The following is a 57,671-nucleotide window of genomic DNA, read 5'->3' on the forward strand; positions in this document are numbered from 1 at the left end:
CAAACATGCTGACTTTTTTATCAATACTTTCTTTACGAATCGCCTGTTGCACCGCCTCGGTTTTCATTAGTTTATTGATCAGGTTGCGGCGGTCGGACAGGTCAGGGCCTAAAATGGCTTCTTTATACTGGTTAAAGTTCTGGTCCAGGGTTTGCACCACAAAATGCGCCGGAGAAAAGTTCGGGCGTTCGGTCTGCGCGGTTTCCAGCAAAGCTCTTAACGATACCGGCTTGTGAAACTCAATATAGTTTTCACGGCCATATAAGGAAATATTCAGGGTTTGTTTCAGCTTGTTCGGTTTGGCCCAGGCATCGGCAAACAGGGCTTTAAACCAGGAATCTTCATATTCCGGCGCACGACCCCAGAGCACAGTTACCGGTACTAGCTGCACATCCTGATCCGGATGCTGCTGCAAGGCCTCAATTAGACGAATCAGTCGGGCTGAATAATGATAGCTGTCATGTGGCTGATCCTGCTCATTCAGTGCCAGCATCGAGTTATCTTCATTGTACTGGCCTAAAATCAGCGGTGAAAATACCGAAGGCAGACCACGTGCTTGCGCTTCTTTATCAATCAGTACGGTATTACTTAAAGAAGCGTCTTGCAGTACATAGCAGATACGGGTATGTAGCTGATTCTGCGCCAGATTCTGTTCCAGTTCGCTGGTGCTGCCCAGGACTTGCGGGGTCACAATCTTATCTAGAATTTTTTGCGTCAGGTTACGATAAAGTCGGCTGTAACTCTTGTTAGACATTGCATTCCCTAAATATTTTCATGGGCCGGATGGGCTGTTTTTACAGTAGAACCTGAGGCCGGTGGGCTGACACGGTTGTCAGTCAAGATCAAAATTGAACTAAGTTTACAGCGATTTATAGGCTGGACTGAATAGATTTCATGGGGTGATCACCTAATTTAACGAAAAACTGGCCGTATTTGTGTGAAACTTATTCAGTTTTTATTGTAACCAATCTTAGAGAAATCGAATTTTAAAATTTAAAGAAGCCTGTATGATAGAAGGTGAGGTAAATGAAAAAAGACTTAAGGAAAACATGATGACAACAGATACAGCTTTTACCGCCCCGGGCAATTTGGGGATTGCAGTTTATGCCAACAATGCCGAAGCCATTGGCAATACGCCACTGGTGCGCATTAATCGTGTCATTGGCGGGGGAGCCAATGTATTTGCCAAAGTGGAAAGCCGTAATCCGGCATTTTCCGTCAAGTGCCGGATTGGTGCGGCAATGGTGGCCGATGCAGAACAGCGTGGCGCGCTTAAAGCTGGCATGCATATTGTTGAGCCAACCAGCGGCAACACCGGTATTGCGCTGGCTTTTGTGGCAGCAGCCAAAGGTTATCCGATTACTTTAACCATGCCGGCCAGCATGAGTATTGAACGCCGTAAAGTATTAAAAGCGCTGGGGGCCAATCTGGTACTGACCGAGCCAGCCAAAGGCATGAAAGGCGCGATTGAAGAAGCTGAGCGTCTGGTGGCCGAGCAACCGGAGGTCTATTTTATGCCGCAGCAGTTTGAGAACCCGGCCAACCCGGACATTCATGAAAAAACCACTGGGGTTGAAATCTGGCAGGCGACTGGCGGTCAGGTCGATATTCTGGTTGCCGGCGTGGGCACAGGCGGTACGCTTACCGGTATTTCGCGTTATTTCGAAAAAGTGCAGAACCAGCCGTTGTATTCGGTGGCGGTTGAGCCGGCAGAATCAGCCATTATTGGTCAGGCCAAACGTGGTGAAGCGATTAGCCCGGCACCACACAAAATTCAGGGTATTGGCGCCAACTTTATTCCTAAAAACCTCGATTTAGACCTGGTTGATGAAGTCATTGCCATTCCAAGCCAGGAAGCAATTGATTTTGCGCGTAAGACGGCAACCCAGGAAGGCATTCTGGTTGGAATTTCCAGTGGTGCCGCAATGGCGGCTGCGGCACAGCTGGCTGCACGTCCGGAAAATGCCGGTAAAAATATTGTGGTGATTTTGCCAGATGGTGGCGAGCGCTATTTATCTTCAGTGCTGTTTGAAGATATTTCTGCCGACTAAGTCTGTCGACTGCAAAAATAGCCATAAAAAAGCTCGCCATCGTTGCGGGCTTTTTGATTAGACGTGACTTGATGGTAGCGGATAAATACAGCGTTGACTGACCGCAGCACTTTCCACCTCGAGCACATCCAGCGTGTCCCATTTTAGCATTTGCTCGGTAAGCCAGACAAAATCCTGTACTTGCGGCTGAGTTGACGATTCATCCACCAAACTGCGAATAATATTCTGAATAAAATAATAGCGCTCGACATGGACCTGTGCGGAGCAAGGAAACTGGATGATGCCGGCCTCATTTAGCATTTGCCAGACCGCTTGTACATCTTCCAGCTGTTGCAATTCGGCTTGCGCGCGCTGAATGGCAGAGGTCATCGCGTTTAAGGTATTTGGATGCTGGGCAGCCCATTCTGCGGTTACCGCCAGCACTTTATCGGCCACTTGCGGAATAACCCGCTGACCCGAGAGCAGGATTTTAGAATAGCCCTGTAATTCGGCCTGGGTATTCCAGGGTTCGCCAACACAAAAGCCATCAATCTGCTGCTGGGAAATCGCTTCGACCATATACGGTGGTGGTAGCGTACTGAGCTGAATATTTTTCGCCAGGATCGGGTCGGCCAGGGCCAGCCATTCTCTTAAACAGTAATGATGAATTGAGGCATGAAACACATGCGCCAGCTGTATCGGGCGTTGCTGATGCGCGTTTATCAGTTTTTTGGCGATGTGTACGGCATCATCTTCCGGCTGGATGCCCAGTTCAAAACACAGCGATTGACTCAGGCTGATGTAAGCCTGATTGGTACTTAGCACCAGCGGCGTTTGCAGTGGAATCCCCAGCTGGTCGGTGCCGAGTGCCGCCGCAGGTAACATGGCCGACAGACAATGTGCGGCATCCATAAAACCAAATGCCAGCCGGTCTCTTAAACTGGCCCAGGACGGTTCTTTTAATAGTTCGACGTTTAGGCCGGCATCGGCAAAAAAGCCACGCTGTTTGGCCCATAAAATGGCGACGCAGTCGAGCAAAGGAATATAGCCAATCTGAAGTTCGGTTTTTTCTAAGTTATGCATGGCTAATCCTTAAATTGGTTTTGCAGGAGTTGCTGGGCATCGAGCAGGCGCCGTGCCATTTCACCAATGGTCATCCGGTGGCTCATGGCATTTTTGCGTAGCAGGCCAAAGGCATCTTCTTCGCTTAAGGCATGCATCTGCATCAGCAAGACCTTGGCTTTTTCGACATCTTTACGGTCGGCCAGTTTGCCTTTGGTTTCCTCCAAGTCGTGCAGCAGCTTTTTGTGCTTTTTAAACTGCTCGATAGAAATTTCCAGAATGCTGTCCAGCTTGGCCGGATCAATCCCATCGACAATATAAGCAGTAACACCGGCATCAATGGCATTTTTGATGGTGTCTTTGTGGCTGTTTTTGGTGAACAGCACGGTCGGTAAATCAAACTGGCTGACGCAGCTTTCAATAATGTCCCGATGCGGATGGTCCATATCCAGCAGAATCACATCGGCATGCAGTTGCTGTAAATGGAACATATTGGAATGATTAAGAATCAAACAGGCAACCACCTCAAATTCATGCTGAATCAAGGAGGTTTTGATGAACTCTGCGCGCTCGAGGTCATCATCAATTAACGCGATTTTCAGTTTTGGCATGCAACTCTCAATAGAGTCTGTACAACGAGTTATTTTAATAATGCAAAGATGGTGCCAAACCCAAATTTATTGAAATAAAACATTTAAAATCAAAAATTAAATCTGAACTTAACAGGAAGATGCACTTGCATGAAACAAAACGCACCAAGATAAGGCAGCGAGCTTTAAAAAATAAAACAGGAGGCTGCCAGAACCGTGAAATTGGGATGCCACTCGCATCTGAATACCTTCACCCAGCATAGATAACCCTCAAAATCCAATAAAAAACAGCAAGCTACTGAGTTTTTCTAAAAAGTTGGCACGCTATCTGCATTATTCCAGCTGAGTCAAAGAAGACTCCCAAAATTTGAAAGACGGCCAACGACGTCCGCTCTGTTCGAATCTGTTATGCAGCTATCCGTATAGCAGGTTAACCCACACGTTCAGTTCAGGTAGGAGATGGTCATGTCTTCAAATTTGCAAGCGAATAAAGCGACAAAAATAAGTCTATTTAACTTTAAAACTTCAGCGATGAGAGCCTTCCATATGAGTTGGCTCGCATTTTTTGTCTGTTTCTTTGCCTGGTTTGCCTGCGCACCGTTAATGCCAGTCATTGCCGGCGAGTTCAACCTAACCAAAGATCAGATCGCCAATATCAATATTGCCGCGGTGGCCATCACCATTCTGGTCCGCTTAATTGTCGGGCCGCTGTGTGATAAATACGGCCCGCGCAAAACCTATACCGCCTTGCTAATTATCGGCAGTATTCCGGTGTTTGGGGTGGCAGCTTCCAACAGTTATGAATCCTTCCTGTTTTTCCGTTTGCTGATTGGCGCCATTGGTGCCAGCTTCGTGATTACCCAATATCACACCAGCATCATGTTTGCACCGAATGTGGTGGGAACAGCCAATGCCACTACAGCAGGCTGGGGCAATGCCGGCGGCGGCGCTACCCAGGCGCTGATGCCTTTGCTGTTATCTGCCTTGGTGATGTTTGGGGTCGAGCAGGCCATGGGTTGGCGTATTGCTTTGCTGGTACCGGGCATCATGATGATTATTGTCGGCATCCTGTACTGGAAACTGACTCAGGACTGTACCCAAGGCAACTTTAAAGAATTACGCGAACAGGGCATTCAGGTCGGCAGCGACAAAAAAGGCGGTATGGCGATTCTGCTGCATGCTGCACGTAACTACCGCGTCTGGATTTTATTTGGTGCCTATGCCGCCTGTTTCGGGATTGAAATCTTTATTCACAACATTGTGGCGATGTATTACGTCGAACACTTCAGCTTTGGCCTGAAAGAAGCTGGCATGGCGGCGGGCATTTTCGGTTTGCTGGCCCTGTTTGCCCGTGCACTGGGCGGCATTGTCTCTGACAAGGTCGCACTAAAAAGTGGTCTGGATGGGCGTACCAAAGTGCTGTTTGCCATGATTTTAATGGAAGGCTTGTTCCTGATTCTGTTCTCGCAAATGAACAGCGCCATGCTGGCCATTTTAGTGATGACCATTTTTGCCCTGTTTACCCACATGGCCTGCGGCGCGACCTATGCACTGGTGCCATTTATTGACCGCGATGCACTGGGCGGCGTGGCCGGCATTATTGGGGCTGGTGGGAACGTCGGTGCAGTCGCTGCAGGCTTCCTGTTAAAAGGCGTACTGGATATTCAGACCTGCCTGATGGTTCTGGGCGGACTGGTGGTAATTGCCGCAAGTTTTGTCCTGATGATTCGCTTCTCGGTGGAGCATAAAGAAAAAGAACAACGCCTGTTCGAACAGGCCATTGTTGAACGCAATAACGCAGCCTAAGCCAACACAGAATATTATTGAGGAGAACTGTATGAAACTTGTCATGATTGGCCACGGTATGGTCGGCCACAAATTTATCGAATCGGTTTTGGAAACTGCGGGCGATGAGGTTGAAATCACCATTTTGGCAGAAGAACCGCGTTTGGCTTATGATCGCGTACATTTAACTGAATACTTCACCGGCAAGTCTGCCAAAGACCTAAGTCTATGCCGCAGTGACTTCGCCGATGCCTATGGCATTGATCTGCGCCTCAATACCAAAGCCACGGATATTGACCCGGTACATAAACTGGTCACCACTAATCAGGGTGATGTGATTGCCTATGACAAACTGGTACTGGCGACGGGCTCTTATGCCTTTGTGCCACCCATTCCGGGCAATGACCGTGAAAACTGCTTTGTTTACCGCACTATTGAAGATCTGGATGCAATTAAAGCCGCTAGTCTGAATGCCAAATCTGGTGTCGTGATTGGTGGCGGTTTACTTGGTCTGGAAGCAGCCAAAGCCTTAAAAGACCTAAATCTGGAAACCCATGTAGTCGAGTTTGCGCCGCGTCTGATGGCGGTGCAGGTTGATGACCTGGGCGGTAAGGTGCTGCGCAGCAAAATTGAAGATCTGGGCGTGAAAGTCCATACCCAGAAAGCCACCTCCTCAATTGAAGATGGCGCGTCGGCCAAGCATGTGATGAAGTTTGGTGATGGCGCTGAACTGGAAACCGATATCATCCTGTTTTCTGCCGGGATTCGTCCACGTGATGAACTGGCGCGCCAAAGCGGACTCAGCATTGGCGAGCGCGGCGGGATTGTGATTAACGATTACTGCCAGACTTCCAATCCGGATATTTATGCGATTGGGGAATGTGCGCTGTGGCAAAACAAGATTTACGGTCTGGTCGCACCGGGCTATGACATGGCACGTATTGCGGCCAAGCATGTCATGCAGCAAAACCCGAACTGCTTTGCCGGCGCCGACATGAGCACCAAATTAAAGCTGATGGGTGTGGATGTGGCATCTATTGGTGATGCACATGCCATGACTCCAAATTCACTTAGCTATTTTTATGCCGATGAAGATGCGCTGATCTACAAGAAAATTGTGGTTAATGCGGAAAAAAACCGATTGCTGGGTGCGGTGCTGGTTGGCTGTGCCAAAGAATATAACGATCTGCTGCAAATGATGCTGAATGGTCTGGCAGTTCCAGAACAGCCAGAAAGCCTGATCATGCCGGGCTTTGCCGAGTCAGGTGCCAAAGCCGGCGGTAGCGGTGTCGATTTGCTGCCAGACAGCGCCACCATCTGTTCCTGTAATAACGTGTCTAAAGCCGATATCTGCCAGGCGATTGAAGCCGGTTCAACTTCACTCGGTGCATTGAAGAAATGTACCCAAGCCGCAACTGCTTGTGGTGGCTGTGCACCTTTAGTGACCCAGGTATTAAAAGCCGAATTACAGCGTCAAGGGGTGACGGTCAATAACCATCTCTGTGAACACTTTGCCTATTCGCGTCAGGAGTTGTATCACCTAGTGCGTGTGAACGAGATCAAGACTTTTGAAGATTTAATCCAGCAACATGGTCACGGTCTGGGCTGTGATATCTGTAAACCAACTGTGGCCAATATTCTGGCCTCCTGCTGGAATGACTTTGTGCTAAAACCAAGTCATGCCGGCCTGCAAGATAGCAATGACTACTATCTGGGCAATATCCAGAAAGATGGTTCTTATTCGGTGGTCCCACGAATGGCCGGTGGTGAAGTGACTCCAGATGGCCTGATTGCCATTGGCCAGATTGCCAAGGAATACGGCCTGTACACCAAACTGACCGGTGGTCAGCGCGTGGATATGTTTGGGGCGCAGGTACATCAGTTACCGGAAATCTGGCAAAAACTGATTGATGCCGGTTTTGAATCGGGTCATGCCTACGGCAAGTCACTGCGTACCGTGAAATCTTGCGTGGGTAGCACCTGGTGCCGTTATGGCGTGGATGATTCAGTTGGCTTGGCGATTTTCCTGGAAAACCGTTACAAAGGCCTGCGTTCTCCGCACAAACTGAAAATGGCGGTATCTGGCTGTACCCGTGAATGTGCCGAAGCACAAAGTAAAGATGTCGGGGTGATTGCCACTGAAAAAGGCTGGAACCTGTATGTTTGCGGCAACGGCGGCATGAAACCGCGTCATGCTGAACTGCTGGCTTCCGATCTGGATACCAGCACCTTAATCAAATACATCGACCGTTTCTTTATGTTCTACATTCAAACCGCAGACCGTTTACAACGTACTTCAGTCTGGCGTGACAACCTCGAAGGCGGGCTGGATTATCTGAAAGATGTGATTGTGCACGATTCCTTAGGTCTGGCCGAAGAACTAGAACGCCGCATGCAGCATGTGGTGGGTACTTATCAGGATGAATGGCGCACCGCGATTGAAGATCCGGAAGTACGCAAACGCTTCAAGACCTTTATCAATGCCAAAGCCGAGCAGCAGCACGATCCGCACATCCAGTTTGCCACCGAGCGTGGGCAGATTCGCCCGAAAACGGCAGCCGAGCGTGATGAAAGCCGGATTCCGGTGATGCAGGCATAACCTTCAAGATCAAGACGCATCTTCTAAAGCAAATCCGCCAGAAAAACCAAATGGGATATGCAGCAGAAGATGCCAAAGCACAGGATAACGATGATGACAATTTTAAAAGATATGAATGAATTGGATTGGGTAGAGGTCTGTCATCTGGAGGAGATTACACCACATACCGGCGTGGCAGCCTTGGTGGAAGGCCAGCAGATTGCAATTTTCCGTGTGGGGCAGGAACAGCGTGTTTATGCCCTGAGTAATCAGGACCCATTTAGCGGCGCCAATGTGATGTCGCGCGGTATTCTGGGTGATTTGCAAGGTGAGCGTGTGGTGGCATCACCAATCTATAAACAGCATTTCAGTCTGGCCACCGGCCGCTGTCTGGAAGATAAAGACCAGAAATTACTGGTGTTTCCAAGCAAAATTGAACAGGGCCGGGTTTTTGTCAGTCCGACCGCACAAAAAACCTATATCACCAATAATGGCGTGCAACAGGAAAAAATGAAGCTGGTGCTGGTGGGTAATGGTCTGGCGGGCATGCGCTGTCTGGAAGATTTGCTGGATATGGCACCTGATCGTTACGAGATTACCGTGATTGGCGAAGAACCGTGGGGCAACTACAACCGGATTATGCTGTCCCCGGTCTTGGCCGGTGATAAAACGGTGGACGATATCATGCTGCATCCGCATGCCTGGTATGCCGAAAAAGGTATTCAGCTGATTGCCGGTGATGCTGCGGTGAAAATTGATCGTCCACGCAAGCAGGTCTTCACCCAGTCGGGGCAAGTGGTGAATTATGACCGGCTGATTTTAGCCACCGGCTCGCAGCCGTTTATTCCCCCAATTCCGGGCACAGAACTGGACGGTGTGCTCAGCTTCCGCGATATCTATGATGTGAACAGGATGCTGGAATATTGCGAACAGAAACAAAACGCCGTGGTTATTGGTGGTGGTTTACTTGGACTTGAAGCAGCCTATGGTTTGAAACAGCGTGGCATGAACGTGACCGTGCTGCATCTAATGGAACGGATTATGGACCGCCAGCTGGATAGCAAAGCCAGCTTAATGTTGAAAAACAGTATTGAAGAAAAGGGTATTCGCGTACTGACCGAAGCCAATACCGAAACGCTGCTTGGTGAAAATGGCCATGTGACACAAGTCCGGCTAAACGATGGCACGCTGCTCGATGCCGATCTGGTGGTGTTTGCGGTGGGAATCCGTCCGAATATTGCCCTGGCGCAAAGTGCCGGCCTGCGCTGTCAGCGTGGGGTGCTGGTCAATGACACCATGCAAAGTTATGACCCGAGTATTTATGCAGTCGGTGAATGTATCGAACATCGTGGTCAAACTTTTGGTTTGGTGGAACCGCTGTGGGGCCAAGCCTTCATCTGCGCCTCGCATTTGGCAGAACACGGTAGCTTGACCTTTAAGGCACCTACTGTTCCGACCCAGCTCAAAGTCAGTGGTTGTGATGTGTTCTCGGCCGGTAATTTTGAACCGGAAGATGATTTTGAAGACATTGTCCTGAATGATGAAAAACGTCAGATTTATAAACGCATCATCATCCAGAAAGACAAAGTCATTGGTGCAGTACTGTTTGGTGATACCGAGGATGGTGCATGGTATGCCGAGCTGATTGTAGATCAGACACCAATCACTTCGATTCGGAATAAACTGCTATTTGGTCGGGATTTTGCATTAAAGAAAGCAGGGTAATTAGATCTCTGTAATTAGTACTTCATAAGAAGGATGTCATAGCCTCAAATGGAGTGCTAAAACAACTGTTTACGTGTAAGCACTCCCTTACTTTTGAAAGATCAAAAGTAACAAAAATCTTAGATTCCCATACATTACGTCCTGTAATGATGGGAATCGGTGGCATCCATGCCACCTCACGATAGTGAATGCTTACACAAATTTCGTATTTCAAATAAAGCCAAGATAAAAATCGGAATTACGTGAATTTAGATGATTAAGGAGCACAGCAGCAATGAATAGTATCCCAGTGGTGGAACTGCATAGCTCCACAGAATTAAAAACGATGACTACGCAAACCACCTGTCCTTATTGTGGGGTTGGTTGTGGGGTGAGGGCTCATGTCAGCCATTCACCACAAGGCGTGCAGGTGAAAGTCGAAGGCGATGTGCAGCATCCAGCCAACTTTGGCAAACTGTGTATTAAAGGCAGCAATCTGGCCGATACCTTGGGGCTAGAGACACGGGTATTAACCCCAATGCTGGGCCGCAAGGACAACCGTCAGCCAACCGACTGGCACACTGCCACCACCAAAATTGCGCAAAAATTCCAGCACTGTATCGAGCAGTATGGCCCGGAAAGTATTGCTTTTTATGTTTCGGGGCAATTGCTGACCGAAGACTATTATGTGGTCAATAAATTCGTCAAAGGCTATCTGGGCACGGCCAATATTGATACCAACTCGCGGCTGTGTATGTCCTCTGCGGTGGCGGCGCATAAACGGGCCTTTGGTGAAGATCTGGTGCCTGCTAGCTATGCAGATTTTGAACAGACTGAGATGGTGGTGCTGGTCGGTTCCAATACTGCCTGGTGCCATCCGGTTCTGTATCAGCGTATTATGCAGGCCAAAGAACAGCGCAATCTGTTTGTGGTGGTGGTCGACCCACGCTTTACCGCGACCTGTGAAGCGGCCGATTTACATTTGCCGATTATGCTCGGGCAAGATGTGGCGCTGTTTAACGGCTTGCTGCAGTACTTACAGCAAAATGGTCATCAGGACCACAATTTTACCGCTGCCTATACCGAAGGCTTGCAGCAGGCGTTAGAAGCCAGCGCCGCGGAGCAGCAGCTGGAAAATGTGGCAGCGCGTACCGGGATTTCTGCCGAGAAATTACAGCTATTTTTTGAAAAATTTGCCCAGACTGACAAAGTCATGACCCTATTTTCGATGGGGGTGAACCAGTCTTCACAAGGGGTCAATAAAGCCAACAGTATTATCAATTGTCATCTGTTGACCGGCAAAATTGGCAAGCCGGGCGCAGCACCGTTTTCCATGACCGGACAACCGAATGCCATGGGCGGGCGTGAAGTGGGTGGACTGGCCAATATGCTGGCGGCGCATCTGGATCTGGATCAGCGGGCCCATCAGCAGCTGGTGCAGCAGTTCTGGGATAGCCCGAAAATTGCCACTCAAGCGGGGTTAAAAGCGGTCGATCTGTTTGAAGCGGTAGAAGCCGGGAAAATCAAGGCACTGTGGATTATGGCCACCAATCCGGTGGTGAGTTTACCCAATGCCGATCAGGTCAAACGCGCCTTGGCGCAATGTGATTTTGTGGTGGTGTCGGATATCTGTCAGGATACCGATAGCACTGCCTATGCCGATGTTTTATTACCGGCTTTGGGTTGGGGCGAAAAAGAAGGCAGTGTTACCAATTCCGAACGGCGCATTTCCAGACAGCGTGCCTTTTTGCCCGCACCGGGTCAGGCCAAGGCCGACTGGTGGGCGATCAGTCAGGTGGCCAAGGCCATGGGCTTTCGCGGTTTCGATTATCAGCATGTGCATGAGATTTTTCTGGAACATGCGGCTTTATCGGCCTGTGAAAATGGTCCGGTGACACAGCGTCAGGACTATCCGCTATTTCGCTACTTTAATTTAAGCGGTCTGAGCCAGCTAAGCCTGCAACAGTATGAACAGCTGCAGCCGTTGCAATGGCCAGTATTAACGCCTCAGCAGAATCCACCGGTGGAACAGCTGTTTACCCAGGGACAGTTTAGCTTTCCAAATGGCAAAGCCCGTTTTATTGCCACTCAGGCCATCGACCCGGTACATGGCGCTTGTGAAGATTATCCTCTCATTCTGAATACTGGCCGGATTCGTGACCAGTGGCACACCATGAGCCGTACCGGTTTATCGGCCAATTTAAGCACTCACAAAGCCGAGCCCTATTGTGAAATTCACCCCAATGATGCACTGAAATATGGCCTGAAAGATGGGGAACTGGTGGAGCTGAAATCCCGCTGGGGCAGCTGTGTATTGCGGGTTGAAGTCTCGACTGGTATTCGTCGTGGTCAGCTGTTTGCGCCTATTCACTGGAATGATCAGGTCGCTTCCGATGCGCGAATTGGAAAAGTGGTCAATCCGGTGGTGGATGTCATTTCTGGCGAACCGGAATTTAAACATACCCCGGTCAGCATCCAGCCATTTTATACCGACTGGCAGGGCGTGCTGTATATTCGCCATGGGCATGAAGCGGCAGTTCAGATTACTTTGGCGCAGGTAGCGTGGTGGAGCAAGATTCAGACCGCCAAAGCGGTTCGTTATGAACTGGCCGACCGGAAAAAATTTAAACATACCGCCGCACAGATTAAACAGCTGCTACAACTGGAAGATAGCTGCTTTGAATGGCTGCAGCTGGAAGATCCATCGGCATTCATCAGCCATAGTGTGGTGTTACAGGACGGGATTTTAATCGCCAGTCTGTATATTGCGCCCAACGCTTTATTGCCCGATCGGGACTGGGTCGCCAGCCTGTTTAAACGTGAGCGTTTAAGTGCCACGCATCGTAAAGCCTTGCTGGCCGGACAGGCCATGTCGGTACAGAACAATGAAGGACCGCTGGTATGTAGCTGCTTTAAAGTCGGCAAAAACCGCATCATCCAGACCATTCGGGAGCAGCAGTTAAGCCATGAAAAACAGGTCACGGCCTGTTTAAAAGCTGGTGGCAATTGCGGCTCATGTTTACCGGAAATTCGTGGCCTGATTAAAGCCTGTCAGGTGGAGGAAATGCCATGAGTCGCAACTACGCCACCATGCAGGCCGATTATCCTGCCACGGATCTGGTCATTCTGGCGGGCGGCCAAGCCCGCCGCATGAATGGTATGAACAAGCTGTTGCAAAAATTTGATGATGAGATCCAGCTGCTTAAAATCCAGCGGCGCTTTAAAACGGAAATTCAGCAATTGTGGATCAATAGCCATCGCGATCGTTCCATTTACGCCAGATTGCTGCCGCATCTGCAGTGTTATCATGATGATGAAGGCGGTTTTTTAGGTCCGTTGATGGGCATGAAAAGCGCCTGGGGCCATGTACAGGCCGACTATGTGCTATTTGTTCCCTGTGATGTGACCTATATTCCGCCCGATGTGCTGCCACGGTTGCATCAGCGTCTGGCCAGACAGCCGCAGGCCGACGTGGCCTATGTGATGATGAACGGACAGGCGCTGTATCCATTTTGTCTGATGAAACGCAGCAGTTTGCCCACACTTCGCGCGCATCTTGCACAACATCAGCGCAGTTTAAAGCATTGTTTCGCAGAACTGCATGCTCAGGTGGCAAAATTTAAAAATCGTGCGCTATTTTTTCACAGTATTAACTCGCTGGATGAACTGCAACAGTATCGTCAGCTGAAATTTCTTTAAAAATCATCTCATTTCTTCGCTTCTAGCGTGTGCTGGGCAGAATTTAAACACTCTCTTTATTAAAAGCCCAAAGTTGGAACATTAATTGCAAATTCAAGCCTAAAGCGCGGCATGTGATCCGTGCAAACCTATTGCCCATTGCACAGCCATGAAGCAATTGCCCAGAGGATAACAGGCGTGATCAATCCCCAGATTCCCGTGAGACCCGCAGATTTTCAGGATCAGTTTGGCCGGAGCAAACGCAAGCTGCGGATTTCTGTGACCGATCGCTGCAATTTTAAATGCGTCTACTGTATGCCTGAACATCCTGAATGGATGAAGAAACATCAGTTGCTGAGTTTTGAAGCCTTGCTGCAGTTTTGCCAGTTGATGGTTGAGCAGGGGATTCAGCATATCCGGATTACCGGCGGCGAACCGTTGATGCGTCAGGGGGTGGTGCATTTTATCCGGGATTTACAGCCGCTACGCCAATTGGGGCTGGCGAGAATTTCCATGACCACAAATGGCCATTATTTAAGCCACTATGCGCAGGAATTAAAACAGGCCGGTCTGGATGATTTAAATATCAGCCTCGACAGTTTAGATCCGCAGCAGTTTTTTACGCTAACCCAAAAACAGTTAAAGCCGGTACTTGACGGGATTCAGGCCGCCCAGCAGGCGCATTTGCCTGTCAAACTGAATAGCGTGCTCATTAAAGGCATTAATGACGACCAGATGGTGCCACTTTTGCAGTGGAGCAAAGCACGGCAGATTGCGCTGCGTTTTATTGAATTTATGCCGCTGGATGGTGATGGTCGCTGGAGCGCCGCGCATGTAGTGACGGAACAGGAGATTTTGCAACGCCTAAGCCTGCATTTTCCGGTCGAAGCCATCCACAGCCAAGGCGCGAATCCGGCACGGGAATATCGGGTCGATGGCCACCCGGTAGGGATTATTTCCACCATCAGTCATGCCTTTTGTGGCCAGTGTGACCGGTTGCGTTTAAGTGCCCAGGGTGAACTGTATAACTGCCTGTTTGCCGAACAGCCTGTGCCCTTAAAAGTATTGATTGAACAGCTACAGACTCACACGGCGCCCGTGGCACGTGAGCAGTTACTGCAGCAATTACAAAGCTATATCTGGCAGAAAAAAGCCGGCTTTCATGCCATTCATTCTCAAGCCACAACCACTGCCGGGAGCATCCGGAAAATCAGCATGTATATGATTGGAGGTTAAGTATGCACGATATCCTGATTCAGATTGAAGCCTTTGGCGCTGTAAAACAGGCGCTGCCAGAAACTATTCAGATGCAGTGCCTGCCCGGTACGGCCATTGCGGACTTGTTGCTGCAGTTAAACCACAGTTATCCAGCGGCAGCGTCTCTGATCGAACGTTGTGCCTGCGCGATTGGTGAAGATATTGTGCCACGCCAGCAGACTTTGCAGCACAGTACCACGCTGGTGTTGCTGTCACCGGTGGCAGGAGGTTAAACGATGCAACATCTAAAACAGTTTGCCCGGATTCAGGATATGCCACTCAGCCAGTCCAGCTTCGATGAGATTCAGCACTTTCCCGAATGTGGTGGCATTGGCATTTTTGTGGGCACAGTTCGCAACCATCATGAAGGTAAGGCAGTGCAGTCGCTGAAATATACCGCCTATGCACCGGTGGCAGAAAAAATGATCCGGCAGATTGAGCAGGAAATTCAGCAGCAATATGGCGTGTCTTATGTGCGGGTCATCCACCGGATTGGGGATTTAGCCATTGGTGAAACCGCAATTATTGCCATGGCGTATGCGCCGCATCGCCGTGAAGCCTTTCAGGCCTGCGAGGTGGCGGTAGAGCGGGTCAAACATGAAGTCCCGGTCTGGAAAGAAGAATTTTATTGCGATGGCAGCAGCCAGTATGTCGAAGGCTGTTGTATTCGTAAAGATCATCCGCCAGTGGAAGCGAATACGCATACCGATTGCTGCAATCACTCCCATGCAGGCGAAAACGCCTATCAATGGCCGCTTTAAATCCGATGTTAAGCCTAATTTTTTTAAATCAATAATTCCGGAATACCATCATGAAAAATGTAGGCATGAAAGCCGAAACCTATCGTACTGCGGTGGCCAGCGCCATTTTATATGCGCCGCCGCATTGTATCGAGCTGCTGCGTCAGGGCAATACTGAAAAAGGCGATGCGCTGAAAACCGCGCGTATTGCCGGTATTCTGGCGGCCAAACGTACCGATGAGCTGATTCCGCTATGCCATCCTTTACCCATTTACCGGGCCGATGTGGACTATGAACTGCATGAACAGCATGTCGAAATTATTGCCACGGTAGAAACTATTGGCCCGACCGGTGTCGAGATGGAAGCCTTAACCGCAGCCAGTCTGGCCGGACTGACCTTATACGACATGCTGAAACCGCATTGTGAACCGGAAGATTTGTGTCTGGATCAATGCAAATTACAGCAGAAAAAAGGCGGTAAATCCCATTTTAGCCGGGTCTTGGCGCAGCCGATGCCAGCCTCGGTGATTGTGCTGTCCGATACCGTCGCCGCGGGTAAAAAACCGGATACCGCCGGCCAGAATGTCCTGGAAATATTGGCAGAGGCCAATTTCCAGCAGGTTCAGTATCAGGTGATTCCGGATAGCCCGGAACAGCTGCTAGCCTTAATTGAACAGCAGAAAAATCAGTATCCGCTGATTTTAACGGTTGGCGGCACCGGTCTTGGCCCGAAAGATTTAACCGTAGAAACCCTGGCTCCGCTATTAGAACGGGAAATTCCGGGGCTGATGGAAGCCTCGCGCAGTTTTGGCCAGAAACGCACGCCGTATGCGGCTTTAAGCCGTGGGGTGGCCGGCTATATCGAAAATAGTCTGGTGATGACTTTACCGGGCAGCCGTCAGGGTGCCCAAGAGTCCTTGCTGGCGGTATTACCGGCCTTGGTGCATGTCTTTGATGTGCAGAAAAACATTCCACATGCGGGAGGCTATCAATAATGTCAGGTTGTGGTGCAGAAAGTGGGCTGATCAGTCTGGATCAAGCACTAGATAAGATGATTGCGGCAACGCCCTGTCTGGAGGTGGAAACCCTGCAACTACAACAGGGCCTGCATCGCTATTTAGCTGAAGATATTTATGCGGGGATTGATCTGCCTTTATTTTCCCAAAGCGCGGTCGATGGCTATGCCCTGTGTAGCGATGGAGAGATAGCGGCAGGCGAGCAGTTTCAGTTGGTTGGTGAAATCCGGGCCGGACAATCAGCCGATGTGACGCTGCAGCGTGGACAGGCGATGCGTATTTTTACCGGCGCGCCCATTCCTGCCGGCACCACCACGGTGGCACGTCAGGAAATTGTGCAGCGGATGTCTAGCCATCTGATTCAGCTAGAGGCTGCGCTCAAGCTGCATGCCGATATCCGGGATGTGGGCGAAGAAATTACCCAAGGTCAGTTACTGGCATCAGCCGGACAATATTTAAATATCGGCGCAATTGCGGCTTTAAGCATGGCCGGTATTGATCAGGTACAGGTCTATCAGCAGCCTAAAGTTGCCGTACTCATTACCGGTGATGAAGTCGCGCAGTCGGCTGCAGATTTGCAAGCAGGAAAAATTTTTGATGCCAATGCACCTTTAATTGCAGCCTGGTGTCAGACACGGCATCAACCTGTGCATATTGTGCATGTGGAAGATAATGAAATTGCCTTAATCCGATACTTTCAGCAACTTCAGGAGGAGTATGATGTCATCATCAGCACTGGCGGAATTTCGGTTGGTGATTATGATTTTATCCGTCCGGTGGCTTTAAATGTAGGCTTTGAGCAGGTGTTCTGGAAAGTGAAACAGAAGCCGGGGAAACCGGTTTTTTTCGCCAGATACCGAAAATCGGCTAACAAATTTTGTCACTTATTGGCATTGCCGGGCAATCCTGCGGCGGTATATGTTGGAATCTCGATCTATACGCAAACTTTATTAGAAGTATTACAAGGGCAAAGTCAGCCGCCCGCGTGGTGGACAGGGCAAATACAACATGACTTAAAGCCCGATGCGAGAGAAAGGATTTTAAGAATGGCCGCCTGTTTTGAAGATGGGGTGTTGAAACTGCACAGTTTAGCCAAGCAGCAGTCGCATATGCTCAGTAATCTGATGTATGCCAACTGTCTGGTGCGTGTGCCGGCCCATCAGCCGATTCAAAAAGGCCAATGCTTAAAGGGAATATTCATACAGCATTGAGGGAGTGCGTTTTGAAGACCATCCAACTTGGTTTAATCTGTGTCGCCTTGTGCTTAAGCACATTCAGTCGAGCCAATTCCGTTCAGGTGTATGCAGCTGCAAGTCTGGGCCCGGCATTGACGGATGTGATTCGGCATTATCAGTTGCAATATCCAGAAGCCAAGATTGTACCGGTTTTTGGCGCTTCATCGACCCTGGCCAAACATATTGTCCGCGGTGCAAAAGTCGATCTTTATTTTCCGGCCGATCAGGACTGGATGACCTATCTGGTGAAACGCAACAAGGTCAAAGCCAGTCAGGTCAAACCAATTATTTATAACCAGCTGGTGGCAATTGCCCTGAAAGATGCGCGGATTCCGTTTCGGGCGCATCCTACCTTTAATTTTCCTCAGGCCTTTACAGGGCGGTTGTGCACCGGACAGGTCGATTCGGTGCCAGTTGGAAAATATGCCAAACATAGTCTGACCAAGCTGGGCTGGTATAAACGGCTGGAAAAACGCATTATTGGCGCGTCGGATGCCCGGGCTGCTTTGGCCTTTGTCGAGCGCGGTGCCTGTCAGGTCGGCATTGTTTATCGCAGCGATGCGGTCAGTAGCGATAAAGTAAAAGTGCTGGGTACGTTTCCGGTGCAAACCCATCCGGACATTCTCTATACCGTGGCTTTAACCAAACAGGGTGAAAAGAATCGTCAGGCGGTCAAGTTCCGGCGCTATCTGGGTAGCGCCGCGGCTCACAAGATTTTTGTTCAACATGGTTTTCGCCCCTAGGTTGCTGCTTTGATGCTGAGTCCCGAAGAACTAAGTGCCTTATATCTGTCTGCCAAAGTTGCCAGTGTTGCGACCTTGTTTTGCCTGCCATTTGCAATTTGTCTGGGCTGGATGCTGGCACGCTATGAATTTCGCAGCAAGTTTTTGATCGAAGCCATGTTACAACTGCCGATGGTTTTGCCGCCGGTAGTGTTGGGCTATGCATTACTGGTGCTGTTTAGTCCGCAAGGTTGGATTGGGCAGGTTTTGGCCCACTGGGGTATTGAGCTGGCATTTAACTGGAAAGGTGCAGTAGTGGCCGCCATGCTGGTTGCATTTCCCCTGCTGGTTCAACCGATTCGTTTGTCTTTTCAAATGTTGAATCCACAACTGGAACAGGTGGCGGCCTCACTCGGGGCTGCGCCGCTGAAAGTCTTTTTCAGTATTAGCTTACCGCTGGTGCTGCCCGGGATTCTTATGGGCAGTATTCTGGGCTTTAGCCGCAGTCTGGGTGAATTTGGTGCCACCATTACCTTTGTTGGCAATATTCCGGATGAAACCCGCACCATTCCCATCGCTATTTATACGCTCATTCAACAGCCCGATGGTGAAGCCGCTGCTATGCGTCTGGTGCTGTTATCTACCGGCTTGGCTTTTGCCGCCTTGCTGGCCAATTATTTTATTTTGCACAGATATCAACGTAAATTGGGGCAAAGCTGATGCTGGATTGTCAGATTGATTATCAGAATGCGCAGTTCAAATTACAGCTGCAGCTGACCTGTGCAGAGCAGATTGTCGGAATTCTGGGGCCCTCCGGTTCCGGGAAAACCAGCTTTTTGCATTTGCTGGCCGGGCTGTTACGGCCGCAACAGGGCCGGATTGTGCTGAATCACCGTTTACTGCTCGATACCCAGCAGCAGGTGTTTGTGCCCGTGCATCAACGTAAAATTGCCCTGATTTTTCAAAAGGCCCTGTTATTTCCGCATTTGAATGTTGAGCAGAATTTAAGATATGCAGAAGGTTTACAGCCGCTAGCACAGCGTAAATTTGAGTTTGAGCAGATTGTTGAGTTGTTAGAACTGTCCAGGCTGATTCGACGCAAAGCGCATCAATTATCCGGTGGGGAAGCGCAGCGCGTTTCGATTGGCCGGGCTTTATTGTCTGCACCGCAGTTATTGCTGCTGGATGAACCTTTAAGCGGACTGGATCAGCAGTTAAAACAGCAGATACTGCCATTTTTAAAACGTATTCAGCGCGAACTGCAGCTGGGCATGATTTATGTGACCCATCATCCGGAAGAATTGCTGGAACTTCAGGCCACGGTGTATCAAATGCAAAAAGTGCAGGGCATCAGTCGTTTGCAACGGGACAAGGTAGTACCTTTGATTCAGCCGGTTTGTTAAAGCTCGGCAATTTGCTGTTGTAGCTGCTCCATCTGCTCGGTTAACTGTTTCATCATGATTTGCGCAATCCGGGAAAGCTGTCGTTTCGGTGCCACACACAGGGCCAGCGTCAGTGGATATAAACCTTTGTCCTGAACCGGTTTAAAGATGGCTGTTTGATGTTCCAGGAGCGGCAGTGCATCTAAATAACTCATTAGCCCCAGCCCCAAATTCTGCTTTAACAATGACATTAACATGCGAATGTCATTACATTCGATGCGGCTACGCGGACTAAACTGATGGTGCTTATACAGCGCGCTGACATATTCATGAATAATCAGCGGTGGTGCTGGCATTAAATGGGCATAAGGCAAGGTATCGGAAAAATACAGCGGTGTTTGTTCTGCCAGAGGATGCTCAACTGGAATCACAAAACCCAGCGGAATTTCCACAAAAGCCACCACTTCTAAATGCGGATGCGCTTGCGGATTCAGCAGCAGACCAAAATCCAGCTCCGCGGCCTGAATCATCTGCGCGACTTTTTCACTGTCCAGCACATGCACGTGAAAATCAATCCAGGGATAATGCTGCCTCATGTGTTGCATGGAATGCAGCACAAAACTTTCGCTGAGCGCTGAAATTAAGCCAAATTCAATGCTGCCACGATGCAGGCCCTGAATTTCATCAAAACGGATGCGGGTCTGCTGAAATTCTTTGTGCCATTTTAATAGATCGGCATACAGCAACTCTCCGGCCAAAGTCAGCCGTAGCCCATGATTCAGACGTTCAAACAGCGCAATCCCGAGTTCCTGTTCGGCCAGTACAATTTGTCGATGCACGGCAGATACCGAAATAAACAGCTGTTCGGCTGCCTTGCGCAAGCTGCCGGTTTGCGCCACCGCAATAAAATATTCTGAAAAACGCGAAAACGGGGTATTCACCATTTAAGACCTGGCCAGCGTGATATTGATAGATTTTAAAAGAGCAAGATCTGCGCCAGTTCAGGCCAATTTTGACTAAAGTGTTCGAATATTTAGAACAGATCATCAAAAACATTCTAATAGACAGAAAAAGCATAAGCTCTTAATTTAAAACAGGAAATTAACAATAAACGACATGAGAAAACCGCGGATTTCCGTTTGTTATTGACCCTGTATAGCTTAAAAGTGAGCCAGCCTATGAATGCAATTCCTGTAATCCACCTGTTTGCCCAACCCCATAACAGCCGCTTTGATGCCAGTGACTGGTATATTCTGGCGCAGCATTGGTATCCGGTTGCACGAATTCAGGACGTCAGCAGCCAGCCGCAACAGGTGACTTTACTGGATGTGAAAATGGCGCTGTACCGGACGGAAAGCGGTGACATCCAGCTGGTGCGGGATATTTGCCCGCATCGCGGTGTGCCTTTAAGCAAAGGCTGGGTAGAGGGCGAGGAAATTGTCTGTCCTTACCATGGGCTGCACTATAACCGTGCCGGTAAATGCACCAAAATTCCGGCCCAGCCCGACCTGACCCAGATTTCGGAGCGTTTTAGCCTGACCACGTTTCCGGTGGTGCTGAAATATGGTCTGGTCTGGACCAGCCTGTTCGGGCGCGATGAACAGGCAGCCAATTTTCCGGTGCTGGATACTTGGGAAGATGCTGAGCATCAATCCATTTTACCACCAAGTGTGGATATTGCCGGTTCCAGCGGCCGTCAGTTAGAAGGCTTTATTGATGTTGCACATTTTGCCTGGGTACATCATCAGGCCTTTGCCGATCGGGACAATCCGGTGGTGCCGAAATATCATACTGAACGTACTGACTATGGCCTGAAAAGTATCTATATTTCCAATGTCAGTAATTATCCGCATGGCATGCAGCATTTAGCACCCGAAGGCTTTTTATGGACGCGTGAGTTTGAGGTTTATCCACCCTTTGCAGCGACCTTGACCATTTATTTTCCGAATGATGGCATCTTGAAAATCTTAAATGCCTGCTGTCCGGTATCGGCCCATCAGACCCGGTTATTTGTGCCTTTAACCCGGAATTTTGATACCACCGGCGACCTGCAAGCAGTTTACGATTTTAATGCGCAGATTTTTGCCGAAGATCAGGACATGGTAGAAAGCCAGAAACCGGAAGAACTGCCGCTGGATTTAAGCATGGAAGCCCATTTTGAAGCAGATCGCGCATCGGCCTTATACCGCCGGATTCTGGCCGAATGGGGCCTAAGTAAACGCTATATCGTGTAGCAAATCTCATTGAATTGAAAGCGAGGAATTGAAAGTGAGCTTAAGCAGGATGACTGGCCTGATTGGATTTAAAGGCTTTATCCAGCACATGCCGGTGAATAAAACGCAGTTTGTCTTTTACCGGCTCGGTCAGTTTAAACGGATAGGCATCATCCAGCCCGATACTACGATTCAGCGCATTCAGATTAAAGGTCAGGGCAATCCAGTTTTCTAAAATGTGTTCAATATCCTTGCCGCCAATCGGGCATTCGGTAAAGTACAGATTGGACAGGGTACGGCCGTTACCTTGCACCCGGATTCCGGCAAAATAGGCGGTTTCCAAAGTATCCATCATGTGCAGATAATGCGCCCAGGTTTCAGCCCAGTCTTCCCAGGGATGGGTGGTGGCATAGGTGCTGATATAGCTGTCTTGCCAGTCGGAGGGCGGGCCTTGTTCATAATGGCGTTTGAGTGCCATGCCATAATCCTGACGTTCATCACCAAAATAGTAGCGGAATTCATCGACCAGTTCCGGATGGCGGTTTTGCATCACATCAAAATAATAATGGCCGCTTTCATGGCGAAAATGGCCAAGCAGGGTGCGGTAGTTTTCTCCCATGGTTACGCGCGTGGTTTCCCGGTACACCACATCGGCTTCAATGGCATTGAGGGTAATCAGACCATTGGCGTGGCCGGTCAGCACCGGTTGGCCTTCCATGGGCATTAAAAATTCATAGCGCAGGCCATAGCGGTCATCTTCAGAACGTTTTGGCCGCGGCATAATATTCATGCGCTGCGCCAGATATAAAAACCGCCGTTTAGCCTGTTCCAGATAACGCCAGTACTGGATATTTTCCGGTTCATCTAAATTGGGGATGGTGTGGGTAAGCTGGCAGGATTCGCAATAGATATTTTCATCATCGACGGGAATCATCCAGTTGCAGACCTGATAGTGACTATAATTAAAACAGGGCTTAAATTTCTGATTACGATAGCTTTCATTCAGGCTGACCCATTCATTTTCGCTATCCTTACGAAAGGTACCCATATCTTTTTCGGAGGCAACAAAGCCAATGGGCGCCTTGCAATATTCACAAAATGAGGCACCAAAAAAAATCTGCTGATGGCATACCGCACATTCAAAATACTTCATTCTTGATCCTCAGCCTGCAGGATACGTCCATTTATCTAAACATAGATTGAGTCAGGAGGGTATTTGAAACCCGCTATAAAATTGTAGCAGATTTACAAAGTTGCCTGATGCGATCAGTCGCTTAGCCTCATTTTGAGTCGAAAAACCATGTGGATGCAAACGGCAAGCATGTGCCTTGCAGTCATCGCATTCCGGATTAAAAGGAACATAAAAGCTGCAAATAGACAGAATTGGAGATTTATTCAGCAAAGCCACGGTAAATGGATGAAAAATGGTCGAATATGCGCCATGAAAGGAGTAGATTAAACCTTATTCCCGATCATATTTTTCATACTCGCATGGCCAGTACCTGGATTCTTTTTACCCTGATGGCTGCATTTATGCAGGCCTGGCGCAATGCCTTTCAAAAACAGCTCAGCGTGACGGTCGACGTTTATGGCGTCACGCTGGCACGCTTTATTTTTGCCTTGCCGTTTGCGGTCGGTTATTTGAGTTTTTTATATCTGCAGCAGCCTGCCGCAACGCCGGTTCGCTTTAGCGGGAAATTCTGGCTGTATATTGCTGTGGCGGCTTTTTGCCAGATTCTGGCCACCATTCTCATGGTGCAGCTGTTCAAGCAGAAAAACTATGCCATTGGTGTCGGACTGGCCAAAAGCGAGGCGATTCTGGCGGGCTTAATTGGCGTGGCATTACTGGGCGAATATTTAAGTCTGCTGGGCTGGGTTGGCGTCGTATTAGGCGGTGTGGCGGTCTTTTTATTCAGTAAAGGGCCGGCCAATACCAAGCTGTCTGTCAGCACGTTGGCGATTGGGGTGGGCAGTGGTCTCAGTTTTGCCATTACCTCACTGCTGGTGCGTGAAGCGAGTCTGGAACTGGAGAATTTACCCTTTTTACATCGTGCCGGCTGGGTATTATGTTTTGTGATCGGGCTGCAATGTATCAGCATGCTGTTGTATTTGGGGCTATTTAGCCGGCATACCTTACAGGCGATGTGGCAGCGGCTGGGACTGACCTTTAAGGTGAGTATCTGCAGTTTTCTGGCCTCCCTTGGCTGGTTTAGTGCCATGAGTATGCAAACTGTGGCCTTGGTCAAAACTTTGGGACAGATTGAAATTCTATTTAGCTTGCTGATTTCTGCCTTTTTTTTTAAGGAAAAACTGGCCCGAACCGATCATCTGGGCTTGGTACTGGTGGTGATTGCCGCGATGCTGGTGATCTGGGCTTAAAGTTGAAGTAGATGGGCAGGGCATCTCAGTAGAATCATCAATCTTTTTAAAAATTGCCTAAAAACAAAAAAAGATAATCCGGAGATTATCTTTTTTTAAATGCTTTCAACCGAGCTGGGTTTAGCGTTGAATAAACGCCTGCACCGCCTGATTAAAGGCTTCTGGCTGTTCAATATTGGAAATATGCGAAGCATTAATTTCAAACAGTTCAGCATTGGCAATGCGTTGTTGCATAAATTCACCATCGGCTACAGTTGTTACCGGGTCTTGCTGACCAGCAACAATGAATACCGGTACCTGAATGTCTTTTAACTGTTCACGTACATCCGCTTTAGCCAAAGCTTCGCAGCAGCTTGCATAACCCTCAGGGCTGCCAGCTCCCAGGTCGTTTGAAAGAGTCGCTACAGTTGCTGCGTTACTTTGGATAAAGGGTTCGGTAAACCAACGACCGGCCGCCGTTGATGCAATAGGGGCCAAACCTTGTTCACGGACCAGTGTGGCACGCTCATTCCAGGCCTGTTCCTGACCAATTTTAGCGGCCGTATTACAGACCACAACATGGCTAAAACGTTCAGGCTTGTTAATTGCCAGCCACTGACCGGTCAAACCACCCATCGAAATACCACAGAAGGCTGCTTTTTCAATATTTAAATGATCGAGCAGATTCACCACGTCTTGGCCGAGCTGGTCAAGCGTATATGGACCTTGTGGAGCAGAAGATGCGCCGTGACCACGGGTGTCATAGCAAATGACAAAAAAGTCCTGCTGGAAGTGGTCAATTTGCGGTTGCCACATTTTAAAGTTGGTACCTAGCGAGTTAGAAAATACCAGCGCAGGTTTTGTCGCATCACCAAAGGTTTGGTAATTAATTTCAGCATCTTGAGATGTAAATGTTGGCATTGAATCCCTCCCGACCTCCCTTTAAAAAAGGGAGGGGAAATTTAATTTGTTATCGTATCTTTAAACGCGTTCAATAATCAAAGCGATGCCTTGACCGACACCAATACACATTGAGCACAGGCCATATTTGCCGCCAGTGGCTTCCAGCTGGTTCAGGGCCGTGGTGACCAGACGCGCACCTGATGCACCGAGTGGATGACCCAGTGAAATGGCACCGCCATTCGGGTTTACTTTCGCGGCACCATCTTCCAGACCAAGGTCACGGGTACACGCCAGTGCTTGAGCAGCAAAAGCTTCGTTTAGCTCAATGACATCCATCTGCTCTAACGTCAGACCGGTTTGGGCCAACAGTTTTTTAATGGCTGGCGCTGGACCAAAGCCCATAATGCGTGGTTCTACACCGACTACTGTTGCACCAATAATTTTGGCACGTGGTTTTAAACCATATTCCGCTACCGCTTCATCAGAGGCAATTAATAATGCTGCTGCACCATCGTTAATACCTGAGGCATTACCAGCAGTCACGGTACCATCGGCTTTGACCACAGGTTTTAGCTTGGCCAAACCTTCTAACGTGGTTGATGCACGTGGATGCTCATCGGTATCGACCACAACTGGTTCGCCTTTACGCTGTGGAATCACTACAGGTACGATTTCATTTTTAAAGAAACCTTTGGCTTGAGCAGCAGCAGTACGTTGCTGGCTTTCAAACGCAAACTTGTCCTGATCTTCACGGTTAATGTTGAACTGTTCTGCCACGTTTTCAGCAGTTTGAGGCATGGTTTCAACACCATACATTTCTTTGAGTTTCGGGTTAATGAAGCGCCAGCCCATGGTGGTGTCTTCAATTTTCTGGCTACGGCCATAGGCAGATTCAGATTTACCCATCACAAATGGCGCACGTGACATGCTTTCTACGCCACCCGCCACAATCAGATGTGCTTCACCAGCTTTAATGGTACGCGCTGCCATGGCAACCGCATCCAGTGATGAACCGCATAAACGGTTTAAGGTTGTTGCAGGCACCTGATGCGGCACACCCGCCAATAGCGCAGACATACGACCCACGTTACGGTTGTCTTCACCGGCCTGGTTGGCACAGCCGTAAATCACATCATCTACTTTTTCCCAGTTAACACTTGGGTTACGCTCCATCAGCGCCTGAATGGGAATGGCACCCAGGTCATCTGCACGTACAGGGGCAAGTCCGCCTGCATAGCGACCGAATGGGGTGCGAATAGCATCAATGATATATGCGTTTTTCATTTTTTCTGTTTCCTAAATTCTTTTTTAATCCCCCTAAATCCCCCTTTAAAAAAGGGGGACTTTTCCTCCCTTGCTTGCGCTGAGTTTTTAAAGCCGTGCTTTAAAAACTCGCTCAGGGAGGTTGGGAGGGATTACTTAACCCTGTGTCGCATCAATCAGCTTCGCACCGGTCAGGGATTGCAGCTCTTCAAATGACAGACCGTCAACTTTCTCAATCACTTTCATGCCTTCAGCAGTCACATCAATCACGCACAGGTCAGTGTAAATACGATCTACACATTTCAGGCCAGTTGCTGGATAGCTCAGCTCCGCTACAATTTTTGGCTCGCCTTTTTTGGTGACGTGATCCGTGGTGATAAAGACTTTCTTGGCACCAACTGCAAGGTCCATTGCACCACCCACCGCAGGAATTGCATCCGGGGCACCAGTATGCCAGTTGGCCAGGTCACCATTTTCTGCAATCTGGAACGCACCCAATACAGCGATGTCCAAGTGACCGCCACGCATCATCGCGAAAGAATCCCCATGATGGAAGAAACAGCCACCGGTCAGCATAGTTACATATTCTTTACCGGCATTGATCAGTTCCGGATCTTCTTCACCTGGCGCAGGTTTTGGACCAAAGGCCAATAAACCGTTTTCAGAATGCAGGAATACATCTTTATCTGCAGGCAGGTAGTTTGAAATTTTGGTTGGCAGGCCAATCCCGAGGTTGACATAGGCACCATCTGGAATGTCTTGGGCAACGCGTTCAGCAATCTGGTCACGTGTTAATTTGGTATAGCTCATCGTGTTCTCCTTCACGTATTTATGCTGATTGTTCAGGCTGTTTGGCAGCAACTGACACCACATGCTGTACAAAAATACCCGGAGTGATGATGTGCTCAGGATCAAGCTCACCCAGTTCAACCACTTCTGCGACCTGTGCAATGGTGACATCTGCCGCCATGGCCATAATCGGGCCAAAGTTACGAGCAGATTTACGGTACACCAGGTTGCCCCAACGGTCGCCTTTGTAGGCTTTAATTAAAGCGAAATCGGCTTTAATCGGGTTTTCCAGAACGAAGTCTTTGCCTTCGTAATTTAAGGTCGGTTTACCTTCAGCCAGTAAAGTACCAAAGCCGGTTGGGGTGTAGATTGGACCCAAGCCCATACCTGCAGCCTGAATACGGCAAGCCAGGTTACCTTGCGGCACCAGTTCCAGCTCGATTTTACCGGCACGATACAGTTCATCAAAAATATAAGAGTCAGATTGACGAGGGAACGAGCAGATGATTTTACGTACAGCACCTGCTTTGAGTAATTTGGCCAAACCGTAGTCGCCATTACCGGCATTGTTATTGACGATGACCAAATCCTTGATGCCCAGTTCAATCAGGCCATCAATCAGTTCAGCAGGCTGACCTGCTGTACCGAAACCACCAATCATGATGGTTGAACCATCTTTAATTTGAGAGAGCACATCTTTTAAAGATGCTGAGCTTTTATCAATCATAGTTGTTTCCTAGTCAAACAAACTTCATTGACCCGTGCTTTTGCTTGGGCTTGAAGGTGAGGTCAGTGCTGATAAACCGGTTCTGCTTAAAATGACATGAGCCAGAATACCCAGACAAATTCCCCAAAAAACTGAGCTGAGACCTAAAAACTGCATACCCGATGCAGTTGCCAGGAAGGTAATAAGTGCTGCGTCACGCTGGTTTTCCTGATGCATGGCGGCATTTAAATTGATGCCAATGGCTCCTAGAAGTGCCAGACCGGCCAATGCTGCCACCAATTCTTTCGGGAGCAGGCTAAACAGCATCACAATGCTGCCGGCAAATAAACCGCCTAAAATGTAGAACAGGCCGTTGGCAATCCCGGCGATATAGCGCTTTTCTTTCAGTTCATGCGCGTCTTTGCCCATGCACAGCGCGGCGGTAATTGAGGCCAGGACAATAGTGATCCCGCCAACACACGCCACCGCCAGCGAAGCGATACTGGTGGTGGTAATAATGGGTTTAGCCGGCGTGTCGTAGCCACTGAGCTTTAAAATGGCCATCCCCGGTAGAAACTGACCAGACAGGCTGACTAAAATCAGTGGTAAGGCCAGGTTAAGGGTCGAGTTCCAGGTCCATTCCGGCGCAATAAACTGCGGCACTGCCAGGCTAAAACTCATTTCGACCGGATTCATGGTGCCGAGCAACAGGCTCAGGCCAATTCCGGTCAATAGTACATACAGCATGGCATAGCGCGGACTAAAACGTTTGGCCAGTAAGAACACCAGCAACATGCCAAATACAATAAACGGCATGTTGTTACTGGCGGTAAACAGACCAAAGCCAAACTGGCACAAAATGCCGGCCATCATGCCCGCTGCAACCGCTTGCGGAATTAAGGCCAGCAATTTGTCGAAATAACCGGTAATCCCAATAATGAAAATCACCACGGCTGAGGTGATGTAGGCTGCAACGGCTTCGTTCAGGGAAATATCAGGAAAGAGGGTGACCAGCAAGGCCGTTCCGGGTGCCGACCAGGCGGTAACCACCGGAACTTTGAATTTAATTGAAAGGAAGATACCGGCAACGGCTGCGCCAATAGAAATGCCCCAAATCCATGAAATCATCATGGCATTGGACACTTGAGCCTGTTGGGCTGCCTGGAAGAAGATAATTAAAGGACCGGCATAGGAAATCAGTACAGCTAAAAATCCTGCAACTGTGGCTGATAAGGACCAGTCTTTTCTTAAGGTATCTAACAGGTGACTCATTGTTTGCCTCCGTGCAAGTCTGGCAATGCTCCTGTAAAAAAAAGATGATCAGGCTAACCCTGATCACCACCGCCGACAGGAACAACTGTGCCTGTCACATATGACGCATCGTCAGATGCCAGGAATAAAATGGCATTGACTTGTTCTTGAATGGTGCCGTAACGGCCAAGGAAGGTACGATCAATGGTCTGATCAACCACTTCCTGCATCCATGCCTGTTCTTGTTCAGACAATGGGGCAGTGTTACGTGGCACTTTACGTGGTGGCGCTTCAGTTCCACCAGTTGCCACGGCATTAACACGAATACCATCTTTCGCATGTGCAAAAGCCAGCGATTTGGTCAGGGCATTGACGCCGCCTTTAGAGGCAGAGTAAGGAATACGGTTAATACCACAGGTGGCAATAGATGAAACGTTTACAATGGTGCCTTTCTGGTTTTTCAGCATTTCCGGCAATACTGCGCGGCAGCACCACATGGTCGGGAACAGTGAACGGTTCACTTCCTTGATAATTTCTTCTTCAGAAAATTCCTGGAAAGGTTTCATCCAGATGGCACCGCCGACGTTGTTGATTAAGATATCAACGCGGCCGTAAGTGTCGATGGCTTTGGCAACCACTGACTGCGCGCCAGCATAGGTTTCCAGGTCAGCATTAATGGTGACCGCATCACCACCGGCGGCCTGAATCTCTGCCAGCACTTCTGCGACATATTCAGAACGGTCGGCCATGACCACCTGGGCGCCTTCGGCTGCCACTTGCAGGGCAACCCCGCGACCGATGCCTTGGGCAGCACCAGTCACAATCACCACTTTATTTAAAAATCTTTGACGATCAGACATTGCGGGATTACTCGATTTTAGTTAGCAGAGAATTTTTCGAACAGGAAGTTGGCCGGTTTTACACCTTCACCATCTAACCAGCCGCGTACCGCTTCAACCATTGGCACTGGACCACACAGGTACACATCAACATCGCCGCCATTGAGCCATTCGTTATCGATATGACCAGTCACATAGCCTTTACGCTCATGTGCAGATTCCGGATTCGCCACAACAGTGCGGTATTCGAACCATGGGAATTTGGCTTGCAGTTCGTTCAGTTTTTCCAGCGCAACCAGGTCAAAGTCATTGGTTACACCAAACACCAGACGCACTGGCTGATCTGAACCTTTTTCTTCCAGTACTTGCAGCATTGACATGAACGGAGCAATACCTGTACCACCCGCAAGCATCAGTACCGGGCGCACCACGTTACGTAAGTAGAAGCTACCAAATGGACCGGTAAAGGTCATTTTGTCGCCAGCTTTGGCATTTTTGCTTAAGAATTCACTCATTTTGCCGTTTGGTACGTTACGTACTACGAAACCGGTTAAACGGTTGCCCGGTTTAGAACTGAATGAATAAGAACGGGTTTCAGCTGTTCCTGGAATACCGACATTGACATATTGACCGGCCAGGAAGTGGATATCAGGTTGACCTTCGTCAAGCTGGATATCAAAGGTAATGGTTGAGTCAGACAGGTTCTCAACGCGAGATAAAGTACCTTCGAACGCGTGAATTTCAGTTTTACATACATCTGAAGATGCCTGAATCTGGAACACCGCATCTGAAGTCGGGCGGCATTGGCAGGCAAGGATATAACCTTCTTCTGCTTCTTCAGGTGTTAATGCATCTTCAATATAGGTTTCTTCAGGCATGTCAAATGAACCTGATTCACAAAACGCACGACACGTTCCACAAGCCCCATCACGGCAGTCCAAAGGAATATTGATCTTTTGACGGTAAGCTGCATCAGACAGGGTCTCGCCTTGGGCAACAGAAATAAAACGTGTAACGCCATCTTCAAATTGAAGTGCAACATTGTGGTTTGACATGGCTGAATATCCTATATAAATCTTTGTAACTGGACCTTTCAGCCAATTTTCCATCTGGCTGAAAGGTTTTACCTGGCTGTAATAAAAACAGTCTTAAAGGTGATAGATGTCGATAACCTGGTTGATGTAATCGTTTTTCAGTACCACGTATTTGCTTAAAATCTGTGGTTTTTCGCCTGAAAAATCGATTACATAACGAGACATACCGAAGTAGCTGTAACTGGTTTTGTAGCGGAAACTCAGGGTATTCCAGTTAAAACGTACAGTGACCTTGTCGCCATCACGTTCCACAATTTCAATATTGCAGATGTTGTGGCTGGTACGGGTATCCGGCATGGTGGCAGATGAACGTTCCGTCTTGATCCGGAATACACGGTCTTCTAAACCTTGACGATCTGGATAGTAGATCAGTGAGATTTCAGACTGTGGATCTTCAGTCAGACGGTCATCATCATCCCAGGCTGGCATCCAGAAAGAAGCAGTAGGGGCGTAGCACTGTAACCAGTCATCCCATTGCTCATCATCTAAAAAGCGGGCTTCCTGATACAGGAACTGTGCAATATTTTCTAAAGTGATGTCGCTCATGCGGTTTCTCCTTCAGTGCTTGCAGCAATTTCTTTTTCAGTCGCAATGCCTTTTTTGATCAGCTCTAACCAGTACTGGTGCTGAGCCAGGTACAGGCCTTCATCTTCTGTTTTAATACCAGACAGTTTTGGTTTCAGGCCAATTTCATTGGCTGCATCATCTGGCCCTTGAATCCAGTGCTTAGACCCGCGACACATGTCGTTCCATTCCAGTGCGATCCCGGCATAACCAGCCTGACAGGCACGGAATTCTTCCAGATCGTCTGGGGTAGCCATACCAGAAGCATTAAAGAAATCTTCATACTGACGGATACGGCGAGTGCGTGCTTCCGGCTCTTCACCGACAGGACCGATACAGTAAATCGTCACTTCAGTCTTATCGACAGAGATTGGACGCAGAACACGGATTTGTGAGCCGAACTGATCCATGAAGTAAACGTTTGGATAGATACACAGGTTACGTGAACGTTCGATCATCCATTTCGCCATGGCTTCGCCATAACGCTCGGTATATTCATCTTTCTTAGCAAAGTTTGGACGGTCTTCCGGGTTGGCCCATTGTGTCCAAAGCAGCATGTGACCATGTTCAAAGCCGTAAGAACCACCGCCTTGTTTGCCCCATGAACCTGCGCTCATGGCACGAATATTATCGCCAGCTTCTTTTTCCTTACGTTGCTGAGTCGTTGCAGCATAGTTCCAGTGCACGGCAGAGACGTGATAACCATCGGCACCGTTTTCTGCAGTCAGCTTCCAGTTACCTTCATAGGTATAAGTCGACGAACCGCGTAAAACTTCCAGACCTTGCTCAGACTGACCCACGATCATGTCGATGATCTTGGTGGCTTCACCCAGGTATTCTTCCAGAGAAGGAACATCCGGATTCAGGCTGCCAAACAAGAAGCCTTTGTAATTTTCAAAACGAGCTACTTTTTTCAGGTCATGAGAACCGTCCTGGTTAAAGCAATCTGAATAGCCTGCATCAGCCGGATCTTTCACTTTTAACAGCTTGCCCGAGTTATTGAATGTCCAGCCATGGAATGGGCAGGTATAGGTTGCTTTATTGCCACGCTTATAACGGCACAGTTGTGCACCGCGGTGAGAGCAGGCATTGATCATGGCATTCAGTTCGCCATTGCGGTTACGTGCAATGATGATTGGCTGACGGCCAATATGGGTTGTGTAGTAATCGTTGTTATTGGGAATCTGGCTCTCATGGGCCAGATAAACCCAGTTTCCTTCAAAGATGTATTTCATTTCCAGATCAAACAGGGCTTGATCAGTAAATACGGAACGGTGCAGTTTAAATTCACCAGATTCAAAATTATCGACCAGTAATTCATCAATACGGTCTAAATGGCTGGTGTTAATTACAGGAATACGAGGCATGTCCAGTCTCCGACTTTCCAAGGAGGGGAAGTCATCGGGATGTTGCTCAGACTGACATCCCGATTCCATTTTGAATTAAGCGCTTGCGCGACGACGGTCGACTTCAGTGCTAGGCGCGTTTTCTTTCTCTTTCACAAGCTCAATATCGAACTGGATGTGTTTGAAAGGACCCTTTAGGCCACGGCTTGCAATTTCAGCTTCATCAGTTACCTCAACAGCGGTTGCAACAAGGCCTTCTCGTGTAGCGAATGCAAAGTCATCCCACAGGTATTTGTCACCCTCAATGTTGAATTGAGTAGTCAGTTTGCGGTAACCCGGTGCAGATACGAAATAGTGCACATGAGATGGGCGGTTACCATGACGGCCTAATTTGTCCAGTACGAACTGAGTAGTACCTTCTGGTGGGCAGCCATAACCCACTGGCATTGTAGTCAGTGCAACATATTTACCATCTTGGTCAGTGAAAATAGAGCGACGCAGATTGAAGTCAGACTGTGACTTATCAAAGAATGAGTAGTTACCCAAGCTGTTGGCGTGCCACACTTCAACTTTAGCGCCTTCAATAATATTGCCTTCGGTATCAGTTACAGTACCTTCGATGATTAGAGTCGGGATTTTGCCTTCTTCAGAACCATCATCCATACGTGCAAAGCCCACTGATTCAGGTGCGCCTGCTACATAAAGTGGACCTTCAATGGTCCGTGGTGTACCACCGGTGATACCTGCTTTAGCATCAGCTTCATCTGCACGCAAGTCCAAGAAGTGCTCTAGACCCAAGCCTGCAGCTAATAGACCTAACTCATTTGCTTGGCCCGCATCCGTAAAGTATTCCAGACCTTTCCAAAGCTCAGTTTGAGAAATATCAAGATCTTCAATCGCCTGGAACAGGTCACCTAACAAGCGCACAACAATCTGTTGTACTCGCTCATCTACAGGACCAGTCGCAGTATCGACGTTCACTTTCTTAACTAACGCATCTATTTCTTGGCGGTTCATACTATTGCTCCTAAAAGTATGTTTTTCATATTTTAGTGGCGCATCTTTAGCTTTATTGGCTGGCTAAATTTGGCTGGCCACAATCCTTGTTTATTTACCCTTTGGATTTCTAAAGTCGCTACCCCGATAGCGGCTTTAAATTCTTAAAATACCGATATGAACTGTGAATCAGGTGTCATCATCACGGACAGAAGATGGGTGGCGGTTAAGCGCCATCACTTCAATATTCATGTATGGATACAACGGCAGACCTTGCAGTAGGTTGTGCAGTTCTTCGTTGCTCTCAACATCAAAAATACTGATGTTTGAATACTGGCCTGTAATGCGCCAGATATGACGCCATTTACCTTGGCGCTGTAATTCCTGCGAATATGCCCTTTCAACGGCTTTAATTTCATTAGCGCGTTCAGCTGGCATATCGAGTGGAATATTGACATCCATGCGTACGTGAAAAAGCATGTCTAGCTCCTTTATTGACGACGTAAGCGGTCAAGCTTGTCTTCATCCAGTTCAATACCTAAACCGGCAGTGGTTGGTAACACCAATTCAAAGTTTTGATATTGCAATGGTGTTTTTAAAATTTCTTCCGTCAGTAGCAATGGACCAAACAGTTCGGTGCCGTAAGCCAGGCTTTCAAAAGTCGAGAACACATGCGCTGAAGCAATGGTTCCCACCGGGCCTTCCAGCATGGTGCCGCCGTACAGGTCGATATTGGCCAGCCTGGCAATTTTGCCAACCTCACATCCTTCGATTAGACCACCAGATTGTGCAACTTTCACTGCGAAAACTGATGCGCCATTGTTACGGGCAATCTGGTAAGCGCTGTTTGGACCCATTAACGATTCGTCTGCCATAATGGCAATATCGAAACGGCGGGTGAGGCGACGCATCGCATCGAGGTTTTCAATTCCGCATGGCTGTTCAATCAGGTCAACACCGCCATCTTGCAGCAGCTGAATACCTTTAATGGCTTCAAGCTCTGACCAGGCACGGTTGACGTCAACACGAATAGAAACGTCTTTGCCTAATGCTTTTTTGATTGCCAGCACGTGTTCAACATCTTCTTCAACCGGACGAGAACCGATTTTCAGCTTGAACACATTGTGACGTTTGATTTCAATCATCTTCTGCGCTTCAGCGATGTCTTTTTCAGTATTGCCTGAAGCCAATACCCAAAGAACAGGAACGCTGTCACGTAAACGGCCACCAAGAATTTCACTCAGTGGTAAACCGAGGCGCTGTGCCTGAATGTCCAGTAAAGCAGTCTGGATGGCACATTTGGCAAAACGGTTGCCGTTAATATTCTTTTTCAGGGCACGCATGGTTTGTGCAAAGTTCAAACCAGCCAATGTTTTTAGTAAAGGTGCGAAGTAAGTATCAATATTGGTTTTTACGCTTTCTGGGCTTTCTTCACCGTAGCCTAATCCACCAATTGTGGTTGCTTCGCCCCAGCCCACAAAACCATCGTCTGTGGAGATCTTTACCAATACCAGGGTTTGCGTCTGCATTGTCGCCACCGCCATTTTGTGTGGACGAATGGTCGGAATCTCGACAAGCATGGTTTCAATGGATTTATACATCACTTTACTCTTCGCAATCTTGCGTTGTGTATCTGATGTGATATACCTTAAAAGAATAGAAACGCACTGTCGAAGATCATTTTGGCATTTTATTATATTCTAAAGGTATGGAAAGGGTATGGAACTTAGACATCTCAGATACTTTGTTGCTGTGGTAGAAGAACAGAGTTTTACCAAAGCAGCTGAAAAACTGTTTATTGCGCAACCACCTTTAAGCCGTCAGATCCAAAATCTGGAAAGTGAGCTTGGAATTCAGCTATTTGAGCGCGGTAGCCGCCCATTACAGACCACTCCGGCAGGCCAATTTTTCTATCAGCATGCCGTAAAACTTTTGTCTAATGCGGAAGAGATCAAAACCATGACCAAGCGGGTGGGAATGGTCGAGAAAACCGTGACCATTGGTTTTGTGGGCTCTTTACTTTATGGTTTACTCCCCAGAATAGTCTATTTATTCCGCCAACAACATCCTAATTTAAAGATAGAACTGGTTGAAATGACCACCACCAACCAGATTCAGGCCTTAAAGGAAGGTCGTATAGATGTCGGATTTGGCCGTTTACGCATTTCCGATCCGGCCATTCGACGTATTTTATTGCGTGAAGAACCGCTCATGGTGGCGGTGCATGACAGTCATCTATTTGCAACAAAGCGGCAGGGTATATACCTTTCAGATATTGTCGAAGAAAATATTTTTCTCTATCCAAACCATCCCAAACCGAATTTTTCGACCCAAGTGCGCGGCCTGTTTTCCGAATACAGTCTGGAGCCGCGCAGTTTAAAAGAAGTGCGTGAAATTCAGCTGGCTTTGGGGCTGGTAGCTGCCGGCGAAGGTATGTGTATAGTCCCGGAAAGCGCGCGTACCATACAGTTGCCGCATTTGAACTATATTCCTTTACTCGATGATGCTGCTAAAAGCCCGATTTTCCTGGCGATTCGCAGTATGGATGAAAGCGAAGATATCCGCTCGCTGTTTGACAGTATTTATCAGGTCTATGATCTGGAAGCGATTAAATATGATCGTACTGTAATTTAAGGGCGTTGAAGTTTAGCTCTCTCCATCCTTTATATAGATAAAGTTGCAACAGGTCTGAACGGCGCGCTTTTGTTCAGACCTTTTTTTATGTTTCACAGCTTAAAAATAAACTTTAATTTATATTTCTTACATAAAGATAGATTGTTTAAAACATAAACAATTGTTTATAAAACTAATTTTTTCGCCTAACTTTTTAGGTATGAATATATATGCAATCGGTTTTGGACAAAAATAACGCATTGGGTCATTGTTTACAAAAATTTGGACGGTTTCACAAGCAGGAGGCTTATCGTGAATACAACAGATTCAGTAAACATCAATACGGTGGTTGATAACGCGAAATTTACGCCATTTCACTGGGGCGTACTTTTATGGTGTTTATTAATTATTATCTTCGACGGCTATGACCTGGTTATTTACGGGGTGGCTTTACCACTATTGATGCAGGAATGGTCACTTGGTGCGGTAGAGGCAGGGCTATTGGCCAGTACCGCGCTGTTCGGGATGATGTTCGGTGCCATGAGTTTCGGAACGCTCTCCGATAAACTGGGCCGAAAAAAGACCATTATGATCTGTGTGGCCATTTTCAGTGGCTTTACCTTCCTGGGCGCTTTTGCCAGTAACCCGATTGAGTTTGGTATTTTACGTTTCCTTGCCGGTTTAGGTATTGGCGGCGTGATGCCAAACGTAGTGGCACTGATGACCGAATACGCACCAAAACGGATTCGGAGTACTCTGGTTGCCGTGATGTTCAGTGGCTATGCCATTGGCGGGATGACCTCTGCCTTGTTAGGTGCATGGCTGGTGGCAGATTATGGCTGGAAAATCATGTTCTACCTAGCCGGTACACCATTATTGCTGTTACCGCTGCTGTGGAAATTCTTGCCAGAATCCCTGATGTTCCTCACCAAAAAAGGTGAAACAGAACAGGTCCGCACCTTTGTACAGAAAATTGCTCCAGAACAGAATATTGCGCCAAATACCCAGTTTGTGCTGAATGAAGTGATGGCCGGTGATGAAGCCCCATTACGTGCACTGTTCCAGCAAGGTCGTACCTTCAGTACCTTAATGTTCTGGGTTGCGTTCTTCATGTGTCTGTTAATGGTCTATGCATTGGGCAGCTGGTTACCAAAACTGATGATTCAGGCCGGTTATTCACTCGGTGCAAGTATGCTGTTCCTGTTCGCGCTGAATATTGGCGGTATGGTCGGTGCAATTGGTGGCGGTGCCTTGTCAGATCGTTTCCATCTGAAACCGGTATTGACCATTATGTTCACCGTGGGGGCAATTGCGCTAATCCTGCTTGGCTTTAACAGTCCACAGCCAGTGCTGTATACCTTAATTGCCATTGCCGGTGCAGCCACCATTGGATCACAAATTTTACTATATACTTTCGTCGCACAGTTTTACCCGACTACAGTACGTTCAACCGGTATGGGTTGGGCCTCTGGAATTGGCCGGATCGGCGCGATTGTCGGGCCTGTGCTGACTGGTGCACTGCTGACTTTAAACCTGCCACACCAGATGAATTTCATGATGATTGCCATCCCTGGTCTAATTGCAGCCGTAGCGATCTTTATGGTAAATCTGAAAGTCTCGGTAGATGGTGCCAAAGCCAAGCAGGAAAGCTTCGCCAACAGCAATGTCAAAGCAGTCAAAAGCTCTGCACATTAATCTCTGAGCAAACCGCTAGCTTGAGTTCTTCAGGCTAGCCAAACTTTAAAACAATGAAACTTTGTCAGGAACGACAAAAACGGATAGTCACAGGATAAGTGTGCCCATGAAAACAATGATGATCAAACCTTTAGTAATTGCTGTCGGTTTAACAATGAGTGTAATGGCCAATGCGCAAAGCAGCCAGGAAGTTGAGCAGCTTCGTCAGGAAGTGCAACAACTGAAAGCACTTGTTCATCAATATGCTCAACAAAATCAAACGGTTCAAGCGAATTTAAACCAACTTGCCAATACTACGGTACAACCACCTGTTGCACAAAAAGCCAGCACTGAAAAGCGCGGCTTGGGTATGACGCTGGGTAATGCTGAATTTAACCTGTATGGAAACGTCCGTATGGATGGTTCTTATCAGGTTGAGGGCAGTAGCCGAGATTTGCCATATAACCATATTAATGCCGTAGCGTTAGAAGGCAATAATGAAAGTAGTGATCGTTTAAGATCAACGCTTTCTGCTACACGTTTAGGTTTGGATTTCAAAAGCCCTGTGGGTGATCAAGACGTAAAAGGTAAAATTGAAGTCGACTTCTTGGGCGGTTCAAATTTTGATAACTTACGTATTCGTCATGCTTACTTAAATTATGGCAACTGGTTAATTGGTCAAACCTGGTCTAACTTTGCGGTACCGGATTATATGCCGGAAACAGTCGATGCTTTGGCCTATGCCGGTGGCGCAGTTAAACGTACCCCGCAAGTGCGTTATATCGCGAAATTCAGCCCGCAAACCAATCTGGTGGTGGCTGCTGAAGACCCAAAAGATAACAGCATCACCCAGCGTTTACCGGCTTTAACTGCGCGCTTAAATCATCAGTTCGCCGATAACATGAGCGTGAGCGCACGTGCCATGGGCCATGAAAAACGCATCAATTCTGATGAAGAAATGGCGTGGGGTGTGGGCTTGGGCGCTAAATATGATGTGACCCCAAGCACGACTTTAAAAGCAGACTACTACCATGTGAAGGGTGATAGCAGTTTTGTGTCTTTTGCCAATACCGGCACCATCCAGGGGGCGAATGGTCTGGAGCAAAGCGAGTTTGATTCGATTACTGTCGGTCTGACCCAGAAGTTTAATGAAAAACTGCGCGGCACAGTGGGTTATGGCTATATGAGCTTTGATCAGGATGCTGATTATCTGGCAGCGACTCCAGCAGATAAACGAACTGGCGTTAACAAAGACTTATGGCAGGCATGGGCCAATGTCTTCTATAGCCCGATCAAGCCAGTTAGCTTAGGTCTGGAATATGTCTATGGTGAGCGTGAAGCAGTAGTCCCTGCGGCCAATGGCAGCAAAACAGGTGAAGACAACCGTATTAATATGGTGGCCATCTATAACTTCTAATTACACGCTATACATTAAAAAAGCCAGAAGGACACTTCTGGCTTTTTTGTTTTTAGACTTTTGTGGACTTAAGTCTAATGTGGGGGACAATTACAGCAAAAATATCAGGCATTTTCACCGAGTCTGACAAAAGCATACGACATTTTCATGAAAAATCCTGCGCCTGCACAAAAGCAAATCAGAACAATAAAACTTCTCCCATCGAAGTTGGGACCGAAAAAGTGCAGAATCTTGTCAGACAAAACCAGCTAAAACATAAGGAAAAGACAAGTTTTGTCCTGCATTCACATGGAATCGAGATCATGAATCTATATAGTGGGCATGAACATTAAAAAAAGAACATCCGTTCACTGAAAAAATCATGAGGCCGCTATGAGCACTTCTGTAGAGTATAAACCCGAGTGGATTCGAGAAGATTTTATTGATTTTATTGCAGAAAAAATAAATCCAGTCTGGGCATTGAAAAAAGTCAAAGCCTGCGTTGTTGAAATTCAGGCATTAAGTCCAGACTTTTATAAAATTCATTTACGTCCCAACCAGAATTTTCAGGCACAGCGTTTTCAGGCCGGACAAAGTATTCTGATCACGCTGGCGATGAATGGGGTCCGCCAGCAGCGCAGCTATTCCATTGTCACTTTGCTCGATAACGGCGATGTGATTCTGGCCATCAAACGGCAAGGCAAAATGTCCAATGCCTTGACCCGGTTACCGGCAGGGGCTGTGGTGGAGCTGTCCCAGCCGCAGGGCAATTTTGTGCTGCCGGCACAAGTTCCATCTTTATGTTTTATTGCATCGGGCAGTGGGATTACCGCCATTTATTCCTTATTACAAAAAGCCGTGGTCAGCTCGACCCAGCCGATAGACCTGCTGTATTTCACCCGGGATGATGCCTTCCATGCCGAAATTAAAACCCTGGCGCTGATGTATCCGCATTTTAAATATCATCATTTTAATACCGTAGAACAGCGTCAGCATTTGTCTTTGAGCTTACTGCAAAACACGGTCGAGCAACTGAATGAACGGCATATTTATGCCTGTGGCTCAGCCTCAATGATGCAGACTGCCCAGCAGATTTGTCAGCAGCTGGATTTAAGCGAGCAATTTCATTCCGAGTATTTTCAAATGACTGCAGATGAAACTCTGGAGGCACAGCCGGTGCAGTTCTTGCGCTCGCAGCAGGATTTTCAGGCCAGCAGCAATTTGCTGGACAGTGCCGAAGCCGCCGGGCTAAGACCGGCTCATGGCTGTCGTATGGGTATTTGTAATACCTGCTCCTGTACCAAAGTCAGCGGCAGCGTGCGTAATCTGCTGACCGGTGAAATTGATCATAACCATAATACCCAAATCAAACTTTGCGTGACGCAGGCAATCAGTCCTGTCGTGATTAACTTATAATCTGGAGGGAACATCACATGAATATGCCTGCCGCGTTACATCCAAACAGCAAGTCAAAATATTTAACCGAGGCCCAGATTCAGGAATTTGGTGCCAGAGTGGAAGCCATCCGCCGTGAAGTCATGGACGATCTGGGGGAAAAAGATGCCCAGTATATTTATAAAATCCGTAATTTTGTCCGCTATAGTGAAATTACCTCACGTGGGATGCTGATGTTTGGCGGCTGGATTCCGCCAGTATGGTTATTGGGGACTGGTTTACTGGGATTATCCAAAATTGTTGAAAATATGGAGCTGGGTCATAACGTCATGCATGGCCAGTTTGACTGGATGAATGATCCAACTCTAAATGGTGCCAGGTATGACTGGGACACCATTGCCACCGGAGACGACTGGAAATATACCCATAACTATATTCATCACACCTATACCAATATTGTCGACAAAGATCACGATGTCGGCTATGGCTTGCTACGGGTCAGCGAAGCTCAAAAATGGGAACCGCGTTTTCTGATGAATATTCCGCTGGCTATTCAGCTGATGGTATTTTTTGAATGGTATGTGGGACTGCAACGTCTGCATTTAGAAGATGTACTGGTTTATAAAACCAAAACCTGGAAACAGGTCTGGGATGAAGCGGCCGGTTTAAGAAAGAAAATGCGCAGGCAGGTGGTCAAAGATTATATCTTTTTTCCGCTGCTTGCCGGGCCAAATGCCATTCCGGTTTTTGCCGGTAATGCTGTCGCTAACGTGATTCGCAGCCTGTGGGCATCCGCAGTCATCTTTAACGGTCATTTCACTGAAGATGCGGAAAATTTTGAAGCCGATAATACCGAAAATGAAAGCCGGGCTGAATGGTATATCCGCCAGATTCGCGGTTCGAGTAATTTTAGCGGTACCCAGTGGCTGCATATTTTAAGTGGCAATTTAAGCCATCAGATTGAGCACCATTTATTTCCGGATATGCCGGCCAACCGTTATGCCGAAGTAGCGCCAAAAATTAAGGCGCTATGTGCAGAATATGGTATTCATTATAATGAAGCCAATTTTATCAAGCAGTTTTCCAGTGTCTGGGTGCGTCTGGCCAGGTGTTCGGTGCCAAATCACTGGCATGACAAAATCGGGCAGGGCGGTCACCTGATTCGTACCGGTCTGGCCCAGCTGAAAGCCAAATTCCAGTAACAGCAGACTTTAGCCAGCTTTTATAAGACCAGAAGATAAGATGCCTGGTCTTTTTTATTTTGCACAACTGCTGCATTTTTTACTCAAGACTCAAACTTGAGTGCAACAGCGCTACAGGAGCATGAGCTATTTTTACAGAAAAAATGCCCGGACTGCCGATTATGTAACTGAATTATCTTTATAAATCTCTGATATCTCTGCGCTTTATTTTTGAACAGCCGGCAAGTTAACGTGGTTTAACAAAACTGAACTATGGTGATTTTGGCGAATCTCCTAAGCTGGTTTGAGTGAAAAATAATGGAAAATAACAAGATGTCAGTTGTCTCTCAGAATAGTTATCGCACCTTGAAACTCGAACGACAAAAAAGCTATCGGGAGCTGTTTCATTTCTTTCTGGATGAAAGCACGCCAGCACCAGAAAAAGAAAAGCTCTCGGCCCAGCTTTTACAGCGCGAGCTTCACCAGATAGATTCTCCATCTATTCCTTTACCCGATGAGCCAGTCCAGATCAAAGACTGGCTTTTTCAGCAGAATATGCAGAATTGTGAACGCTATCAACAGTATTTAAGCCGGCGTCAGGCTGGTGGTCAGCGTGAATACTTTCAGCATGTAGCAGCAGCCTATGACTTTCTGGTGAAAGTCGCACCAGTAAAATATGTTGATGGTTCCTGGCTGTATAGCACCTTAAAACATTGGCCTGATCCGAATTTTCAGCATCTGATCATGATTTATCTGGAAGAGCTGGGCCTCGGTTCAGTCAAAGCCAATCACGTGTCAATGTATCAGCAATTGCTGAGCAGTCTGAATCTGCAAGATCTGGTCGAAGGACTTGAAGATGAATACTATTATCAACCTGTGGTGCAATTAGCATTGGCCTATGCGCCGCAGCAATATCTGCCGGAAGTGATTGGTTTTAATTTAGGCTATGAACAGTTGCCGCTGCATTTGCTGATCAGTAATTATGAACTGGCTGAGCTGGGGCTGGATCATCAGTATTTTAATGTACACATTACCATTGATAACCTAGACAATGGTCACGCACATCGTTCGGTGGCCGCGCTGGAATATGCCTATAGTCAGGCCGCCAATAAAACAGAGTTTATTGACAAACTGAAACGTGGCTATGCTCTGAATGATGTTGGTCTAGGCTCGACTGAAATTATTAAAAACAGTGATTTAAACCCGCTGATTGAAAAGATTTTCAAGAAAAAAGCTGTGGTCGGCAAGCTGATTCATAATAACCGTTGCCGCTTTGCTCAGGCATCGGTGAATGAATGGCTCAGCAATGACCAGAAAGTGGTTGAGTTCCTTCAGGTGTTACAGGATAAACAGTGGATTAAACGCGGCCAGCATCCGAGTGAAAGCCGCTTCTGGCAGCTGATTCACAATGAAGAAGGTAAAATGTTTGGGGTGTTTTCAGTCGCTGAACAGCAGATTATTTATGACTGGATTGCTCAAGCCTATACCGAACGCCGTGCGCCGTTTAAGGCAGTAACCCCGGTGCAGCAGGTCGATGATTATATTGTCGATTATTTCAATTCAAGCGAACAGCAGGCCTTGCAGCAACAACTGAAGCTGGCGCGTAACGCGGAAGAAAAAATCAATCTGCTGTTGCCTTACTTGGCGCCGCATCAGCATCATAATCCCACTGGTTTATGGGCCACGCGTCAACTGACCCAGTTTTTATTCCCGCAGGCGCTGCAGCAGATTCAATAAAATCTGATGATCTACTTGTCATCACCTAACAAAATGCCAATCCTTAGGATTGGCATTTTTATAGAAGTTTAAAAGGGTTCCAGCAGAACAGAAGGGCATTTAGTGGGATTTCTTTTTACCGCCGCCATCCTGTTTATTGACGGTAGACCAGCCAATGCGTTCTGCTTCTTCTTCGGAATGGCCTCGCTCTTTTTCCGATTCAATAATATGGCGGGCCTGACGTTTCTGCTTGTCGGTATAGGCCGACTTATCACCTCTAGACATCAGTTTCACTCCTGTATAGATCTGCATGTTTCAATAAAACTCAAAATGTTATCTACATTGCTTGTGTGCCTTTAAATGCCGTTAACCATTGACAATAGTACCGCCATTAACATGAATCACCTGACCGGAAATATAGCTGGCTTCATCGGAGGCTAAAAACAGATAAGCCGGCGCAACTTCACTTGGCTGACCCATGCGGCCCATGGGGGTATCTTCACCAAAACCTTTTAGCTGTTCTTCATCAAAACTGCTTGGAATTAACGGCGTCCAGATTGGGCCGGGTGCGACACCATTCACCCGAATCCCGGTTTTATTTTTTAGCAGGTTGGTCGACAGGCTACGGGTAAAAGCGGTAATTGCCCCTTTGGTGCTGGCATAATCAATCAGCTCATTATGGCCCTGATAGCTGGTGATACTGGTGGTATTGATAATACTGTCACCGGCCTGCATTTGAGGAATCAGCAGCTGGGTCACATAAAACAGCGGGTAGAGGTTGGTTTCAAAGGTTTTATGCAGCTGTTCGGGATTAATATCTTCAATGGTTTTTTGTGGATATTGCACAGCAGCATTATTGACCAGAATATTAATATGCGGAAACTGCTGCAAAGCCAGATCGACCATCTGCTGCACTGCCGCATGTTGGCGCAGGTCACACTGAATCAGCAGACATTGACGACCTTCCTGCTCAACCAGTCGCTTGGTGTCTTGCGCATCCTGATCTTCTTCTAAATAGGGAATAATAATATTGGCACCTTCGCGGGCAAACAGCACTGCCACGGAGCGGCCGATGCCGCTATCACCGCCGGTAATTAAGGCCACCTTGTCTTTGAGTTTTTGACTGCCCTGATAATTGCTTTTAATAATTTCAGGTTCGGGCGTCATTTTATATTGCACACCGGGCTGATGCTCCTGTTTCTCTTGCGGAGATGGGCTGTCAGGATAATGATTCATGGAGTTCTCCAAATTTTAGGGTCGATTTATTGTTTTGCTCAATCAGATGAAATCGTTAGCGATAAAAAAGCACGAGTCTGGGCAGATCGTGCTTTTTAGAAGTTATACCGCTTCCCACTGACGGGTGACTTCTTCAGAATTCTTGTTCAGGATAATCTGGTTGCCACGAATTTCTTCCACCCAAGAGATCGGAATGTAATGGTGCATCCCATCGCCAGAATCCTGCTTGGTTAGTTTGATTTTGTCGCTGCCTTCCAGATGATCGACCGTACCAATATGGGTGCCACAGGAGGCAATAACTTCGCTATGTTTCTGAATGTCATTTAAATTAATATCAGCCATTTTTATTACTCCAATTCAGATGAAATAAATATCTTTATTTAATTTAAACGCCTTAAAGAGATAAAAATAGCTTTATTTAAAATCGAAACAACTCCGCCATAGAGTATAACAATTTACTACATGCAGATATATATTACACATTATGAAATATCTAAATTATTGAGGCTATATTTAAATTAATTAAAGCTATTGTTATATTGAAATGGATGAGTTGAGATAATCAAAACTAATATATTTATAAATCTCATTTTATTATTTTTAAATAAAAACTATAAACTACAAAGGAGCTCTAGTTACTTATTGGTTTAAACGCTTAATCCTGCATCAGCTAGCTGGTTGAGTGGTCGGAATAATCAAAACTGAAAGGGCAGCGCTGTATATCTGTATGTAAGCCGATTATTAAGCAATCACTAAAACTCATCAAATTGATTGAATAAAACAATAAATGAATTAAATATTTGTTTTTAAATGATTATATGAAAATATTGCAGCTGAGATTTTTCAAAAAAGCGAGAAAAATGAAGTACTTTTTGTCATTACAAAATTGTTTGTAAAATAGACAAAAAAGGGCTGTACAGTGCTGTGAATTATGTATAATTCCGCCAACAAAAGCCCCTGCAAGTTTATGGATTTTCCTATAAGTGTGCAGGGGTTTTTCTATGGACAATTTTTTGGAATGGGATGCCCTGTTTTTAGAAGGTGGCACATACATGTTGTTTTCCAAAACCACAGTCGTCGATGCATCTGCCCAGCTCAATGCACAAGGTCTGGCAACGAAACTCAGCTTTTTTGGCCTGGGTTTAAGTACGGCATCTTGGGCACCGCTCATTCCATTTGCACAACAACGTCTTTCTTTAAACCATGCAGACTTTGGCCTGTTGCTACTCTGTATGGGGATTGGATCGATGCTGGCCATGCCGGCGGCCGGTCTGTTAATCCAGCGTATTGGCTGCCGTATTTTAATCGGGGTTGCGCTGGTTGCAGCGATGATTATTCTGCCGTTACTGACAGTATTTGGTACCGCCTTAAGCATGGCGATTGTGCTGTTTATCTTTGGTACTGCGGTGGGTGCATTTGGTGTGGCCATTAATTTACAGGCGGTGATTGTTGAAAAGAACAGCCTGAAAAATATGATGTCTAGCTTCCATGGTATGTGCAGTCTGGGTGGTTTACTTGGTGTGCTGACTGTGACTGTGCTGCTGTCATTGGGTGTTTCACCGCTAATGAGCGCTTTAATCATGAGCGCGGTGCTGGCCTTTATTGCCATTCTGGCCGTTCCCAATAGCCTGTCTGAAATTGAGAAAAAATCGGACCCAACTACAGAAGAAGATGCACCACCAGCGAAGCAGAAATTTCGCCCAAGCCCAATGATCCTGTTAATTGGTCTGGTCTGTTTTATTGCCTTTTTATCGGAAGGCTCGGCAATGGACTGGAGCGGGATTTATCTGGTTAGCAACTTTGGGATGGAGGCTTCTTTTGCCGGTCTGGCTTATACCTTCTTTGCCATTACCATGACCATCGGCCGTTTTTCCGGACGTCGCTTATTGAGAATGTGGGGCGAGAAAAACATCATCACCTATAGCGCGCTGTGTGCGGCCTTGGGTCTAGGCATTATTGTGATGGCGCCGCACTGGGCGGTGGTCCTGCTGGGTTATGCCTTACTCGGTTTTGGCTGTTCCAATATTGTGCCAGTGATGTTCTCCCGTGTCGGACGTCAGAATATTATGCCTAAAGCGGCTGCTTTATCGCTGGTATCGACCATTGCCTATAGCGGTTCATTAAGTGGCCCGGCGCTGGTCGGTTTCCTAAGTGAAGCCATTGGCCTGAGCACCGTCTTTGCGCTGGTGGCCTTATTGCTGCTGTCGATTGCTGTTTTAAATCGCTTTACCCAGGTCGACTAAATCAGACATTCAGCTACTTATCTGTGTCTTCCTTTTCGCCAGTCAGCGCTCACTGACTGGCTTTTTTTATATATAAGCCGCAACTCATAAGACAATAAAAAGTGAAATCAAGGGACTAAAGAATATATTTAAAAATTATGGACTCTATTTAAATATTTTTTATTATTAAGAAAATAAACCACCTCATCTTAACGCGTCTATTATTAGACCTCTTGCGAAAGTATAGTTTTATCTAATTTTTGAATTGGCTAAAACCTCATAAAATATAGCTTTTTGCTGCTTAAAATTTGACTAACGCAAGAAGTCTATTTCATTTTGTAAATAACAACAGCTGAAATATAAAGATGGTAAAAAAAATTAAAAAATATATTTAAAAGAATAAAATTTTACTATTTTAAATACAGCTTGTTAATTTTTTAAAATAAAAAAGACCTGCTACATTCCAATGATCTGAAACAAAGCGCGGCTGTTTATTTTAATTTTCACTCTTATCTGGCTTTGTTGCATAAAGATTTCATCACTATATGATTTTAAAAGTTTTGATTGTTTTTTGATCCAAAATTAAATTTATTTAAATCAGATGCTTACATATTTATGCAACAAAGCCCTCTTACCTTAAAAGAGTCGCAACATCGACAATCAAAATAAATAACAGGAAGGGTGAATCATGGCCAATACACGTAATGAGGGTACTTCAAATCGTGAATTTGCGAGTATGGATCCAGATGAACAAAGAGAAATTGCCAGTCGTGGTGGGCGTGCAGCCCATGCCAGCGGCAATGCGCATGAATTTACATCCGAAGAAGCGCGTGAAGCCGGCCGCGCAGCCCATGCCAGTGGCAATGCACATGAGTTTACGTCAGAAGAAGCACGTCGTGCCGGCGCCAGAAGTCATATAAACGACGACGATCGCCGTGGTCGCAGCTCATCTTCGAGCACGCGTAAACGCGACCGTTATGGACGCTTTACCTCGGACTAGCACAGCCTAAACCATAGGCTTAATCTGACCGGATAAAACAGCAATCGTTTTTGTCCGGGAAGATTAGGCCTATTTTTATGGGTGAATGAATGTGGTTTTGATCTTGGGTTGATCATCTTTGTGAATAAGATAAAGCGCAGATTTTTTGTGATTGCTTAGAGTTTTAAGCTCAACACAAACTCATCTTAATAGGATTTATAGGGCAAAAATTTCCCGGATAGCATCACATTTACCCGGTCGCCATTTTCATGGCTTTCGCGTTGAATATCCATACTAAAATCAATCGCGCTCATAATCCCGTCGCCAAATTCTTCATGAATCAGCTCTTTAATGGTAGAACCATAGACATTCACCACTTCATACCAGCGGTAAATTAAAGGATCGGTCGGAACGCTGGTCGGCAGGGAGCCTTTATACGGCACAATTTGCAGCCAGGCCACGGCTTCATCACTCAGGTTAAATATCTGACCAATCTTTTCGGCCTGTTCCTTATTCAATGCCATTTGCCCCAAACAGGCTGCCGTCACCCATTCTTTGGATAAACCAATTTCCTGCGCCACACTGGACCATTGAATATTGTTCAGTACCTTGGCAGATAAAATCATGTCTGTCACTTGCTGGCGGTGGCTAATCATATCTATTTCCTCAACTGCTTATGGCTAAAACACTGAGAAGGGAAAAGCACAATGTATGCCAGCTTAAAATTAGCTCAGATCTTGAATCTGCCCGTGGCGTAAATTTATCTTTCACCCAAAGTTGGTACGTTCCTTGCTGTATCTCCACTGAACTGATGGCAACGACGCCATAAATTTTTAAAACATGTTAGATGATTCAGGCAATGGCGCCTAAGACGTGAAAGTCGTCTTGGGCGCTTTTTATTTGCAAATCATCTCACCGCTAAATTTCAATCGTTGAGGGGTACTCGCAATGGCTTATCTTGCACCTTCCGAATTTGCAACCAAAGTTGTGGATGCCGGTGAATCGAAACTACATATGGCAAACCGTGATGTGCTGATCCGCGCCACCATGGCCGGGGCTATTCTGGCGCTGGCAGCGGTTTTTGCAGTCACCATTGCAGTGCAAACCGGCGTGCCTTTAATTGGTGCATTATTATTCCCGGTGGGCTTTTGTATGTTGTATCTGCTGGGCTATGACCTGCTGACCGGGGTATTTGTCCTGACGCCATTGGCCTGGCTAGATAAACGTCCGGGCGTGACCTGGGCCAGAATCCTGAAAAACTGGGGCGTGGTCTTTGTCGGCAACTTCACTGGCGCCCTGATTGTGGCGGTGATGATGGCGGCAGTCTATACCTACGGCTTTTCAACCGAACCGAACAAGGTCGGTCTGGCGATTGCACATATTGGTGAAGACCGGACGCTGGGCTACAAAGAATATGGCGTAGCTGGGTGGATCACAATTTTCATTCGCGGCATGCTCTGTAACTGGATGGTGTCGCTTGGCGTGATTGGCGCGATGATGTCGACCACCGTTAGTGGCAAGTTTATTGCGATGTGGATGCCGATCATGCTGTTCTTTGCCATGGGCTTTGAACATTCGGTGGTGAATATGTTCCTGTTCCCGTTTGCGATGATGATGGGCGGCGATTTCTCGGTGATGGACTACTTTATCTGGAATGAGTTACCGGTAGCGCTGGGGAACCTGGTAGGTGGTTTGGCTTTAACTGGTCTTGCGCTTTATACCACGCATGTCCGCACTGCACCAAAACGCGAGTTCTAAGTTTTAAGCACACAGGATGAATTCAGGAATCAGGGAAGATTCCAGCCAGTTGAGAACAGCGCATGTCCACTTTGCCATCTTCACACCAGACTTCACTTCAAATTCGGCTTGGGCAATATAGTGCTGCCGGCCGCAAAGAGAGCAATCAGGATTTTCACGGCGCGGCCGTTCCGGAGGGCTATCTGGCACAGCAAAAGGGCATTGCCTGTGCCATTGCCGATGGTATCAGCAGCAGCAATGTCAGTCATATCGCCAGTGAAACCACAGTGTCCAGTTTTCTGGCCGATTACTTTTCGACGCCCGATTCCTGGAGTGTCAAAACTTCGGTCGATCGGGTGATTCGTGCCACCAATTCCTGGCTCTATGCCCAGACCCAGCAAAGTCAGGGCCGTGTCGATAAAGACCGCGGCTATGTCTGCACTTTTAGCGCGCTGGTATTCAAACATGAGACCGCACATCTGTTTCATATTGGTGATGCCCGTATTTACCGCTTGCGTGAGCAGCAGCTGGAACAGCTCAGTGTTGACCATCGGGTCTGGTTATCTTCCCGGGAAAGCTATTTAAGCCGGGCTTTGGGCGTGGCGCAGAAAGTAGAGGTGGATTATTTAAGTCTGCCGTTGGCACAGGATGATATTTTCCTGTTGATGACCGATGGTGTATATGAATATCTGTCGGACAGCCAAATTATCGAGGCACTTCACAGCCCCGAAACTTTAGATCTTGACCAGGTAGCAGAAATGCTGGTCCATCTGGCCGATGCGCAGGGCAGTCCTGACAATTTAACCCTGCAAATTGTGCAGGTACAGCAGCTGCCACAACAGGCCCAGTCACAATTTCAGCCAAGTCACAACCAGCTAAGTCTGGCCCCGGATTTAAGCATAGGTCAGCAGTTTGAAGGCTACCGGATTCAAAATGTACTGCACCAGAACCATCGTAGCCGTTTATATCTGGCCTGGGATGAGACGCGGCAGCAGCAACTGGTCATTAAAATTCCAGCACTGGACTTAACTCAGGATGCACAAGCGCTGGAGCGTTTTCTACTGGAAGAGTGGGTAGCAAAACGGATTCAGCATCCACAGGTGTTAGCGGCCTATCCGCATCAGCGCAGTAAATCTTATTATTTTCAAACCTATGAATATTTATCTGGCCAGACCTTAAATACCTGGCTGCATCAGCAGCGCCAGCCGATTGCGCTTGAAACCGCCATCCAGATTACGGAACAGATCATTAAAGGTTTGCAGGCTTTTCACCGGCTGGACATGCTGCATCAGGATATTCGCCCTGAAAATATCATGCTGAATGCACAGTTAGAGCTAAAACTGATTGATTTTGGTGCAACCCTGGTCAAGGGGATTTCCGAATCACAGCCGCAACATGCCGCGGCTTTGGGCACCTTGGCCTTTATGGCGCCGGAATATTTTTGCTCGCGGCCGGTTTCCACCCGTTCAGACCAGTTTTCACTGGCCGTGGTACTGTATTATGTACTTAGCAAACAGTTACCCTATGGCACCGAACTGGCGCGTTGTCAGACGCTTAAACAGCTAAAAACGGTGCGTTATCATTCAATTTTAGAATATCGGCCAGATATTCCGGTGTGGATTGATGGAGCCTTGCATAAGGCCCTGGCCCTGATGCCAAATGAACGCTATGAGGTATTGTCAGAATTTCTGTATGACCTTAAGCATCCTAACCGGTATTTTTTAAAGCCGGTTCAGTCTTCCTTGCTGGATAAAAATCCTGTTAGATTCTGGCAGGCGGTTTCAGCTATGTTATTTTTATGCTTGCTGTTGTCTTTGGCGTTGATGTTTAGTGTTTAAATTAAATCAGTGATTTTTGAATGCTGGACTGATTATAAAATCAGAGCCACTTGGCTCAGCGATTGTCGTTTCAATACAGCCCCATTTTGATGATGAAATCCGCGCTTAAAATGTATTAATCCCAGCTCCCGAAGGAACTGGGATTACCTACAAAATTAAAGTGAAGAGTTATTCATAACGTCTTCAGGATTGGGTAAATGAGCCAGAAGCTTCGTTCTGGCTCATCGGAATTACCTTACATATTCGGGTAATTCGTGTTAGCGGCAGTGTAAAACTGACCCCCTTGGTTAATATAGCGGTCATGGGGGAGATTAAGAACCACCGCACCATGAGATCGTGACGGTACATTTGAGCCACATCTTACTAAAAGGAATCAGACCAGTATCACGCAAATAGATAGCCAGATTCTATTCCTATATTCGTGACTGGCGTTTAGCCGTGAGCCGATTTATTATTGAATTCGGTGACCAGTGAAGCAATCACCTTTAAATTTATCAAAAGCAATTACATAAAATTATTTACAGGTTCAATAATATACAAGCTAGAAAGTTCCACAGTTTGAAATTAAACGTCGATAAGCCAAGAAAAAGCACAAGCTGCCGATCATTCCGAGATAAAGCAATTTAGGCAAGACTAGCTCTGTAGGTACACCCATCTGATTGAGTTGAATAAACATCTGCACAATTTGGGTGGAAGGCAGGATTTCGCCAACGACTTGCATCCAGATAGGCATTGCAGCATGCGGCCAGGCCGCACCAGATAAAAAGAACAGTGGAATAGAAGTGAATACAATGACATGCCCCGCACGTTCCGGCAGATCCAGAAAACTAGCAAATAAGCAGGTCATGCCAATTATCGTGTAGATAAAAACCGCAACAGCCAGCAGCATCCCGAGCAGGTTGCCACCGCGCGGATAATCAAATAGCCAGAAGCTAAAGCCGAATAAATAGAAACATCCCAGACAGCCAATAGTAAAGACCGCTAAACACATCCCAATCAATGCATTTGTGTTTAATTCTATTTTTCTTTCCCGATATACCAAAATCAGCATACTCAAACCCAGAAGAATAGTTTGGTGGATAATTAAAGGTGCAACCGCAGGAAAGACATAACTGCCATAGCCGGATAGCGGATTAAATAAAGGAATTTGATGCACAGAAAGGGCAGGTGAAAAGTCCGAGACCTCGCCAAAGCGTTCAGTATAGTCTGCCAAAGTTTGCTCAACCGATGTGGCTAAGCCCAGACCAATTTGTTTGGTCACTAAAAAGTTGGCTGTGCTTAAATACAGGCCAATGCCGCCTGTTTCACCATGCCTTAAGCTTTGCGATAAATTGTCCGGTAGCAGTAAAATGCCATCGGCTTTTTGAGATTCAACCCATTGTTTGGCTTCGGCAAAATTGCCGGTAATCGCCTCAATTTCCACATTGGGGCTTTGTGCCACCTGACCAATAATACGGGTGCTTAAGTTACTTTGTTCTTCATCGACAATAATAATCGGTAAGGCTTCAGCCTGCTGTGCCTGATAAGCGGTTGGATAAAAAAAGCTGTAAAACAAGACAGATAGAATCAGCGTGGTAAAGATCGTGCCGTGACTGACAATATCTTTGAAGCTTTGTAGATAGTAAAACCAAAGGGACTTCATTGGACTGCTCCTTTGGCGATTTTTTTAAGAAATAGATAAGCCAGCAGAGCATAAGCCAAAGCATAGATCAGCAACATCAATCCAGCTTGCAGTGAAATATGCAATGGACTACCAATCACCCATTGTTCAGTTTGTAATTTGGCATAGGGAGTAAACGGAATAATATTGGCCCAAAACTGGGTGAATAGGGGCGCATTATTTAAAGGTAAAGTCACACCGGCAAAACTCAAAGATGAACCGCCATAGACCGCAATGATGCCGAAAGATTTGCTTAAATCTTTGGTCGCCAGAACCACTGCGCTACTTAAAAATGCATAGGCGCTATATAGCAGAAATTGTGCCGATAGAATCAGAGCGAGCGAGCCGGCGACAAACCAGCCGCGAATTTCAATCAGCCAGAACATCCAGACCCAGGTCCATAGACTAAAAATAGCCACATAGACCATGTTCTTAGATAGTAATGCTATCCAGATGGACGAGTTGCTGATCCAGCTTGTTAAGGTCTGCCGCTTCAGTTCCTGACCGACGGAAAATGCTACACAACAACACAGCAGTAAATGCAGAATTGCCGGAATGACATAGGGTTCCAGATAGAGTTCATAATTCAGTTGCGGATTATACAGCGGTGATATTTTGATATGCGGTGACGGTGCTTCGAGAGAGGGTAGTCGATTCCCCAGATATTGCTCTCCGCTAAATTCAGCGAGTGCTTGCAGGGTACTGACCAGCATGGCAGAGGAAATGGTATTTCCGATACTGAAATAACTCTGGTTAAAAGCAATACTGATGTCAGCATCCTGGGCACGAACCAGACGTTGCTCAGCACCGCTTGGAATATGGATATAACCCCAAATTTTATTTTGATTTAGCAGGCGCTCAATCTCAGCTGTTTGCTCCGACACTGTAGCAATTTTAAGAGTATGATTCAGGGCCACATGCTGATAAATGCTTTGACTCAGCGCACTCTGGTCTTGATCAATAATCGCAATCGGTAAATGATCCGGTTTCCCTTGAGCAAACATGCTGCTGAATAAAATAATCACCAGTGCAGGTGCCAGCGTGACCAGACACAGATCCCATTTTTCGCTGAGCAGATAGCGCAGTTCGCGCCATATACCCGTCCACATTATAGGGTCTCTTTCAGTTTAAATAACACGCTCATCCCGACTTTCAGTTCAGGAATCGCTGGTGCGGGTACAAGATGCAGCTTAAAACTTCGCACATCATAGCCGCCGGTTTGGCGTGTAGTTTTAATGGTGGCAAATTCACCCTCGGCACTGATCTGTTTGATTTTAAAAGTGGCGGTTTTATCTAGGGCGGGAATATAACCTTCAATACTGCTCATTTTCTGAAACGGGGCATATTGGTCTTCACGAATATTCAGGCTCACCCACATTTGATCTTCAATCAGGCTGACCACAGGGACTGCGGTGGCTACCAGCTCCGAGACTTTGCCATAGGTTTTAGACACCGTTCCGTTTACAGGTGCTACTAATTGGGTTTCTGCCTCTAATGCATTGGCTTCATCCAGCGCAGCCTGGGCAATATCTACTTGTGCATCGGCAGAACTCTTTTGCTGCGAGGTGCTGCCACGTTTGGCACGTGCGTATTGCTGATACGCTGCTTCTGTCATTTGTGCCGCTGATTGACTGGCTGCATACAATTCATCACGGCGCTGGCGTGAAATCACACCTTCCTTAAATAAATTTGCACCACGCTCATAAGAAACTTTGGCTAAATTTTGCTGTGCTTTCAGCGATTGCCAGTTGGCATACAGGCTGGCGATATTTTCTTCTTGCGAGCCACGTTCAGCAGTCGATTGTAAGGCCAGCGCAGATTGTAAAGCCGCTGCGGCTTGCTGTTTTTTGGCCTGAATTTCCGGGCTGTTTAAGCGCACCAGCACATCGCCTTTTTTGACTCGCTGACCTTCTTCTACATAAATTTCTTCAATACGGCTTGGCACTTTGGTCGCCACCTGAACTGTTTCAGCTTCTACACGACCCTGCAATTCAAGCGGAGCCGGTTGGTAGCTTTTCCATAATCCAAATGCGATGACTGCCAGCAGAACTGGAATCAGGGCGAGCAATAAATATTTTTTCTTTTTAGCGATTTCAGGAGCTTGTTGTTGCTCGGTCGAAGTCGTCGCGTTGTTTTCTATTTCAGTTTTTGTTTCTACCTGTTGCGCAGGCGATTTTTCTGTATCGCTGGATGAAGCCGCTTCATTCACAGGATCATTGGGTTTTTGATCTTCGTTCATGTTCGGCTCCATTAGCGAATATAGTGAGTGTTGGTATGTTGGATGTAGTTCGGAAATTCTGCAATCGAGCCATGGCTTTGTAATAGTGTGGCCAGTGACATCACATATTTGTAAGCATTCAAGGCAGTTTCGGCTCGTAGTCCGCTCAGCACATTTTGTGCATCGATGACCTGTATGGCGGTGCCCGTATCTTCTTTAAAGGACAATTCTTGGATGCGTAAATTTTCCTGTGCGGCTTTCAAATTTTGTGCCAGAAGTGCATCACTTTGCTGTGCGCTGAGTGCTTCGCTATAAGATTTATAAATCAGATTTTCAATTTCCTGCTGGGTGCGTGCAGTGAGCAGTTCTGTGGCAGAGCGTTTGAGTTCGGCAGCCTGAATATTTTTGTTTTTATCGATCCCAGAAAACAGGTTATAGCGTGCGGCAACTCCGACAATCCAGTTTTCATTTTGATCCAGACTATATTCACCAAAAGCAAAAACATTCGGTTTTTTAGCTGCTTGCTGGGCTTTGACATTGGCTTGAGCTAATTGAGTATCCAGCTGCATTTTTTGAATCAGCGCAGAGTTCTGACTAAAGGTTTTCAGCAGATGATTTAAGGCCTGTGGCTCGGTTTTATTGACAAATAAAGGCGTCGAAAGTTCGGTGATGCTACTTTCCTGAAGCAGATTATTCAGCTGGAACAGGGCAGCATTCAAATTGGCCTGTGTATTTTGCTGGCTGCGCTCGGCATTATTGCGTGCCACTTCAAACTGCATGCGGTGCCCTTTACTGATAAAACCTTGCTGTTCCATCTTTAAGGCATTGCGATAATGCTGCTGCATGGCATTCAGATTAAACAGCGCAGCTGCATGCAGTTGCTTTTGGAGCTGTACATTAAAATAACTTTGAATCAGTTCAAAACGCTGCGTGTCTTGCTGCTGTTTGTTGCTGAGCTGACTACGACCGACCTGAATATTGGCGATTTCTTTAGCGCTGCTTGTCAGCCCACCGGTATAAAGCGGCATCATGACTGAAATCGTCGGGCGAATCACCTGATCTTCAAGGATGACATTAGACGTATCCGGAATCAGACCAACTCCGCTATGAATAGTATTGTTAAGTCCATCACGCAGTGGATCGGTAATACCTGCAGGTAGATCCACGCCATTACTGGCCTCCCACTCATTAAGCCGGCCATTCACGCCTTGAGAGAGTGAATTCTCCAGATTATTTTTAAATTGCTTTAATGGAATATCGACTTCACTGTGAAAGGCATAGGCACGAACATTCAGGTCGACTCGTGGCAGACCTATACCTTCCACTGCTTCAGCTTCAAGTTTTGAAGCCTGTTCCAGACTTTGATAGGCTTGGCTGCTATAAGAATTTTGCAACAACTGACGTTCAGCGTCCTGAAAGCTGATGCTCTGCGCATGAGCAAAGCTGCCATACATCATCGATGCAAGCAGATTTAAACCCCAGACAAGCTGTCTTTTATTTTTCTTTAAGTTCATAAAGTCGCTAAACTGATTTAAAGCCGGTGATGTTATCCGGCTAGTATAAAATCAAAGGTTCGCAGATAGAACTAGTGTAAAGTTATAGTATTGTTTCTTTTACATCTGTATGGCTTTGTTGCACAAGCCTATCTGAACCGTACCGGGTTTGTCGGAGACTTTTTTATTTAAGTTAGGTCACCTGACCTAAC

50 protein-coding genes and 2 pseudogenes (2 of these 52 cut by a window edge) are annotated in these 57,671 nt (G+C 47.1%); 26 read left to right on the top strand and 26 right to left on the bottom strand.

Going from position 1 to position 57,671, the window contains the following annotated elements; all coding sequences use genetic code 11:
* Positions 1-754 carry the start of a glycerol-3-phosphate 1-O-acyltransferase PlsB gene (gene plsB, locus FTU69_RS05290; RefSeq protein WP_180103568.1) on the bottom strand. 1,742 nt of this gene lie to the left of the window's left edge, so 754 of the gene's 2,496 nt are visible here — the first part of the coding sequence; its start codon is at positions 752-754; its stop codon lies beyond the left edge, outside the window.
* 298 nt (positions 755-1,052) lie between these two features.
* Here plsB and cysK point away from each other — a divergent pair, with 298 nt between their 5' ends.
* Positions 1,053-2,051: a cysteine synthase A gene (cysK, locus tag FTU69_RS05295; protein ID WP_180103569.1), complete on the top strand. Its 999-nt coding sequence runs from the start codon at positions 1,053-1,055 to the stop codon at positions 2,049-2,051.
* Between the two features lie 57 nt (positions 2,052-2,108).
* Here cysK and FTU69_RS05300 read toward each other — a convergent pair whose 3' ends face one another.
* Both FTU69_RS05300 and FTU69_RS05305 read right to left on the bottom strand, forming a co-directional pair.
* Positions 2,109-3,113, bottom strand: a complete 1,005-nt coding sequence (locus FTU69_RS05300; protein WP_168383113.1) for an ABC transporter substrate-binding protein — start codon at positions 3,111-3,113, stop codon at positions 2,109-2,111.
* 2 nt (positions 3,114-3,115) lie between these two features.
* Positions 3,116-3,703: an ANTAR domain-containing response regulator gene (locus FTU69_RS05305; protein ID WP_180103570.1), complete on the bottom strand. Its 588-nt coding sequence runs from the start codon at positions 3,701-3,703 to the stop codon at positions 3,116-3,118.
* A 444-nt stretch (positions 3,704-4,147) separates the two neighbouring features.
* On the opposite strand from FTU69_RS05305, the gene FTU69_RS05310 reads away from it, so the two are divergent.
* The 13 genes from FTU69_RS05310 (at position 4,148) to FTU69_RS05370 (ending at position 19,800) form a co-directional block, all read left to right on the top strand.
* Positions 4,148-5,488 carry an MFS transporter gene (locus FTU69_RS05310; RefSeq protein WP_005178146.1) on the top strand — a complete coding sequence of 447 codons (1,341 nt, stop codon included), beginning with the start codon at positions 4,148-4,150 and terminating at the stop codon, positions 5,486-5,488.
* A gap of 31 nt (positions 5,489-5,519) precedes the next feature.
* A complete protein-coding gene (gene nirB, locus FTU69_RS05315; protein WP_168381796.1) occupies positions 5,520-8,066 on the top strand; it encodes a nitrite reductase large subunit NirB in 2,547 nt (848 codons plus the stop codon).
* A 93-nt stretch (positions 8,067-8,159) separates the two neighbouring features.
* Positions 8,160-9,770 (top strand): nitrite reductase small subunit NirD, encoded by a 1,611-nt coding sequence (nirD, locus tag FTU69_RS05320; RefSeq protein WP_180103571.1) that lies wholly within the window; start codon positions 8,160-8,162, stop codon positions 9,768-9,770.
* Between the two features lie 274 nt (positions 9,771-10,044).
* Positions 10,045-12,822, top strand: coding sequence for a nitrate reductase (locus FTU69_RS05325; RefSeq protein WP_180088306.1), 2,778 nt, complete (start codon positions 10,045-10,047; stop codon positions 12,820-12,822).
* Positions 12,819-13,448: a molybdenum cofactor guanylyltransferase gene (locus tag FTU69_RS05330; protein WP_373685079.1), complete on the top strand. Its 630-nt coding sequence runs from the start codon at positions 12,819-12,821 to the stop codon at positions 13,446-13,448. Before FTU69_RS05325 ends, FTU69_RS05330 begins: the two co-directional genes overlap by 4 nt.
* 180 nt (positions 13,449-13,628) lie before the next feature.
* Complete coding sequence (gene moaA, locus FTU69_RS05335) at positions 13,629-14,663, top strand: GTP 3',8-cyclase MoaA (RefSeq protein ID WP_373685081.1); 1,035 nt, start codon at positions 13,629-13,631, stop codon at positions 14,661-14,663.
* 2 nt (positions 14,664-14,665) lie between these two features.
* On the top strand, positions 14,666-14,917 hold the full coding sequence (locus FTU69_RS05340) for a MoaD/ThiS family protein (protein ID WP_180088302.1): 252 nt from the start codon (positions 14,666-14,668) through the stop codon (positions 14,915-14,917).
* A 3-nt stretch (positions 14,918-14,920) separates the two neighbouring features.
* Positions 14,921-15,445: a molybdenum cofactor biosynthesis protein MoaE gene (locus tag FTU69_RS05345; RefSeq protein ID WP_016658103.1), complete on the top strand. Its 525-nt coding sequence runs from the start codon at positions 14,921-14,923 to the stop codon at positions 15,443-15,445.
* Positions 15,446-15,495: 50 nt separating this feature from the next.
* Positions 15,496-16,419: a bifunctional molybdenum cofactor biosynthesis protein MoaC/MoaB gene (gene moaCB, locus FTU69_RS05350; protein ID WP_180088300.1), complete on the top strand. Its 924-nt coding sequence runs from the start codon at positions 15,496-15,498 to the stop codon at positions 16,417-16,419.
* Entirely contained in the window at positions 16,419-17,651 is a 1,233-nt protein-coding gene (locus tag FTU69_RS05355) for a molybdopterin molybdotransferase MoeA (protein ID WP_180088298.1), read from the top strand. The genes moaCB and FTU69_RS05355 overlap by 1 nt, the downstream gene beginning before the upstream one ends.
* 11 nt (positions 17,652-17,662) lie before the next feature.
* Positions 17,663-18,418, top strand: coding sequence for a molybdate ABC transporter substrate-binding protein (modA, locus tag FTU69_RS05360; protein WP_180088296.1), 756 nt, complete (start codon positions 17,663-17,665; stop codon positions 18,416-18,418).
* Positions 18,419-18,430: 12 nt separating this feature from the next.
* On the top strand, positions 18,431-19,117 hold the full coding sequence (modB, locus tag FTU69_RS05365; protein ID WP_168383134.1) for a molybdate ABC transporter permease subunit: 687 nt from the start codon (positions 18,431-18,433) through the stop codon (positions 19,115-19,117).
* A complete protein-coding gene (locus FTU69_RS05370; protein ID WP_180088400.1) occupies positions 19,117-19,800 on the top strand; it encodes an ATP-binding cassette domain-containing protein in 684 nt (227 codons plus the stop codon). The genes modB and FTU69_RS05370 overlap by 1 nt, the downstream gene beginning before the upstream one ends.
* Here FTU69_RS05370 and FTU69_RS05375 read toward each other — a convergent pair.
* Positions 19,797-20,720 carry a LysR family transcriptional regulator gene (locus FTU69_RS05375; protein ID WP_180088445.1) on the bottom strand — a complete coding sequence of 308 codons (924 nt, stop codon included), beginning with the start codon at positions 20,718-20,720 and terminating at the stop codon, positions 19,797-19,799. The genes FTU69_RS05370 and FTU69_RS05375 overlap by 4 nt on opposite strands.
* 237 nt (positions 20,721-20,957) lie before the next feature.
* Between FTU69_RS05375 and FTU69_RS05380 the strand changes: the two genes are divergently transcribed.
* Positions 20,958-22,013 (top strand): aromatic ring-hydroxylating dioxygenase subunit alpha, encoded by a 1,056-nt coding sequence (locus tag FTU69_RS05380; RefSeq protein ID WP_180088402.1) that lies wholly within the window; start codon positions 20,958-20,960, stop codon positions 22,011-22,013.
* A gap of 40 nt (positions 22,014-22,053) precedes the next feature.
* Here the strand turns inward: FTU69_RS05380 and FTU69_RS05385 are convergent, their stop codons facing one another.
* On the bottom strand, positions 22,054-23,145 hold the full coding sequence (locus FTU69_RS05385) for a putative zinc-binding metallopeptidase (RefSeq protein ID WP_168381791.1): 1,092 nt from the start codon (positions 23,143-23,145) through the stop codon (positions 22,054-22,056).
* Positions 23,146-23,483: 338 nt separating this feature from the next.
* Between FTU69_RS05385 and FTU69_RS05390 the strand changes: the two genes are divergently transcribed.
* Positions 23,484-24,371 carry a DMT family transporter gene (locus tag FTU69_RS05390; protein ID WP_180103572.1) on the top strand — a complete coding sequence of 296 codons (888 nt, stop codon included), beginning with the start codon at positions 23,484-23,486 and terminating at the stop codon, positions 24,369-24,371.
* A gap of 120 nt (positions 24,372-24,491) precedes the next feature.
* On the opposite strand, the gene pcaD is transcribed toward FTU69_RS05390, so the two are convergent.
* From pcaD to FTU69_RS05450, 12 genes are all read right to left on the bottom strand, one after another.
* Positions 24,492-25,271, bottom strand: a complete 780-nt coding sequence (gene pcaD, locus FTU69_RS05395) for a 3-oxoadipate enol-lactonase (protein ID WP_168390735.1) — start codon at positions 25,269-25,271, stop codon at positions 24,492-24,494.
* A gap of 60 nt (positions 25,272-25,331) precedes the next feature.
* On the bottom strand, positions 25,332-26,537 hold the full coding sequence (gene pcaF / locus FTU69_RS05400; protein ID WP_016658114.1) for a 3-oxoadipyl-CoA thiolase: 1,206 nt from the start codon (positions 26,535-26,537) through the stop codon (positions 25,332-25,334).
* Between the two features lie 135 nt (positions 26,538-26,672).
* On the bottom strand, positions 26,673-27,326 hold the full coding sequence (locus FTU69_RS05405; RefSeq protein WP_016658115.1) for a 3-oxoacid CoA-transferase subunit B: 654 nt from the start codon (positions 27,324-27,326) through the stop codon (positions 26,673-26,675).
* A 19-nt stretch (positions 27,327-27,345) separates the two neighbouring features.
* Positions 27,346-28,032, bottom strand: coding sequence for a 3-oxoacid CoA-transferase subunit A (locus FTU69_RS05410; protein ID WP_005178086.1), 687 nt, complete (start codon positions 28,030-28,032; stop codon positions 27,346-27,348).
* Positions 28,033-28,056: 24 nt separating this feature from the next.
* Positions 28,057-29,283, bottom strand: a complete 1,227-nt coding sequence (gene benE / locus FTU69_RS05415) for a benzoate/H(+) symporter BenE (RefSeq protein WP_005178085.1) — start codon at positions 29,281-29,283, stop codon at positions 28,057-28,059.
* A gap of 53 nt (positions 29,284-29,336) precedes the next feature.
* A complete protein-coding gene (benD, locus tag FTU69_RS05420) occupies positions 29,337-30,122 on the bottom strand; it encodes a benzoate diol dehydrogenase BenD (RefSeq protein ID WP_005178084.1) in 786 nt (261 codons plus the stop codon).
* Between the two features lie 17 nt (positions 30,123-30,139).
* Positions 30,140-31,156 carry a benzoate 1,2-dioxygenase electron transfer component BenC gene (benC, locus tag FTU69_RS05425; protein WP_168381786.1) on the bottom strand — a complete coding sequence of 339 codons (1,017 nt, stop codon included), beginning with the start codon at positions 31,154-31,156 and terminating at the stop codon, positions 30,140-30,142.
* Positions 31,157-31,249: 93 nt separating this feature from the next.
* Complete coding sequence (benB, locus tag FTU69_RS05430; protein ID WP_004785632.1) at positions 31,250-31,741, bottom strand: benzoate 1,2-dioxygenase small subunit; 492 nt, start codon at positions 31,739-31,741, stop codon at positions 31,250-31,252.
* On the bottom strand, positions 31,738-33,126 hold the full coding sequence (gene benA / locus FTU69_RS05435; protein ID WP_180103573.1) for a benzoate 1,2-dioxygenase large subunit: 1,389 nt from the start codon (positions 33,124-33,126) through the stop codon (positions 31,738-31,740). Before benA ends, benB begins: the two co-directional genes overlap by 4 nt.
* Positions 33,127-33,201: 75 nt before the next feature.
* Positions 33,202-34,122, bottom strand: coding sequence for a catechol 1,2-dioxygenase (gene catA, locus FTU69_RS05440; protein ID WP_168381783.1), 921 nt, complete (start codon positions 34,120-34,122; stop codon positions 33,202-33,204).
* 168 nt (positions 34,123-34,290) lie between these two features.
* On the bottom strand, positions 34,291-34,581 hold the full coding sequence (gene catC, locus FTU69_RS05445; protein ID WP_180088410.1) for a muconolactone Delta-isomerase: 291 nt from the start codon (positions 34,579-34,581) through the stop codon (positions 34,291-34,293).
* Between the two features lie 11 nt (positions 34,582-34,592).
* Positions 34,593-35,702 (bottom strand): muconate/chloromuconate family cycloisomerase, encoded by a 1,110-nt coding sequence (locus FTU69_RS05450; RefSeq protein WP_180103574.1) that lies wholly within the window; start codon positions 35,700-35,702, stop codon positions 34,593-34,595.
* A 118-nt stretch (positions 35,703-35,820) separates the two neighbouring features.
* Between FTU69_RS05450 and FTU69_RS05455 the strand changes: the two genes are divergently transcribed.
* The 6 genes from FTU69_RS05455 to FTU69_RS05480 all read left to right on the top strand — a co-directional run bounded on the left by FTU69_RS05455 (position 35,821) and on the right by FTU69_RS05480 (position 44,097).
* Entirely contained in the window at positions 35,821-36,735 is a 915-nt protein-coding gene (locus tag FTU69_RS05455; protein WP_005178075.1) for a LysR family transcriptional regulator, read from the top strand.
* Positions 36,736-37,026: 291 nt separating this feature from the next.
* The gene (locus tag FTU69_RS05460) at positions 37,027-38,409 is read left to right on the top strand and encodes an aromatic acid/H+ symport family MFS transporter (RefSeq protein ID WP_005178072.1); all 1,383 of its coding nucleotides are present in this window, start codon (positions 37,027-37,029) and stop codon (positions 38,407-38,409) included.
* A 106-nt stretch (positions 38,410-38,515) separates the two neighbouring features.
* Positions 38,516-39,805, top strand: coding sequence for a DcaP family trimeric outer membrane transporter (locus tag FTU69_RS05465; protein ID WP_180103575.1), 1,290 nt, complete (start codon positions 38,516-38,518; stop codon positions 39,803-39,805).
* A gap of 372 nt (positions 39,806-40,177) precedes the next feature.
* Positions 40,178-41,200, top strand: coding sequence for a ferredoxin reductase (locus tag FTU69_RS05470; protein ID WP_180103576.1), 1,023 nt, complete (start codon positions 40,178-40,180; stop codon positions 41,198-41,200).
* A 17-nt stretch (positions 41,201-41,217) separates the two neighbouring features.
* Positions 41,218-42,381, top strand: coding sequence for a fatty acid desaturase (locus FTU69_RS05475; RefSeq protein ID WP_373685080.1), 1,164 nt, complete (start codon positions 41,218-41,220; stop codon positions 42,379-42,381).
* A 312-nt stretch (positions 42,382-42,693) separates the two neighbouring features.
* Positions 42,694-44,097 (top strand): iron-containing redox enzyme family protein, encoded by a 1,404-nt coding sequence (locus FTU69_RS05480; protein ID WP_257223601.1) that lies wholly within the window; start codon positions 42,694-42,696, stop codon positions 44,095-44,097.
* Positions 44,098-44,196: 99 nt separating this feature from the next.
* Here the strand turns inward: FTU69_RS05480 and FTU69_RS05485 are convergent, their stop codons facing one another.
* The 3 genes from FTU69_RS05485 to FTU69_RS05495 all read right to left on the bottom strand — a co-directional run bounded on the left by FTU69_RS05485 (position 44,197) and on the right by FTU69_RS05495 (position 45,654).
* The gene (locus tag FTU69_RS05485) at positions 44,197-44,361 is read right to left on the bottom strand and encodes a hypothetical protein (protein ID WP_016658124.1); all 165 of its coding nucleotides are present in this window, start codon (positions 44,359-44,361) and stop codon (positions 44,197-44,199) included.
* Positions 44,362-44,442: 81 nt separating this feature from the next.
* Positions 44,443-45,324: an SDR family oxidoreductase gene (locus FTU69_RS05490; protein ID WP_228127888.1), complete on the bottom strand. Its 882-nt coding sequence runs from the start codon at positions 45,322-45,324 to the stop codon at positions 44,443-44,445.
* A 90-nt stretch (positions 45,325-45,414) separates the two neighbouring features.
* A complete protein-coding gene (locus FTU69_RS05495) occupies positions 45,415-45,654 on the bottom strand; it encodes a DUF2171 domain-containing protein (protein ID WP_127799975.1) in 240 nt (79 codons plus the stop codon).
* Between the two features lie 659 nt (positions 45,655-46,313).
* Here FTU69_RS05495 and FTU69_RS05500 point away from each other — a divergent pair.
* Together FTU69_RS05500 and FTU69_RS05505 are read left to right on the top strand one after the other, a co-directional pair.
* Positions 46,314-47,555 (top strand): MFS transporter, encoded by a 1,242-nt coding sequence (locus FTU69_RS05500; RefSeq protein WP_180103578.1) that lies wholly within the window; start codon positions 46,314-46,316, stop codon positions 47,553-47,555.
* A 667-nt stretch (positions 47,556-48,222) separates the two neighbouring features.
* Positions 48,223-48,510: pseudogene (locus tag FTU69_RS05505) on the top strand (KGG domain-containing protein); the annotation flags it as partial.
* A 209-nt stretch (positions 48,511-48,719) separates the two neighbouring features.
* Here FTU69_RS05505 and cynS read toward each other — a convergent pair.
* A complete protein-coding gene (gene cynS / locus FTU69_RS05510) occupies positions 48,720-49,169 on the bottom strand; it encodes a cyanase (protein ID WP_127801684.1) in 450 nt (149 codons plus the stop codon).
* A 292-nt stretch (positions 49,170-49,461) separates the two neighbouring features.
* On the opposite strand from cynS, the gene FTU69_RS05515 reads away from it, so the two are divergent.
* Both FTU69_RS05515 and FTU69_RS05520 read left to right on the top strand, forming a co-directional pair.
* Positions 49,462-50,271 carry a formate/nitrite transporter family protein gene (locus FTU69_RS05515; RefSeq protein ID WP_005178046.1) on the top strand — a complete coding sequence of 270 codons (810 nt, stop codon included), beginning with the start codon at positions 49,462-49,464 and terminating at the stop codon, positions 50,269-50,271.
* 62 nt (positions 50,272-50,333) lie between these two features.
* Positions 50,334-52,088: a bifunctional protein-serine/threonine kinase/phosphatase gene (locus FTU69_RS05520; RefSeq protein ID WP_180103580.1), complete on the top strand. Its 1,755-nt coding sequence runs from the start codon at positions 50,334-50,336 to the stop codon at positions 52,086-52,088.
* A 541-nt stretch (positions 52,089-52,629) separates the two neighbouring features.
* On the opposite strand, the gene FTU69_RS05525 is transcribed toward FTU69_RS05520, so the two are convergent.
* The 5 genes and pseudogenes from FTU69_RS05525 to FTU69_RS05545 all read right to left on the bottom strand — a co-directional run.
* Positions 52,630-53,730, bottom strand: coding sequence for an ABC transporter permease (locus FTU69_RS05525; RefSeq protein WP_180103581.1), 1,101 nt, complete (start codon positions 53,728-53,730; stop codon positions 52,630-52,632).
* Complete coding sequence (locus FTU69_RS05530) at positions 53,727-54,857, bottom strand: ABC transporter permease (RefSeq protein ID WP_075166622.1); 1,131 nt, start codon at positions 54,855-54,857, stop codon at positions 53,727-53,729. Before FTU69_RS05530 ends, FTU69_RS05525 begins: the two co-directional genes overlap by 4 nt.
* Positions 54,857-55,987, bottom strand: a complete 1,131-nt coding sequence (locus FTU69_RS05535) for an HlyD family secretion protein (protein ID WP_168407211.1) — start codon at positions 55,985-55,987, stop codon at positions 54,857-54,859. The genes FTU69_RS05530 and FTU69_RS05535 overlap by 1 nt, the downstream gene beginning before the upstream one ends.
* 11 nt (positions 55,988-55,998) lie before the next feature.
* Positions 55,999-57,480: a TolC family protein gene (locus FTU69_RS05540; RefSeq protein WP_180088429.1), complete on the bottom strand. Its 1,482-nt coding sequence runs from the start codon at positions 57,478-57,480 to the stop codon at positions 55,999-56,001.
* Between the two features lie 172 nt (positions 57,481-57,652).
* Positions 57,653-57,671: pseudogene (locus FTU69_RS05545) on the bottom strand (IS3 family transposase); its annotated part runs 470 nt beyond the window's last position; the annotation flags it as partial.

This window comes from Acinetobacter sp. YH12134, from assembly GCF_013418555.1.
GTDB classification, from domain to species: Bacteria; Pseudomonadota; Gammaproteobacteria; order Pseudomonadales; family Moraxellaceae; genus Acinetobacter; species Acinetobacter indicus.

Excerpts from the sequence above, each read along its gene's own strand:
- FTU69_RS05345 (WP_016658103.1), top strand. The coding sequence starts at position 14,921 with ATGCAACATCTAAAACAGTTTGCCCGGATTCAGGATATGCCACTCAGC.
- FTU69_RS05330 (WP_373685079.1), top strand. The coding sequence starts at position 12,819 with ATGAGTCGCAACTACGCCACCATGCAGGCCGATTATCCTGCCACGGAT.
- FTU69_RS05515 (WP_005178046.1), top strand. The coding sequence starts at position 49,462 with ATGGCTTATCTTGCACCTTCCGAATTTGCAACCAAAGTTGTGGATGCC.
- modB (WP_168383134.1), top strand. The coding sequence starts at position 18,431 with ATGCTGAGTCCCGAAGAACTAAGTGCCTTATATCTGTCTGCCAAAGTT.
- FTU69_RS05450 (WP_180103574.1), bottom strand. The coding sequence starts at position 35,702 with ATGTATAAATCCATTGAAACCATGCTTGTCGAGATTCCGACCATTCGT.
- benB (WP_004785632.1), bottom strand. The coding sequence starts at position 31,741 with ATGAGCGACATCACTTTAGAAAATATTGCACAGTTCCTGTATCAGGAA.
- nirD (WP_180103571.1), top strand. The coding sequence starts at position 8,160 with ATGACAATTTTAAAAGATATGAATGAATTGGATTGGGTAGAGGTCTGT.
- cynS (WP_127801684.1), bottom strand. The coding sequence starts at position 49,169 with ATGATTAGCCACCGCCAGCAAGTGACAGACATGATTTTATCTGCCAAG.
- FTU69_RS05540 (WP_180088429.1), bottom strand. The coding sequence starts at position 57,480 with ATGAACTTAAAGAAAAATAAAAGACAGCTTGTCTGGGGTTTAAATCTG.
- FTU69_RS05475 (WP_373685080.1), top strand. The coding sequence starts at position 41,218 with ATGAATATGCCTGCCGCGTTACATCCAAACAGCAAGTCAAAATATTTA.
- FTU69_RS05455 (WP_005178075.1), top strand. The coding sequence starts at position 35,821 with ATGGAACTTAGACATCTCAGATACTTTGTTGCTGTGGTAGAAGAACAG.
- benE (WP_005178085.1), bottom strand. The coding sequence starts at position 29,283 with ATGAGTCACCTGTTAGATACCTTAAGAAAAGACTGGTCCTTATCAGCC.
- FTU69_RS05530 (WP_075166622.1), bottom strand. The coding sequence starts at position 54,857 with ATGTGGACGGGTATATGGCGCGAACTGCGCTATCTGCTCAGCGAAAAA.
- catA (WP_168381783.1), bottom strand. The coding sequence starts at position 34,122 with ATGAACCGCCAAGAAATAGATGCGTTAGTTAAGAAAGTGAACGTCGAT.
- benC (WP_168381786.1), bottom strand. The coding sequence starts at position 31,156 with ATGTCAAACCACAATGTTGCACTTCAATTTGAAGATGGCGTTACACGT.
- FTU69_RS05355 (WP_180088298.1), top strand. The coding sequence starts at position 16,419 with ATGTCAGGTTGTGGTGCAGAAAGTGGGCTGATCAGTCTGGATCAAGCA.
- FTU69_RS05470 (WP_180103576.1), top strand. The coding sequence starts at position 40,178 with ATGAGCACTTCTGTAGAGTATAAACCCGAGTGGATTCGAGAAGATTTT.
- FTU69_RS05340 (WP_180088302.1), top strand. The coding sequence starts at position 14,666 with ATGCACGATATCCTGATTCAGATTGAAGCCTTTGGCGCTGTAAAACAG.
- benD (WP_005178084.1), bottom strand. The coding sequence starts at position 30,122 with ATGTCTGATCGTCAAAGATTTTTAAATAAAGTGGTGATTGTGACTGGT.
- FTU69_RS05465 (WP_180103575.1), top strand. The coding sequence starts at position 38,516 with ATGAAAACAATGATGATCAAACCTTTAGTAATTGCTGTCGGTTTAACA.
- FTU69_RS05325 (WP_180088306.1), top strand. The coding sequence starts at position 10,045 with ATGAATAGTATCCCAGTGGTGGAACTGCATAGCTCCACAGAATTAAAA.
- FTU69_RS05390 (WP_180103572.1), top strand. The coding sequence starts at position 23,484 with ATGGCCAGTACCTGGATTCTTTTTACCCTGATGGCTGCATTTATGCAG.
- FTU69_RS05300 (WP_168383113.1), bottom strand. The coding sequence starts at position 3,113 with ATGCATAACTTAGAAAAAACCGAACTTCAGATTGGCTATATTCCTTTG.
- FTU69_RS05370 (WP_180088400.1), top strand. The coding sequence starts at position 19,117 with ATGCTGGATTGTCAGATTGATTATCAGAATGCGCAGTTCAAATTACAG.
- FTU69_RS05385 (WP_168381791.1), bottom strand. The coding sequence starts at position 23,145 with ATGAAGTATTTTGAATGTGCGGTATGCCATCAGCAGATTTTTTTTGGT.
- FTU69_RS05405 (WP_016658115.1), bottom strand. The coding sequence starts at position 27,326 with ATGAGCTATACCAAATTAACACGTGACCAGATTGCTGAACGCGTTGCC.
- cysK (WP_180103569.1), top strand. The coding sequence starts at position 1,053 with ATGACAACAGATACAGCTTTTACCGCCCCGGGCAATTTGGGGATTGCA.
- FTU69_RS05410 (WP_005178086.1), bottom strand. The coding sequence starts at position 28,032 with ATGATTGATAAAAGCTCAGCATCTTTAAAAGATGTGCTCTCTCAAATT.
- FTU69_RS05535 (WP_168407211.1), bottom strand. The coding sequence starts at position 55,987 with ATGAACGAAGATCAAAAACCCAATGATCCTGTGAATGAAGCGGCTTCA.
- FTU69_RS05480 (WP_257223601.1), top strand. The coding sequence starts at position 42,694 with ATGTCAGTTGTCTCTCAGAATAGTTATCGCACCTTGAAACTCGAACGA.
- benA (WP_180103573.1), bottom strand. The coding sequence starts at position 33,126 with ATGCCTCGTATTCCTGTAATTAACACCAGCCATTTAGACCGTATTGAT.
- pcaF (WP_016658114.1), bottom strand. The coding sequence starts at position 26,537 with ATGAAAAACGCATATATCATTGATGCTATTCGCACCCCATTCGGTCGC.
- FTU69_RS05495 (WP_127799975.1), bottom strand. The coding sequence starts at position 45,654 with ATGGCTGATATTAATTTAAATGACATTCAGAAACATAGCGAAGTTATT.
- FTU69_RS05525 (WP_180103581.1), bottom strand. The coding sequence starts at position 53,730 with ATGAAGTCCCTTTGGTTTTACTATCTACAAAGCTTCAAAGATATTGTC.
- pcaD (WP_168390735.1), bottom strand. The coding sequence starts at position 25,271 with ATGCCAACATTTACATCTCAAGATGCTGAAATTAATTACCAAACCTTT.
- FTU69_RS05485 (WP_016658124.1), bottom strand. The coding sequence starts at position 44,361 with ATGTCTAGAGGTGATAAGTCGGCCTATACCGACAAGCAGAAACGTCAG.
- nirB (WP_168381796.1), top strand. The coding sequence starts at position 5,520 with ATGAAACTTGTCATGATTGGCCACGGTATGGTCGGCCACAAATTTATC.
- moaCB (WP_180088300.1), top strand. The coding sequence starts at position 15,496 with ATGAAAAATGTAGGCATGAAAGCCGAAACCTATCGTACTGCGGTGGCC.
- FTU69_RS05500 (WP_180103578.1), top strand. The coding sequence starts at position 46,314 with ATGGACAATTTTTTGGAATGGGATGCCCTGTTTTTAGAAGGTGGCACA.
- FTU69_RS05520 (WP_180103580.1), top strand. The coding sequence starts at position 50,334 with ATGTCCACTTTGCCATCTTCACACCAGACTTCACTTCAAATTCGGCTT.
- FTU69_RS05305 (WP_180103570.1), bottom strand. The coding sequence starts at position 3,703 with ATGCCAAAACTGAAAATCGCGTTAATTGATGATGACCTCGAGCGCGCA.
- catC (WP_180088410.1), bottom strand. The coding sequence starts at position 34,581 with ATGCTTTTTCACGTACGCATGGATGTCAATATTCCACTCGATATGCCA.
- FTU69_RS05310 (WP_005178146.1), top strand. The coding sequence starts at position 4,148 with ATGTCTTCAAATTTGCAAGCGAATAAAGCGACAAAAATAAGTCTATTT.
- FTU69_RS05380 (WP_180088402.1), top strand. The coding sequence starts at position 20,958 with ATGAATGCAATTCCTGTAATCCACCTGTTTGCCCAACCCCATAACAGC.